Raw genomic sequence first — 56680 nt, forward strand, 5'->3', positions numbered from 1 at the left:
ATGGCGGCGGTGCTTCTGGGGATCGCGCTGGCAGTGAGCGGCAAATCCGATCTGCAGCACGGCACGGCGTCGGGCGAGAACACGTTGATCGGCGCGCTCTGCGGGCTGGGGGTGGCGCTGACCCTCGGCCTGAACTTCGTCACCCTGCGCCATGCGCCGCGCCTGCCGCTGCTGCCTGCCATGGGCAGCGGCGCGCTGATCTCGGGGGGCTTGGGTCTGACGCTGATCGCGCCGGGCGCGCTGACGGACGGGCACGCCCTGCCGATCCTCGCCACCGGGCTGCTGATCCTGCCGATCTCGTTCTTCTGCCTCAGTTCCGCCTCGCGGCACACCGCGGCCGCCAACGTCAGCCTGCTGATGCTTCTGGAGACGGTGCTTGGGCCGATCTGGGTCTGGGCCTTCCTCGATGAAGCCCCCAGCCCGCGGATGATGCTCGGCGGTGCCATCGTGGTCACCAGCCTCGCGCTTTACATCCTCAACACCCGCCGCCGCCCGGCGTCTTCTTCTCTTTCAAAATACGCCGGGGGTGAGGCGCCCTGCGCCGAGGGGGCAGAGCCCCCTGCACCGCCGCCCGCCGCGCGGCCCTAAGACCGGCGCAGGCGGGCTTCCCCGGCACGCGCCTCTCGCGTCACTCGACCAGCAGGTTCACCCGCCGGTTCTGCTTGCCCTTGTTCTCGATCTTGCCAAGGCGGATGGTTCCGATCTCGCCGGTGCGCGCCACATGCGTGCCGCCGCAGGGCTGCAGATCAATCTGATCGCCACCGTCACCGATCCGCACCAGTCGCACGTGGCCAGCGCCGCGCGGCGGCTGCACGCTCATCGTCTTGACCAGATCGGGGTTGGCCTCCAGCTGCGCCTCGGTGATCCACTCCTCGCTCACCGGAAGGTCAGAGGCGACGAAGGCGTTGAGCTGCGCTTCCAGCGCCTCGCGGTCCTCGGGCGGCTCGGGCATGAGGAAATCCAGCCGGCCCTTGCCCGCCCCGATCTGCCCGCCGGTGACCGGCAGCGGCAGCGCCACCGACAACAGGTGCAACGCCGTGTGCACGCGCATGTGCCGGTGCCGACGCTCCCAGTCGATGTGCTGCGTGACATGCGCGCCGACCATCGGCAGCGGCTTGGGCTCGGCGGGCACCAAAACAATGGCATCTGCCTCGCCCTTCACCGCCGTGGCGATCTCTATCTCGCCGCCGGGCCAGCTCAGACGGCCGCTGTCGCCGGGCTGCCCGCCGCCGGTGGCATAGAACAGCGCGGCATCAAGGATGATCCCGCCCTCTTCGGTCAGGCCAATCACTTCGCCCGGCGCTTCGCGGCGGTAGGCATCTTCAAGGAACAGACGCTCGGTCAACTTTCTCTCCTAGGCATCTTCCGGACCGGTGGTCGGAAAATCTTCGTCCCGACGCTCGGTGGCGGTGTCTGTGTCGCTGTCGCGCGGCGCCTGCTGCTGCGCCACCTTCTCGCCGTCGCGCGCCTCGCGCTCCGGTTTTGGCGGCTCGGCGTTGGCGCGCAGCGTTTCGGGGTTGCGCAGCCAGATGTCGCGCTGCGCGAAGGGGATCTCGATCCCTTCCTCGCCAAAGCGGCGGGCGATCTCGTGGTTGAAGTCCGACAGGATGTCGAGCTTGTGGTTCACGTCGCGCACGATGGCGCGGATCTCGAACTCCAGCGCATCGGCGCCGAAGCGCGCGAAGATCACCGAGGGTTCGGGGTTCAGCAGAACCATGTCGTGCTGGCGGACGATGCGCAGCAGGATGTCCTGCACCTTACGCGTGTCGGTGCCATAGGCGACGCCGACCGAGACGAACACCCGGCCGATGACGTTGCCGCGGGTGAAGTTGGTCACCGTCCCCGAGATGAAGTCCGAGTTCGGCACGATCACATCGGTGCGGTCGAAGGTCTCGATCCGCGTGGCGCGCACCGAGATGTCTTTGACGATGCCCATGTTGGGGCCGACCTCGATCCAGTCACCCTGACTGATCGGCCGTTCGATCAGCAGGATGATCCCCGACACGAAGTTCTGCACGATGTTCTGCAGGCCAAAGCCGATGCCCACCGACAGCGCCGAGATGACATAGCCAAGCGCGGTGAGGTTGATCCCCGCCGCGGTGATCGCGAACACCGCCGCCAGCATCACGCCGGCGTAGCCCAGCCCCGAAACCACCGCGTTCTGCCCGCCGATGTCGAGCCGGGTCTTGGGCAGGATCGAGCTGCGCAGCCCGCTCTGCAGCAGCCGCGTGACGCTGTAGCCGATGACGAAGACCACCAGCATGGTCAGGAAGCTGGTCGGCGAAATGCGTGTATCGCCAAGCAGGAAGCCCTCTTGGAACCGCGCCCAAAGCTCGGTGAGATCGGCCACCCGCGCGCCCCAGATCAGCGCCAGCGCCGGCAGCGACAGGAGAACGATCACGAAGCCCGCCAGAACCGTCACGAGGCTATCGTTGGGATCCTTGCGGGTGATCAGGCTGTAAAGATCGCGGACGAAGCGCTGCAGCACCAGAACCAGCGCCAGCAGCGACAAGGTCTGGACGGCGGGAAACACCATGCCCTGCCCGACCCGATGATAGCCCACCGCCGCGAGGATCGGCCCGGCAATCGCCATCAGAACGGCGCCGCGCCCGATCAGCCGGGCGATCTGCATGCGGAAGGTGGAGCCCTCCAGCAAGGTGCCCTCGCCGTCGCTCTCCTCGCTGTCCTCAACGCTCATGCCCGACAGGATCAGGCCAAGCCGGAATAGCATCAGCGCCGACAGCAGCAGCAGCGGGAAGTCGAGCACCGCCACGGTCTCTTCGCTGAACCCGTACAGCTCGGCCAGCGTCTCGCCCATGCCGCGCAGCACGAAGAGCATCGCAAGCACCGACGAATACAGCCACGCTTCGGTCCGCTGCCAGCTGGGCAGCGGCATGGTGGCGATGGAGTCGTCGCTGTTGAAGCTCTGGTCGGCCAGCCACCGGATATAGAGCAGCACCATGCCCCAGATCGGCACGGTGATCAGGATGACGTTAAAGTTCTCGCCCGGCAGCCCTGAGATCTCGGCGGCCACCACCAGCAGGATCAGCCCCGCCAGCGGCAGGATGATCGAGCCCAGCGAGGCGACGAAGCGCCAGACGCCTGTGCCCCGGCGAGTGCGCCGGCGCAGCATGTTCTCGAGTTTTCGGATCCAATGCGGGCCGCGGATCAGCAGCAGGAAAGACAGACCCACCAACAGCACGATCACCGGCAGGTTCTCGCGCGCGGTTGCGCGGGTGGTGTCTGCGGCGAGGTTCTCGCGCACGCCCGCGATCACCGATCTGCCCGCCTCCATGACCTCGCCGAAGGCGGGCCCCCAAAGCTGCGGATTGAGCGGCGACGGTCCGAGGGTCAGCAGCCGGGTCGTCTGCAGCTCGCGAATGTTGCCGTCGATCTCGGCGATCAGCCCATTGGCCTGCGTGTAAGCCTCTTGCGCGCGCCGGCCCGGCGCCTGTGCTTGCGACAGCTGATCGTTGAGATCGGCCCGGCGTTGCGCGATATCCTCGGCTTCGGTTTCGCCCTCCGCCGGAGGTGGCCCCAGCGTATCAAGCTGTGACTGAAGCGTGTCGATGCGGCCCGCGTTGGTGCTTTCGGCCTGCAGGAAACTGTCCCGCCAACCGGCGACCTCGCGGCGCATGTCTTCGTATTGCTTGACCGTCGCCGAACCACTGTCGATCAGCGCATCGGCCTGTTCGACGGTGTCGAACCACTCTTGATAGTCAATGTCCGACTCCGTCTGCGCGACCACGAGGGTCGCGCAGAGCAGAAGCATCGCGAAGGCGGCAAAGCCGCGCCGGATCAGGGCAATCATACGTCCTCGAAGACACCCGGGATCGACGCAGGCGACCGATCAAGCCAGCCGGGAACCGGCAGCTCACGCGAGCGCAGGAAGCTCGGGTTGAACAGTTTCGACTGATAGCGGGTGCCGTAGTCGCACAGCACGGTGACGATGGTGTGGCCCGGGCCCATTTCCTTGGCCATCCGCATCGCGCCGCCGACGTTGATGCCGGACGAGCCGCCGACGCAGAGCCCCTCTTCGGACAGCAGATCAAAGACCACCGGCAGCGCCTCGGCGTCGGGCACCTGATAGGCGAAGTCGGGGGTGAACCCTTCGAGGTTGGCAGTGATCCGGCCCTGCCCGATTCCCTCGGTGATCGAGTCGCCCTCGGACTTAAGCTCGCCGTGCTTGTAGTAGTTGTAAAGCGCCGCGCCCATCGGATCGGCCAGCCCGACCTTCACGCCCTTCGGCTGCAGCGCCTCGGCGACGCCGGCCAGCGTGCCGCCCGAGCCGACGGCGCAGATGAAGCCGTCGACCTTGCCGCCGGTCTGCTCCCAGACCTCCGGGCCGGTGGTTTCCACGTGGGCCAGACGGTTGGCCACGTTGTCGAACTGGTTGGCCCAGATCGCGCCGTGCTTTTCGGTCTTGGCCAGTTGCTCGGCCAGACGCCCCGAATAGCGCACATAGTTGTTGGGGTTGCGGTAGGGGGCCGCCGGAACCTGCACCAGTTCAGCGCCGGCCAGACGGATCATGTCTTTCTTCTCCTGAGACTGGGTCTCGGGAATCACGATCACCGTGCGAAAGCCCATCGACGCACCGACCAGCGCGAGGCCGATGCCGGTGTTGCCCGCCGTGCCCTCGACGATGGTGCCGCCGGGTTCCAGCAGGCCCTTCTCCATCGCGTCACGGATGATGAACAGCGCCGCGCGGTCTTTCACCGACTGGCCCGGGTTCATGAACTCGGCCTTGGCGAGGATTTCGCACCCCGTCAACTCGCTGGCTTTCTTAAGCCGGATCATCGGCGTATTGCCAACCGCCTGTGCCAGATCCTTTGCCACCCGCATGGGTATCTCCCCTTCGTCTAACCGTTGGGGCACAGGTGTAGGGCGTGCGTGGGGTGAACTCAAGCCGCCGCGCGGAGCCTTTCACGCGCCCGTGCGAGCCAGAGCAGCATCATCGCCAGCGGCCCGGCGTTGACCTCGCCGCTTTCCACCAGCGCCATCGCGTCGTCAAAGCCCAGCACATGGCTGCGGATGTCTTCGTTCTCGCTGTCGAGGCCGTTGATCCCGCCGCCATGCTCGCCCAGATCGCTTAGCCCAAGGAAGCAATGGAAAAACTCGCTGGTATAGCCCGGCGAGGCATAGACCCGCACCATCGGCTCCAGCGCGCCCAGATGCAGCCCCGCCTCTTCGACCGCCTCGCGCCGGGCGCAATTTTCCGGGCTTTCGCCCGCATCCACCAGCCCGGCAATAGGCTCCAGCACCCACGGGTGCCGGTCTTGTCGCAGGATCGGGCCATAGCGCATCTGTTCGATCAGCAGCACCAGATCGCGCTGCGGATCATAGGGCAGCACCAGCGCCGCGTCATAGGCGACAAAGCCCTCGCGCTGGACAACGTCTGACATGCCGCCATCGAACCGCTCGTGCTGCAGCGAAAACTCCCGCAGCCCGAAGAACCCGTCATGCGCAGAGCGATCCGAGACTATCCGCACCGCACCATCGCGGCTGCGGTCCGAGCGCAGCGTACAGGGCGTTTCGCGATCCGCCAGCGCCCGCGACCAAGCCCGCGCCGCCAGAAACGGCCGGATCCGCCGCACCATCGCCGCCGGGCGCTTGCCGTAGCCCCCGATGATCTCGCGCGCGATCTCGCAGGCCAGTGTGCCGTGTGTCCGCTGCCAGCTTTCCGCATCGAAAAGGCGCTGCTCCGCCGTGGCATCCGCAGCTTCCCGGTCCACAGGCGCCCGCACCGGCGCCGCCTCACCGGGAAGCCGGACGTCGGAGAATTCTTCTTCGGTCCAGCCCGTGAAGTAGCACAGCCGGTCGACGTCTTCCTGCCCCGCATCACGCAGCAGCAGCCCCGGCGCTGCCTCGCCTTCGGCGGGACGCAGGCGGCTCAACTGATCGGCGCTGCCCGAGGGCGTCAGCACGACGTGATCCGGTAGCGCTGCCGGTTCCAGCACCGGCGCGCGGCCAAGCACGATCTCCAGCAGCGGCGCATAGGCCAGCGTGCCGGTCAGGAAAATCGTCATCTCGCTTATCTCCAGTTGCGCGCCGCGAACTCGGTCAGCACGCCCGCGATGACCGCACCGACGAGCATCAGCCCGATGAAGCCGCCATCAATCAGATAGTCGCCAAAGTCCAGCGCCAGCTGGAACACCGACGCCAAGGCCTCCATCGGGCCATCGTAGCGATGCCGCATCGCCAGACGCACCATCTCATTGAAAGACTGCACAAACAGCCCCGCCGCCACAAGCACCGCGGCAGCGGTCAGCCCCGCCGAGATGCCATGCGCCAAACCGCGCGCCGCTTGCCCGCCGAGCAACATCCAGCCGATGACCAGCCCCAGCCCCACATTCACCCAGCGAAAATACCCGAAATCCTGAATTTCTTGGATGTTGGTTATCAGATAGCCTGAGCCGAGGTAGGCCAGAGCGGCAAGACAAAGGGCGCCGACGAGGCGCGCAGCAGTGGTCATGAAGAAGCCCCACGAAAACACGATCGTTAAATACCGTGCCAGCTAACGCGGCTGCCTGAGGGGTGACAAGATCGCAGGTTAACTTATGCTGGGGCCTGTGACCAAAGCGCCGACGCGGGCCTCAGAAATCTCGGTCTTCATAGGCCGCAAGCGCCGCCGCCCGGCCCTCTGCGGCGCTCACCACAGGTTCGGGGTAATCAGCCTCAGGCGACAAATCCCAACTGCGTGGCACCGCGTCGAAATAGTCCAGCGCGTCCTGCGGCGGCTGCGCCTGCCCCTCGGCGATCCAGCGGCGGCGATAGGTGCCGTCGGGATCGAACTTTTCGGCCTGCGTGACCGGGTTGAACACCCGGAAGTAGGGCGCGGCATCCGGCCCGCAGCCCGCCACCCACTGCCAGCCCATGGCGTTCGAGGCCGGATCCCAGTCGACAAGGCAGTCGTCGAACCACGCCATGCCGATGCGCCAGTGCACCATCAGGTGCTTGGTCAGATAGCTGGCGACGATCATCCGCGCGCGGTTGTGCATGTAGCCGGTGACATACATCTCGCGCAGCGCCGCATCGACGACCTCGATGCCCGTCCGCGCCTGCTCCCAGGCCTGCACTTCGCGCAAGCGGCGGTCTTCCTTCCACGGAAACGCTTTCCACTCTTCGCGCCAGTTGTCCTCCAACATATGCGGCGTGTGCCACATCAGGTGATAGGCGAACTCGCGCCACGCCAGTTCTGCGAGGAATTTTCCCGCGCCCTTCTTGCCCTCTTCGGCCGCCCGAACCCCGGCGTGCCAGCACCGCGCCGGGCTGATCTCACCAAGGCTGAGGTATTGCGACATCCGCGAGGTGCCGTCGGCGTCAAGCCGGTCGCGCATCTCGCCGTAATCGCCGATACCGTCGCGGATGAAGGTGGCCAGCCGGGCCTGCGCGGCCACCTCGCCGGGCTTGACATGTTTCGCAAGCACCTGCGCGCCCCGGTTCATCGCCGCGCCAAGCGCCCAATCGGCCAGCGCCTCGCTTTGCGGCCATTGGCCGGGCGCTTGCAGCTTCGACGGCGCGGGCACCGGCTCGGGCACCTCGCGGTCCTTCACCGCGCGCCAGAACGGGCTGTAAACCTTGTAATAACCACCCTGCTTGGTCTCCACCGTCCAAGGCTCGAACATCAGATGCCCGGCAAAGCTCTGGGCATCGATGTCGTCCTCCTTCAGCGCCGACTTGATATCGCTGTCGCGCTCGACGGCGGCCGGGTCATAGGCGCGCTGCCAATAGACCGCACCGGCGCCAGTTTCGCGGACCAGCGCCGGGATCACCTCGCGCGCCGGCCCCGCACGCAGGATCAGCCGCGATCCCTTTTCTTCAAGCGCCGCCTGATAGCACGAAAGCCCCTGCTCCAGCCGCCACTTGGGCGCCGCGCCAAGTGCCTCGACCGTGTGATCGCGGATAAAGACCGGGATCACCGGCCCACCACGCGCCACCGCCGCACTCAGCGCGGCGTGATCAGACAGCCGCAAATCGCGCCGGATCCACACCAATGTCGGGGACACTTCACTCATCGCACACCTCCTTCTCGTGTCCCGGAACTGGCCCGGCGGGCACCGGGGTCAAGCGCCTAGGATCAAGCGCCCGGGATCAGGCACCTTCATCTTTCCAAAAATACTCAAGCACCGCGCCCCAAGAGGCGCGGCGCCGGGCGAAGGATCAGCCCCTCACATCTTCGAAGGATTACGCAGACCGCAGCAGAGCGGATCACCAACGGATCACAAAACCGCGTCCAGCGCCTCGATCAGCCGCGAGACCTCCGCCTCCGAGGTGTAATGCGTGAACGACAACCGCAGCACGCCTTTCTGCGGGTCCACGCCCTGCGCCTGCAGCGCGCGCACCGCGTAGAAATCACCGCCGCCCGCCATGATCCCGCGCGCTGCCAGCGCTTGATTCAACTCCGCCCCGGGTTTGGCGTGCTCCAGCGCAACCGTCGGCGCCCGGCGCTCCGCCTCCAGCGGGCCAAGCAGGCGCACGGAATTGCGCCCCGAAAGGTAGTCGAGCAGCGGTGCCGTCAACGTCACCTCCTGCGCCCGCATCAACCGCGACACGCCCTGCGCGTCGGTGCCGTGATGCGCCGCCTGGGCATCGATGTAATCAGCCATGCCGGCACAGGCGGCCACTTGCGCATGGTCGGGCCCGGCCGGGGTAAACCGCTTGTAGAGCGTATCGCCGTTGAAGAAATGCGCTTGGTTCGGCAGCGCCTCGCCAAGCGCGCGGCGGAGGACCATCAGGCCCTGATGCGGCCCGTATGTCTTGTACGCGGAAAAGAGATAGATATCGGCGCCGAGCGCCCCCACATCCGGAAACCCGTGCGGCGCGTAGCTGACGCCATCGACGCAGGCATAGGCACCGGCGGCGTGGACCATCGCGCAGATCTCGGCCACCGGGTTGATCTCGCCCACCACGTTCGAGCAATGCGGAAAGCACACCAGCCGCACCTTCTCGTCGAGCAGATCGGCCAGCGCCGCCGGATCGAGGTGCCCGGTCTCGGGGTCCATCCGCCATTCGCGGATCTCGATGCCCTCTTCCGCCAGCCGCCGCCACGGACCGGAGTTGGCCTCATGGTCCTGATCGGTCACCACAATCGCCTCGCCCGGTTTCAGAAACTGACGGAAGGCGTTGGCCAGCACGAAAGTGTTGGCGCTGGTCGACGGGCCGAAGCTCAGTTCCTCGGTCTCAACTCCCAGCAGCGCCGCCATACGCCGGCGCGCCTCATCCATCTCGGCGCCGCCCGCCTCTGACGGAGCGTAGGGGCCATAGGGCTGCATCTTGCGCTGGTGGTAAAAGCGCGTCAGCCGGTCGATCACCGCACCGCAGGTATAAGAGCCCCCCGCGTTTTCGAAGAACGCCAGCCCCTCAAGCGAGGGCTCGGCGAACGCGGGGAACTGGGCACGGGTGAAATCGACATCAAGCATCGGGCGCTCCTTGGAATTTGCGCAAATCTGCGGGCAGAAAAGCGCTGAGGACCGGCATGGTCAAGCCGGTGACGTCGCGGCGCATGGCTTGCGGTGTGCCGCCGGTGCGCCTATCTTCACGTCAGCACCGCCGATCCCGGCGGCCGCAATGGAGAGTGGATGCTCGAGCTTGTCTGATAAGGCTCCCGCGCCGATGCGCAGGAGCCGCTGAAAATCCCGCAGAACCGGGCCCCGCGAAGGGCCTGTGTTGACGTGTTTTTCATTCAGGCAAACCCCATGAATATCTCGAAATTCGAAAACCGTGTGCTGCACGTGCTGGCACAGGGCGGCCGCATCTCACATGAACGCAGCGGCAGCCGGATCACCGACATCACCTGCATCACCAGCGACGGTATGATCCTGACGTCCTGCACGCTGGAGATCTTCCAGCGGCTCAAACGCAAACGCTTAGTCGCGTCGAAAGGCGGCGGGGCGTATCGTATCTCTGAGCGCGGGCGACGGCTGGTAGCCGCACGCCCCGACAACCGCGTCTAGGGAGGCTGACATGCAGATCAGACCGGAACACCCCGCAGAGGCCGAGATTATCTCGGCCCTTACCACCCACGCTTTCGCCACCGCCGAACACGCCGACGGCACGGAAGCGCAGATCGTCGAGGGGCTGCGCTCCGCCAGCGCGCTGACGCTGTCGCTGGTGGCCGAGGAGGACGGCGTCCTACTGGGCCATGTGGCGGTCTCGCCGGTGCAGGTGGGCGGGCATTGGGGGTGGCAGGGGCTGGGGCCGATCTCGGTCCTGCCCGAGCGGCAGGGCACGGGCATCGGCGCGGCGCTGATGCACCAAACGGTCGAGCAACTGCGCGCCTCCGGGGCGCATGGGATCGTGCTTGTGGGCGATCCGGCGTTCTACACGCGCTTCGGCTTCCGCCAAGCGCCGGGGCTGAAACTCAAGGGCGTTCCGCCAGAGGCGATCCTCGCCCTGCCGTTCCACGACGAGATGCCCGAGGGCGCGCTGCGGTACCACGATGCCTTCGGGCTTGCGTATTGAGCCATGTGCCGCCCTTTGGCACAGCTTCAGACCACCTAAAAAGAAACGCGGGCCCCGAGGGGCCCGCGCCTGTTCTTGCCTAACTCGGCCGATCAGCCGCGCGGTTCAGCACTGAGACCACGCCAGATCGCCAGACACATGATCAGCAGCACGATGGTGAACGGCAGGCCGGTCGAGATCACCATCGACTGCAGCGACGACAGGCCGCCCGCCGAAAGCAGCAGCACGATGGCCACCGCGCCTTCGAAAATCGCCCAGAACACACGTTGGGGGACCGGTGCGTCGACCTTGCCGCCCGCGGTAATGGTGTCGATCACCAGCGAACCGGAGTCCGAGGAGGTCACGAAGAACACAATCACCAGCACCACCGCGATCACCGAGGTGATCGAGGACAGCGGCAGACCTTCCAGCATCGCAAACAGCGACAGCGGCGGGTTGTAGCTGTCGATCACGTTCGCCTTCACCGCGCTGTTGGCCGGATCGGACAGCACCTGATCGATGGCCACGCCGCCGAACACCGCCATCCACAGAACGCAGACGAGGCTGGGGATGATCAGCACGCAGATTACGAACTCGCGCACCGAACGGCCACGGCTGACGCGGGCGATGAACATGCCGACGAACGGCGACCAGCTGATCCACCACGCCCAGTAGAACGAGGTCCAGCCCTGCACGAAGTCGGTGTCTTCACGGCCGACCGGGTTCGACAGCGGCACCAGATCGACGAGGTAGGCGCCAAGCCCGCTGAAGAAGTCCGAGAAGATCATCATCGTCGGACCGACCAGCAGCACGAAGACCAGCAGCAGCCCGGCAAGGCCCATGTTGATCTCCGACAGCACCTTCACGCCGCCGTCGAGGCCGCGGACCACCGAGACCAGCGCCACCGCGGTGATGCCCGAGATGATCATCACCTGCATCGTCGAGCCGATCGGCACGCCGAACACGTGGTTGAGGCCGGCATTCACCTGCTGCGCGCCAAAGCCGAGCGAGGTGGCAAGGCCGAACAGCGTGGCAAAGACCGCGAGGATGTCGATGATATGACCCCACCAGCCCCAGACGCGCTCGCCGAGCAGCGGGTAGAAGGCCGAGCGTACGGTCAGCGGCAGACCCTTGTTGTACGAGAACAGCGCCAGGGCCAGCGCCATCACAGCGTAGATCGCCCAAGGGTGCAGGCCCCAGTGGAAGATCGTCGCGGCCAGACCCATGGTCTTGGCGGCTTCGACGTTCTCGGGGATCAGGTTGCCGTCGGCGTCAAAGGGCGACGGCACGCCGAGCGGCGCGCTGACGGCCATATGGTAGACCGGCTCGAGCACGCCGAAGAACATCAGGCCGATGCCCATGCCGGCGGCAAAGAGCATGGCGAACCAGCCCGGGTAACTGTAGTCGGGCGTCGCCTCGGCCCCGCCCAGGCGGACCTTGCCGAGCGGCGAGACGACCAGCACCAGACAGAAAATGACGAAGATGTTCGCCGCCCCAAGGAAGAACCAGTCGAAGGTCTTCGTGGCGAAGGAGAACAGCCAGCTGAACACCGCGCCCGCCTGTTCCGGCAGCGCCAGCGTGTAGAACACGAAGGCCACGACCACGGCGCCGGAGATCAGGAAAACCGGGTTGTGAATGTCGAGGCCGAACGGGCCGAACTGCGCTTCGATGTTGTCCTGACCGATCTCGTAATCGGTCTCGATGATATCCGACGCGCCTTCCGGCGCCGGGATACCTAGGTCCTCGGTGTCTTCCGTGGAGTTTTCGCTACTCACGTCTTGACCCTCCATATTCTGTTGTTTTGTTGTGCGGCACGCCGCCGCATAAGCCAGAGCGGCGCCTCAGCGCACCACCATCACCGAAACCTTCGCCCGCGATGCCACGGTGCCGCCGTTCGACGGCCAGAAGTGGTCGGCGATGCCGGGGATGTGGCTGGCCATGATCACCAGATCGGCCTCGGTCTCGACCACCGCCTTGACCAGCGCCGGATCGAGATCGACCGCCGGGTCGTGGCTGATCACCGCATGCGCCTCGCCTTCGACGCCAGCGGCCAGCCCCTGCGCCTTGGCAAAGGCGGCAAGCTTTTCACCATATTCTTCAGGATTGTGCGCCAAGGGAGATGGCGTCGATGCGCTCACCCCGACATAGATGAGCTTGGCTCCGTAGTGTGCGGCAAGATCGCCTGCCACGTCCAAGGCTTTTTTCAGCCGATCCGCATGATTCAGATCGACCGGCACCATGATGCGTTTGAACATGGTTCCCTCCGTCATTCAGGGCCCGCTTGCGCGGACCTGCGTGCCTGTTCTGACAAGGCGCATCAAGGGTCCTGCCGCCCTCTGATCCCGCCTGCCCCGACTTGCCCGCCGCAGCGGCGGATCCCCGCGCCGGCTCCGGACCAGCGTTGGCTATTCGGGCCCCGAAGACCCCGCCGAACCATCGCCGCGCCATCAGCTAGCGCACGGAGACGTGAGGTAAAGCTTACATATATTTTAACAAATGACCAACCGCTCGGGCGCGTCGCCAAGAAGAATCTCCCCTCACGCCAGCGAAGTGCCCGCTACTCCGCACCCTGTTGCCGCGAAACCGGTCACGCTTGGCGCGTCTTTTCGGCGGGCATCAGGAACAGATCGCTTACCCATCCGGTGCCCCCGGCGGCGGTCAGCATGGCGTGAATCTGGCCGCGGTGATGGGTCTGATGATTAAACATATGCGCAACGCACTCCGCCAGAGGCCGCTCCTGCTCCTGTCCGCTGGCGCCCGACCACCAGCGCAGGTCTCCTTGCAAGCCCCCGGCAGAAAGCGCCCCCGCCCAGTCGAGAATGACCGTGTCCATCTCGCGGCGCGCCGCAGCCCACTCGGCCAGATCGCCGGTCTGCGCGACACTGCCGGCAATGCCGCCATCCGGGCGCGCGATATCCGAAAACCGGCTCATCCACATGCGGTCGGCCCAGAGCAAATGGTTCGCCGTCGCGAAGATCGACCCAAAGAAGGCCCCGCGCTCGGAGGTCAGTGCCTCTGGCGCAAGGCCGTCGAATGCCGCCCGCATCAGTTGGTTTTGCCACGCATTGTAGCGCGCAAGACGCCGCACATCCGCCTCGTCCATTGGCCCATTCCCCTTCTGCGCGGCGTTGCGGCCCCATTGCCGTCTGCCCGCGCCACTAAAGACCTGCCCCGCGGTTCCTGCAAGCCTCGCCCGCCGCCGAGATGCAGAACCCCACTTGACCGGCGCGGCGGGGATGCTAGTGAGGCGACCACGGTGGGCCTGTAGCTCAATTGGTTAGAGCAGGGCGCTCATAACGCCTTGGTTGCGGGTTCAAGTCCTGCCGGGCCTACCAGTTTTCCCGCCGCTGCCGGGCACCTTTGGCCCTGGCCACCAACCTACCGTGAGCGCCGCAATCGACCAAGCGGACCAGAGCGTTTTGATAACGCTACCTCGACAATCCGCGGAGCTGATGGCCGATTTGACCAATTTGCGCCACAGTTCGAGCAAAGTTTCTCCCCGGATTTCGCCTAAACGATTCATTAACCACTGAGCAGATGCCCACGCGCGGGCAAGCGCTTGAGGGCAAGGTTGCAAGTAACAAAGAGTGATAAGGGGTAAACCTCATGCCGGACCGTCTCGATCGCCACCCAAAACTTGCCACATCTTTTGTCGGTGTGATGTCCATTGTCATTCTTGCCGCCACGCTGACGGCGATCTTCGGCATCCGCTGGCAAGCGCAGGACTACGAGGTGCGGCTGCAGCGCGAACTGGGTCTGCGCAGCGCGCAGGCCTTGGCGCAGACCTTCAACAAGGCGATCGAACGGGAATGGAACTCGCTGCGGGCCGTAGCGTCGCGGACGGCCAATGCCTCCACCACCGAAATGCAGGACTTTGCCGACGCCGTGGTGCGGGCTGGCGGTCAGGTCGCCTGGGCCGGGTTCGCCTCGCCCGACGGGGTGATCATCGCCGGCTCCGGCGGCGAACGGGTCGGTGATGCGGTGGATCACCGCAACTGGTTCCAATCGGGCTTCAGTGGTGAAACCGTGGGCACCGCCTTCACCAAGAAATCGGGTGCGGCCAGTGGCGAGCGTTTCATCAACCTGTCGATGCCTGTCACCGACGCCGCGGGCGATACCCAAGCCGTGGCCGTCTATCGCCTTCGGATCTCGTGGGTGGCCGAGTACATGGCCGACGCCGCCAACAACCTCGAGGTCGGCGCGATCATCCGCGACCGCAAGGGCCAGACCATCGTCGACACCCGCGGCGACACCCACACCGAAGAGCTGCCGCCGCGCGTCGAGGGCATGATCCTCGCAGGGCGCCCCGACGCCGACCGCACCACGCTGCAGCGCGGCGATGGCGGCCACCTTTATGCCGTGCTGCCCAGCTTCACCAACGACTCGATGCCGGGCTTCGGCTGGACACTGGTCGTCGATGTCCACGCCGACAGCTTTGCCGAGGCGCTGCCCGACTTCATGCGCGGCATCAACCTTCTTATCGCCGCCATCGCGGTTGCCACGCTGATCTGCGCGGCGGTGCTCTTCCGTTACCTGACGCGGCCCTTCCACCGCCTCATCCAGACCGCCACCGCGCTGGCCGACGGTCAGGTTGTCTACCCGCGCGAAGAACAGGCGACGCGTGAGAGCATGCTGCTCTCGGCGGTGCTCGCCCGGCTGCAGACGCAAATTCAGTCGCTGCGCGCGTCGACACGCTGAGCCGCGCCCGACCTCCAAGCAAATGAAAAGGCCCGCAGCCGGAACGCTGCGGGCCTTGCTGTTTCATGTCGGGCTCTGCCCCGGACGCGGTTGCTCAGGCCGACGCCGCGACCGCCTGCCCGGCGCCCTGCCCCAGAACCTCGGCAGCGATCTCAAAGCTTCTCAGCCGCGCCGTGTGGTCGTGGATCATCCCGGTCAGGATCATCTCGTCGGGCTGGTAACGGTCCACCAGCGCCTGCAACTGCGCGGCAACCTCGTCGCGGTCGCCCACCGCAGAGATGCGCAGTGCCGAATTGGCTGCCGCAAGATAGCGCGGATCGGTCGCCGCTTCGATATCGTCGAGCGGGCGCGGCAGCTTGCCCGGGGTGCCGGTGCGCAGGTTGATGAAGGCCTGCTGCTGCGAGCTTTTGAGGCGCACCGCCTCTTCGGTGGTGTCCGCCGCCCAGACGTTCGCCGCAAGCATGAAGTGCGGCTCGTTGGTCACGCCGGGCTGGAAGCGGCTGCGGTAAACCTCGATCGCCTGCTCGAGCGCATCTGGCGCGAAATGCGAGGCAAAGGCATAGGGCAGCCCCAGATGCGCCGCCAGCTGCGCGCCGAACAGCGACGAGCCGAGGATCCACACCGGCACCTGCGTGCCCTCGCCGGGCACGGCGCGCACCGGCTGGTTGGGCTCTGCGGTCTGGAACAGCCCGAGCAGTTCGATCACATCCTCGGGAAAACGGTCGGCGCTTTGCGCCATGTTGCGGCGCAGCGCCATGGCGGTCATCTGGTCCGAACCAGGCGCGCGGCCAAGGCCAAGGTCGATGCGGCCCGGAAACAGCGTCTCAAGCGTGCCGAACTGCTCAGCAATGACCAGTGGCGCGTGGTTTGGCAGCATGATGCCGCCCGCGCCGACGCGGATGCTCTTGGTCGCCGCCGCCACCTGGCCGATGACCAGAGAGGTCGCCGCCGAGGCGATCCCGGTCATGTTGTGGTGTTCGGCCAGCCAGTAGCGCGCGTAGCCCCAGGCCTCGGCGCGCTGCGCCAGCTCGAGCGTGTTCTGCAGCGCCTGCGCCGTGGTGCCGCCTTCGGGCACCGGCGACAGGTCGAGCAGGCTGTAGGGAATGCGGGTCATGGAGAACCTCTTTGTCGTGTCGACCCTCGATATAGGCCCGCCGCGCCCGCACCGTCACCCTGCACCAGCGCACAAAGCGCGCATCCCCCTGTGCACCTGCACAAATCTTCTACCCGTGCACCTGCACAAATCTGCACCCCGTGCACCTGTACAAATCTGCGCTCAGCGCGCCGCCATACGGATCGCGCCGTCGAGCCGGATCACCTCACCGTTGAGCATCGGGTTCTCGACGATGTGCTGCACCAGCGCCGCGTATTCCGCCGGATCGCCAAGCCGCGCCGGGAACGGCACCTGCTGGCCAAGACTGTCCTGCACGTCCTGCGGCAGACCTTGCATCATCGGCGTCAGGAAAAGCCCCGGCGCGATGGCGCAAACCCGGATGCCGCTTTGCGCAAGATCGCGCGCCATGGGCAGGGTCATGCCCACCACGCCGCCTTTCGAGGCGGCATAGGCCACCTGCCCGACCTGTCCCTCATAGGCGGCAACCGACGCTGTGTTGACGATCACCCCGCGGTTGCCGTCCCGGTCCAACCCGTCGTTCTGCGCCATCAGCGCCGCGGCCTGCGAGGCGACGTTGAATGTGCCGGTGAGATTGATCGCGATGGTTTTTGCAAACAGCGCCGGGTCATGCGCCGCGCCGCGCGACACGGTCTTGGCCCCCGGCGCGATGCCCGCACAGCTTACCGCCACATGCAGCGCGCCATGCACCTCGATCACCTGCGCCAGTGCTGCCGCCACGCTTTGCGGATCGGTGACATCGGTCTCGACGAAGCTGCCACCGATGTCGCCCGCCGTCACCGGGCCACGCTCGGCATCCTTGTCCAGCAGCACCACTTTGGCGCCAAGCCCGGCCAGCCGCGTCGCCGTCGCCGCACCAAGCCCCGACGCGCCGCCCGACACCACGGCCACGGTTGTTTCGTCGATCTGCATGAATTCCTCCAGTTTCTCCTCGGGCGCGAGATGAGCGCAGCCAAGGCCGCACGTCCAGCGCAGGGGCGGAGGGACGTTGCGTCAGGCGTCGGGCTCGCGGGTTGCCGCCTCCACCACCGGGCTGCCAAGCGCGCCGTAGAGGATCATCACCACGGCGCGGCTTGGCGCCTCCTTCAGCGTCTCGCCCAGATCCGCCACGGTCGAGGCGACCATGCGCTGCCCGGCCTTGCTGACGTTCTCGGCCATCAGGGTCGGCGTCTCCGGCGGCAATCCGGCGGCGATAAGCCGTTCGGCCAGTTTCGAAAACGTCCGCCGCCCCATGTAGACGCAGGTCACCGCCTCGGGATCGGCGAGCGCGGCGAGATTCATCTCCTCGGGCAGCGCGCCGGTCACGTCATGACCGGTGACGAATTGCAGCCGCCGCGCGGTGAGCCGACGGGTGAGCGGCATCGACGCCGCAGCGGCAGCAGCCGACGCGGAGGTCACGCCCGGCACCACCTCAAACGGAATGCCCGCTGCGGTGACGGCGGCGATTTCTTCCTCGAGCCGTCCAAAGATGCCCGCGTCGCCCGATTTCAGCCGCACCACGTGCTGGCCCGCCAGCGCATGCTCGACCAGCAGCGCGCTGACGTATTCCTGCTTTGGCGAGGGGCAGCCCGCGCGCTTGCCCACGGCGACCATCTCGGTGCCTTCGCCGCACAACTCGAGGATCGGACCGGAGGCGAGATCATCGTAAAGCACGGCATCGCCGGCCTGCAGGCACTTCAGCGCCCGCACGGTCAGCAGATCGGGGTCTCCGGGACCGGAAGAGACGAAACTGACAAAGCCGGACATGGGGCCTCCGTGAGCGGAATGAGCGGTGCACCCCCTGCTACGCTGCGGAAGGAAGCGGTGCAAGACGGCGCCGCCCGGCGGCCTTCGGCCTTGTTCCGCGCGCCACCCCAGCCGGAGCAAGGCGCGCAGCGCCGCCGGCCAGTGGCCGCCCTGGGGACGGTCGACCGCTGGCCTCCGTTCCGCCTGAAAGACGACTCGCGGCTCCCCCAGCCCCGAAAAGAAAACGCCCCGCACCTTGCGGTACGGGGCATCAAATCTCGACCTGTGGTCAGGAAATCAGAGGCGCGATGCCACGTTTTCCCAGTTCACCAGGTTGTCGAGGAAGTTGGCGAGATACGCCGGACGCTTGTTGCGGAAGTCGATGTAGTAGGAGTGCTCCCACACGTCGCAGCCAAGCAGCGCGGTCTGGCCGAAGCACAGCGGGTTCACGCCGTTCTCGGTCTTGGTGACCTTCAGGCCGCCGTCGGTGTCTTTCACCAGCCATGCCCAGCCCGAACCGAACTGACCAGCGCCAGCGGCCGAGAAGTCTTCCTTGAACTTGTCGAACGAACCGAAGGATTCGGTGATCGCTTTTTCCAGTTCACCCGGAAGCGCGTTCTCGCCGGCACCCATCATTTCCCAGAACTGCGTGTGGTTCCAGTGCTGCGAGGCGTTGTTGAACAGGCCCGATTGCGCCACGGCGCCGGCCTCGTAGGTGCCCTTGACGATCTCTTCAAGCGACTTGTCCGCCCACTCGGTGCCGTCGATCAGCTTGTTCAGCGTGGTGACGTAGGTGTTGTGGTGGATGTCGTGGTGATACTCCAGCGTCTCCTTGGACATACCCTTGGAGGCCAGCGCGTCGTGAGCATAGGGAAGGTCGGGAAGTTCAAAGGACATATGCGTTTCCTTTCGCCTGTCTGTGAGTTTGAGTGTATTCCTAGACCTGCTACACGTGAGGTCAAGCTAAGTTCCGTGTACCATTGCACTCAAGGCTGTGCGGCAAGCTCGTTGAGGGGCGCCCCCTCGCAGAGTCCACTGGCCTGAAACACCCGGTCAAACCCGGCCGGGATCGCGGTGACGGTCACCTCTCCGCGCGTCTTGTCGATCCCGGCGCGAAACAGCATCCGGCGCGTCTGCTGCGCGCCAGACCCGACCGGGTAATCCCAGGTAAAACTGATCCGCCGGGTGGTTTCCGAGGCGACCTTGCCGGTCACCGGCAAGCCGGAGTTGTAGCGCAGGGCAACCGGGTCCGAGATCACCACGCGCCCGCTGTCGGGATCATGCGCGATGAACAGCACCGGCGGCACCCAGCGCTGGCTGTAGGCCACGTCGAGGCGGCACAGATAGCCAATCGCACTGCCGGGAACGACAAGACGTTCGGGCATTTCATCGGCGGCGCGGGTGGCCAGATCGCGGTCCTGCCGCGCGGCAGGCGGGCCACCGGGCGGGCCACCGGCCCAAAGCGGCGCGGCGACAAGTCCGCTGGCCGCAGCGACGAGCAGCAGCGCGGCGGCGCGTCCGATCTGCGCGTGGATGCGGGCGGCGGTATGTGCTCCAGACCTCATCCAATCGCCCCTTTCCCGCGCGGTAACCAAGCTGACGCTACGGTGGCTTGCCCCAAGGTGCAATGAGCAACGGCCTAGAAATATTCGAAATCCGGAGCATTTTTCGCCGCGCCCGACAGCAGACGGAAGACGTAATCAGCCACCGAACGGAAGGCAAAGACCTGAATTTCCTCTTCCGAGACCAGCCAGATCGCGGCGGCGGCCTGCGCAATGCGCGTGCGCCGCAACGCCCCCACCGGAAAGCTTGCCGGGGCCATGTCCGTAGGTGTGAGCCGCGCCAAGGTCTCACGGAGGCAGCACCCGGTCAGGCTCAGCCGCACCCGCATGTCCGACACGTCAAGCACCAGCGCATGCGCCCCGGCCTCGTCGAGTTCCGCCTGCAGGCGGCGCGCGGACTCCGCCGCTTCTGCCCGCGGCAGCAGCAGCAAAAGCTCGTCCGGCGACATCCAGAGCAGCCCGCGCTCTGCGGTGCCCGTCACCTGCCAGCGCCCCGGCAGGGCGCAGCCCGCCAGCGCCTCGACCGGGTCCGCAAAGGCCGGATGATCGAACGCCCCGCGCAGCGACACCATGCCGGTCGGTCCCATCTCGCGCACGGTGACCACGCCTTCGGACACTGCCCCCATCAGCGGGCTCATCGGCTCCATGGTGATCTCAGACATCGTTCCTTGCCCCCTCGGGATCATAGAAGACCGGGCTGACGATCCGCGCCTGCAGCGTGGTCTTGGCCTCATCGGCGGGATCGTAATCGTCGGTCGTGAAGGTCAGTTGCTCGCCCATCCGGTCCGGCCCGCCGCGCACCAGCGCCATGGCGATGCCCTTGCCCAGCGTCGGCGAGAAATACGACGAAGTCACCCGCCCTTCGGTGTTGCGCTGGCCGTTGGCATTCTTGCCCGGCGCAATGGCAAGCGCGCCGGTGGGCAGCACGCCGCCGTCGTCCATCTCGAGCCCCACAAGCTTCCAGCGCCCCGGATCGGCCATATGCACCCGCGCCTGCGCCCGCTTGCCGAGGAAGTCTTCCTTCTTCTTCGAGATCGCCCAGCCAAGGTTCAGGTCCTGCGGGATCACCGTGCCGTCGGTCTCGTCGCCGATCATGATGAAGCCCTTTTCGGCGCGCATCACGTGCAACGCCTCGGTGCCGTAGGGGGTGACATCCCACTCCGCCCCGAGTTCCAACAGCCGCCCCCAGAAGGCCCGTCCAAGGCTCGCCGGGACCGCCACCTCGTAGCTCAGCTCACCCGAGAAGGAGATGCGGAAGACCCGCGCCGGAAAGCCGCCCAGCGTCCCCTCCGCGTATGTCATGAAGGGCAGCGCTTCTCGGCTCAGGTCCATCCCGCCAAGCTTTTCCAGAAGCGCGCGGGCCTGCGGGCCGACCACCGCCACCTGCGCGTAGTGTTCGGTTATGTTGGCGGTGTAAACTTGCCAGTCAAACCACTCACATTGCAGCCAATCTTCCATATGCGCATGCACGTGCTCGGCGCCGCCGGTGGTGGTGTGGCACAGCCACGTATCCTCAGACAGCCGCACCACAACGCCGTCATCCATCAGAAAGCCATTCTCAGAGCACATCAGCCCGTAGCGGCATTTCCCGGTGGGCAGCGTGCTCATCATATTCGTGTAGAGCATGTCGAGGAACTTGCCCGCATCCGGCCCTTTCACCACAATCTTGCCAAGCGTCGAGGCATCCAGCAGCCCTAGGCTCTGGCGCGTCGCGAGGATCTCTCGGTTGACCGCCATCTGCGTCGTCTCACCCGGGCGCTTGTAGCAATAAGGCCGCCGCCATTGGCCCACCGGCTCCCACTGTGCGCCATTGGCCTCGTGCCATGCATCCATCGGGGTGCGGCGCATCGGCTGGAACAACTCGTCCCGCGCCTCGCCGGTGATCGCCCCAAACGAAATCGGCGTGTACGGCGGGCGGAACGTGGTGGTGCCCACCTGTGGGATTGCCTCACCCAACGCATCAGATAGAACGGCAAGACCATTGATATTACTCAGTTTACCCTGATCCGTCGCCATCCCCAACGTGGTGTAACGCTTGGCGTGTTCGACGCTCTCATAGCCCTCGCGCGCCGCCAGTTGCAGGTCCGACACCTTCACGTCGTTCTGGTAATCGAGGAAGGCTTTCATCCGCAGGTCGGCGGTCGCCTTCGCGGGCATGATCCACATCGGCAGCAGGGGCGCTTCGGACAGGTCTTCGCCCTCGGCCCGCGGGCTACCCGAATCTTCACACCCCACTTCAAGAGCCACGTTTTTCGCAGATTTTGCAGCGTCTTGCAGGACATATTTCAGCCCCATTTCGCCGTTCGCCGCGCCGACCGCAGATACGATGGGCGCCCCATCCGCGCCGGTTGGCGCGCGATCCGGATCGGGTCTGAAGAAGGCGCCCGCATCGTCCCAGCGCAGCTTGCCACCGCAATGCGACCGCAGGTGCACCACCGGCGACCAGCCCCCCGACATGGCGACCGCGTCGCAGGCAATATCCTCCAGAACGTTGCCGGTGCCGTCGGCAAGGCAGCTGTGCACCGTCGCCACCCGTTTACCGCCCGACACTTTCGCCACCGCCCGTCCGGGATCGACGCGCACGCCGCGATCGCGCACCTGCTCCATCAGCTTGCCGCCACCCATCTTGCGCGCGTCGAGCACCCGCTCCACCGTGATACCGGCGTCCAGCAGCACCAGCGCGGTGCGATAGGCGTCGTCATTGTTGGTGACGATCACCACTTTCTCGCCCGGGCTGACGCCATAGTTCACCACGTAGTCGCGCACCGCCGAGGCGAGCATCACACCCGGCACGTCGTTTCCGGCAAAGCTCAGGGGCCGTTCGATGGCACCCGTGGCGGTGATGATGCGCTTGGCGCGGATCCGCCACAGCCGGTGGCGCGGGCCTGCGGCGCCGGGCGCATGGTCGGTCAGCCGCTCATAGCCCAGCACATAGCCATGATCCTGCACCGCCGCGCCCATGCAGCGCGCGACGCGGCGCAGGTTCGGCAAAGCATCCAGCTCGGCCAGCGTTTTCGTCACCCACGCCTCGGGGTCCATACCGTCGATGGTGCCGCCATCGACCGGTGCGCGTCCGCCCCAATGCGGCGTCTGTTCGATCAGCAGCACCTGCGCCCCGGCCGCCGCCGCCGTTTTCGCCGCCTGCAGCCCAGCCACCCCGCCGCCGACGATCAGCACATCGGTGTGCACGTGGAAATGTTCGTAATCATCCGCATCGCGGCTTTCGGGATGCGGCGCCTTGCCAAGCCCGGCTGCGCGGCGGATGAACGGCTCATAGAGATGCTTCCAGAAGGCGCGCGGCCAGAGGAACGTCTTGTAATAGAACCCCGCCGGCAGAAACCGCGACAGCGCGGCGTTCACCGCGCCGACATCCTGCGCGAGGTTCGGCCAGCGGTTCTGGCTTTCCGCCTGAAGCCCGTCGAAGACCTCGGTGGTGGTGGCGCGCTGGTTCGGCTCGAACCGTGGGCCGGCCCCCAGCCCCACCAGCGCATTGGGCTCTTCGGCGCCCGAGGCAACAGCGCCGCGCGGGCGGTGATACTTGAAGCTGCGGCCCATCAGCAGTTGGTCGTTCGCCAGCAGCGCCGAGGCCAGCGTGTCACCGGGATAGGCGCTCATCGAGGTGCCATCGAAGGTCAGGCGGATGCTCTTGGAGCGGTCGATAAAACGACCGCCCTTGGCCAGACGGATGCTCATGTTCTGTACCTCTTCGCCAAAGTCGCGCCGGATCCTGCGGCGCAGCGGATCGCCAGCGGCGTATGTGCAAGCGGTCGGCGGCTCATGACGGCACCTGCCAGTCGGGATGCCGGGCGCGAATGCGCGCCAGCACCTCCTCGGGCGGCTGCGGCGCGCGGGCGCTGTAGGTGCCATAGACCTCCATCGTCACGCTGTCGCGCGCAGCAAGGAACCACTTGCCGCAGCCATAGGCGTGCCGCCAGCGTTCCAGCACCGGCCCTTTTGCAGCGTGGCGGTTGAACAGATAGGCCTCGAAATCAGCGTCGGAACTGCCCAGCCCCTCGCGTTTGAGATGCGCCTCGCCGCCGGGGGCGAGTTCGATTTCCGCGGCCTCCAGACCGCAGCAGGGACAGGTGAGGATCAGCATGAGACCTCTCCGTTGCGATGGAAAAACTGGTGACCGGACACGCCAAAAGCGCCCGACAGAATGGCAGGACGCATTGGCACGTGCTGGAATGGGGAAAAGGCGGCGCTCGCCGCGCGGTCAGTCGGCTGCGGCGGGCGGCTCTGCGGTGTGCTGCAGCGGGCCGCTGGCCCCTTCCACCGCTTCGACGACGCTCTGCGGGTCGGCATTGCTCTCTTGGTCCCCCGCACCGTCTCCGGGCTGCGGGCCGAAAATCGACCATAGCACGACTGCGATGACCACCAGCGCGATCCCCAGCAGGCATGACAGCACAGCGACGAGGCCGGTGCGGACCGGCGAGCTTGCGCGGCGGCGCCGCTGCCGGGGGTCCTGCGCATGGGGGTCTGCCGCATGTGACGGATGCGGCGTGGCAGGGCCTGCCATGAGCACTCTCCTTGGATGACACGATCGTCTGGCGCAACGCATGACACCGCGATTGCGTTCCCGATATCGCGCGCCATCGTCCGCTTTCCGCTCAATGCGCGGGCAGCAGCCGGTCCGAAGCGCCCGATTTGCGGGCTTATGGGCTGAATCCACGCGGAATTCGCTGGCCGGTTGCCCGCTGTCAATGAATAGCCCCGTTGCGGACCTACCGTGACCGAACGCCGGTGTGTTTCGGCAGACAAGAAGCCACGCAAGGAGGCCCCATGAGCAGACTTCTGACACTGACACTGACCAGCCATCGCGGACGCCGCTACCCGGTCGAGCTTTTCACCGCCGACACCGGCTTTGCCGATGAAGGCGCGGTCTATCTGCTGATGCGGCTGCCCGAGGGGCGCGCGGTGCAGGCGCAGATCCTCTATGTGGGCGATGCCGAAGCGCTGGGAGCGCAACTTGAGAGCGACAAGCGCGCCAATGGTCCGTGGTCGCGTGCCGCTGCCATGGGTTTTGACACCATCGGAGCCGTGGCGCTGTCGCGCGCCGAGGACCGGCAGATGATCGCCCGCGAGTTCATCGACAGCTGGCACCCGCCCTGCAACGAAGGGCACGGCGCGCAGACCGGGCTGATGGGCCTCGCCGCGCCGCTGCCCGTCACCCTGCCGCGCAGCGCCCTCGGGCGCTGAGCCGCGCGCAGATGCTTCGGAGGCGGGGGTCAATGGGCCACCCCCGCCGCCACGCTTTCATCGATGAACCGGCCCTCGCGGAACCGATCGAGCCCGAACTCGGCAGTCAGCGGCGAGTGGCCCTTGGCCATCAGTTCGGCAAAGCCCCAGCCCGAACCGGGGATCGCCTTGAACCCGCCGGTGCCCCAGCCGCAGTTGATGAAACAGTTTTCCAGCGGCGTCTTTGACAGGATCGGCGAGCGGTCGCCGGTGACATCGACGATCCCGCCCCACTGCCGCAGCATCTTGAGGCGTGAGATCATCGGGAAGGTCTCGGTCAGCGCCCGCACGGTCTCTTCGATATGCTGGAACGCGCCGCGCTGGGTGTAGTTGACGTAGCCGTCGGTGCCGCCGCCGATCACCATCTCGCCCTTGTCCGACTGGCTCATGTACCCATGCACCGTGTTGGCCATCACCACCACGTCCATGCAGGGCTTGATCGGCTCGCTGACCAGCGCCTGCAACGCCACCGACTCGATCGGCAGGCGGAAGCCCGCCTTCTCGGCCAGCACGCCGGAATGCCCGGCAACCACTATGCCCAGCTTGTCGCAATCGATCTCGCCCTTGCTGGTGGTCACGCCGCGCACCTTGCCACCCTCAGAGCGGATGCCGGTGACTTCGCAGTTCTGGATGATGTCCATGCCCATGTCCGAGCAGGCCCGCGCATAGCCCCAGGCCACCGCGTCGTGCCGCGCCGTGCCGCCGCGCGCCTGCCACAGCGCGCCCAGCACCGGGTAGCGCGGCCCCTCGATGTTCATGATCGGGCACAGCCGCTTGACCTCGCGCGGGCCGATCATCTCGGTCTCGATGTTCTGCAGGCGGTTGGCGTGCACCGTACGCTGATAGCCGCGCAGCTCGTGCTCGGTCTGCGCCAGCATCATCACGCCGCGCGGGCTGAACATCACATTGTAGTTGAGGTCCTGACTCAGCCCCTCATAAAGCGCCCGCGCCTTCTCGTAGATCGCCGCAGAGGGGTCCTGCAGGTAGTTCGAGCGGATGATCGTGGTGTTGCGCCCGGTGTTGCCGCCCCCCAGCCAGCCCTTCTCGATGATTGCGACATCGGTGATGCCGAAATTCTTGCCAAGGTAGTAGGCGGTGGCCAGACCGTGACCGCCAGCGCCGATGATCACCGTGCTGTAGCGGCGCTTCGGCTCGGGCTTGCGCCAGGCGCGGGCCCAGCCTGTGTGATAGCGGGCCGCCTCGCGGGCGATGGCAAATACCGAATAGCGTTTCATGGGGCTCGAATCCGCTGTCTGAAATAACCGTTCCGTCCCAATTCCTGCACGCGGCGGCGCGCGGCGCAACCGCCTGTCTTGCCGCGCGGTGAACACGCGGCAAAGAGCAGCAGGGCTTTGCCCTTTTTTCCCGGAGCGCGGAGATATACATGGGGTTGAGAAGGAGAGCTTGGGATGATGATTTTCTGGATCGTGACCGGTCTTGCGGTGCTGGCCGTGGCGGCCCCGATGGTGGTTGCGCTGCTGCGCGCGCGGCGCGAGATCACCGGTGCCGAGGCCTCCGACCTGCAGGTCTACCGCGACCAGCTCTCCGAGATCGACCGTGACCGCGCCCGCGGCACCATCGGCGAGGCCGAGGCCGAGCGTCTGCGCACCGAGGTGTCGCGCCGCATCCTCGCCGCCGACAGCCGCGCCCATCGAGGCGAAGTTCAGCTGGGCGATCAGAACGGCCAAGCGCCCGCCGCCCGCGCCACACGCGGGCCACGCCGCATCGGCGCGGCGCTGGTCGTCCTCGCGCTGCTCGGCGGCAGCTATGCGCTCTACCTGCAACTCGGCGCGCCCGGATACGGCGACCTGACCCTGCGCGGGCGCATCGCAGCGGCGCAGGAGATGCGCGAGACCCGTCCTTCGCAGCAGGAAGCCGAGGCCGCCCTGCCCGCCAGCCCGCCCAGCGACGCGCCAGCGGAATATGCCCAGCTTGTCACCCGGCTGCGCGGCGCGGTGCAGGAACGGCCCGACGATCTGCAGGGCCAGATGCTTCTGGCCCGCTCCGAGGCGGCGCTTGGCAACTATCCTGCCGCCTATGCCGCGCAGCGCCGGGTGATCGACCTCAAGGGCGAGGCCGCCAGCGCCGAGGAGTACGCCGATCTCGCCGACATGATGGTGCTCGCCGCCGGCGGCTACGTCTCGCCCGAGGCCGAGACGGTGCTCGATCAGGTCATGCAGCGCGATCCCGAGAACGGCGTGGCGCGCTACTACGGCGGGTTGATGATGGCGCAGACCGGCCGTCCCGACAGCGCCTTCCGCATCTGGGACAACCTGCTGCGTGACAGCGAAGCCAGCGCGCCGTGGGTGCCCGCGATCACCGAGCAGATGCCGCAGATGGCGCAGCGCGCCGGGATCAGCGATTACACGCTGCCACAGATGGCCAGCAGCGCGCTTCCCGGCCCCTCGGCGGACGACGTGCAGGCCGCCTCCGAGCTCTCCGACGACGACCGTCAGGCGATGATCCAAGGCATGGTCGACAATCTCTCGCAGCGCCTCGCCGAGCAGGGCGGCAGCCCCGACGAATGGGCCCGCCTGCTCGGCGCACTTGGCGTGCTTGGCCAGACCGAGCGCGCCGAGGCAATCTGGGCAGAGGCGCAGCAGGTCTTCGCCTCCCGACCCGAAGCGCTCGCCACGGTGCGCGACGGTGCCGCCCGCGCCGGGCTGACCGACTGAGCCCGGCCGCTTCTTCTCTTTGAAAATACGCCGGGGTGAATTGGCCGAACGGCCAAGAGGGGCAGCGCCCCTCCCTTCCCTCGCCGCCCGCGCTGGCCTAAACAGCGCAGAGCCACCACAGGACGCCCCGAGATGATCCACGAAGAAATCGACACCTTCGCCGACGCCCTGCCGCCGATGCGGGCCATTGCCGGGCTCGACCTCGGCACCAAGACCATCGGCGTTGCGCTCTCGGACCGGCTGCTGTCGGTCGCCACGCCCGTCGAGACGATCAAGCGCAAGAAGTTCACCCTCGACGCCGAGGCGCTGCTGAAGATCGTCACGGACCGCGAAGTTGGCGGCATCATCCTCGGGCTGCCGCGCAACATGGACGGCTCCGAAGGGCCGCGGGCGCAATCCACCCGCGCCTTTGCGCGCAACCTGTCGAAGCTCTGGGACGGGCCGATCGGCTTCTGGGACGAGCGCCTGTCGACCGTCGCCGCCGAGCGCGCGCTGCTCGAAGCCGACACCTCGCGCAAGAAGCGCGCCGAGCTGATCGACCACGTGGCCGCCAGCTTCATCCTGCAGGGCGCGCTGGACCGGCTGCGCCACATCCGCGAGGCCTGAGCCCGATGCCCGGCGACACGCCCGCCCAGCCCCCCATTGACAGCCCCTGCATCAACATCTGCGTGGTGCATCGCGCCGCGGGTCTGTGCACCGGCTGCCTGCGCACGCTCGACGAGATCGCAGCCTGGGGCAGCTACACGCCAGAGCAGCGCCGCGCGATCATGGACGATCTTCCGGACCGCAAGGCGCTGCTGCGCCAGCGCCGCGGCGGCCGCGCCGGACGGCGCGGCGGCACAGGTTAGGCGGCGGCGTCGCGCATCCGGCCCTGCGCCTCTTCGATCACCTCGATCCCGGCGCCGTCCCGCGTCGCCTTCTCGGACAGCACCTGCCGCCATTTGCGCGCGCCAGGACGGCCCGCGTAAAGCCCCAGCATGTGCCGGGTGACCTGATGCAAGCGACCACCCTCGGCGATGTGCCGCTCGATATAGGGCAACATCGCCGCCACCGCCGCATCGGGCGAGACCGTCTCTGCCTCGCTCCCGTAGATCCGCGCATCTGCCTCGGCCAGCACGTCCCACGGAGTGTGGTAGGCGGCGCGGCCAACCATCACCCCATCGAGCCCGCGCGCCAGATGCGCCTGCGCTTCGTCAAGGCTCTGCACCCCGCCATTGATCGAGACGTGCAACTGCGGGAAGGCCGCCTTCATCTCGTGCACCAGTTCGTAGTCGAGCGGCGGGATGTCGCGGTTCTCCTTGGGGCTCAGCCCCTGCAGCCACGCCTTGCGCGCGTGGATGGTCACCCGCTCGCAACCTGCCGCAGCGATTTTCTCAAGAAACTCCGGAAGCACCTCGCGCGGCTCCTGGTCGTCGACACCAATGCGGCATTTCACCGTCACCTCGACGTCCACGGCCTCGCGCATCGCCGCGACGCAGTCGGCCACCAGCTGCGGGTGCTTCATCAGCACCGCGCCAAAGGTCCCGGACTGCACCCGGTCCGACGGGCAGCCGCAGTTCAGGTTGATCTCGTCGTAGCCTGCCACGGCCCCCAATTTGGCCGCCTGCGCCAGTTCCACCGGGTCCGAGCCGCCCAACTGCAGCGCCACGGGATGTTCGGACGGATCATAGGTCAGCAAATGCAGCGCTCCGCCGCGCACCAAGGCCGGCGCGGTGACCATCTCGGTATAAAGCAGGCTCTCACGCGACAGGATGCGGTGCAGGTAGCGGCAATGCCGGTCGGTCCAATCCATCATCGGTGCCACGGACAGGCGCGCAGCCCGCGACAGGTCGACGTTTTTCTGTGCTGCCTCTGCGCTCATAGTCCAACACGGCCCCTTGGTTTGGTTTGCGGGGCCGTTTGCCCCGGATCAGGGCGCAGTGCAATACAATGATACTCGACCGGCCCGCACAGCCCGGTGCAGAATAGCCTATGCGCGGGCCGCGCCCAAGCCGCAGGCGGCCCGCGCGCCGCGCCTCTGAAGCCTGCTCCGGCACCGGCGCTGTCAGCCCGCCAGCCCGGACAAATCCATGGCATCACTGTCCTTCAGCGTTTTCAGCACGAAGTCCGACCGCACCTGCGCGATCTGCGGCAGCATCAGCAGCCGATCGTGCAGGAAATTGGCAAAACTCTCGAGATCGCGCGCCCGCACGTGCAACACGTAATCGGCATCGCCCGAGACCGAAAACGCCGATTGGATCTCGGGCTGCCGGTCGATCCACTGCGAAAAGTCGCTGTCGGTGCTCTTGCCGTGGAGCCGCAGGTTGACCCGCACCACGACGCGGATCCCAAGGCCAAGCTGGCCCGCATCAAGCCGCGCGCGATAGCCCTCGATCACCCCCGCCGCCTCGAGCGCCGCGCGGCGGCGCGAGCATTGCGAAGGCGAAAGGTTCACCATCTCCGAAAGCTGTGCATTGGTCAGCGCCCCGTCGCGCTGCAGCGCGTCGAGGATCAGGCGGTCAAAACGATCAAAGGCCATGGCGGCACACCTCATGCATGTATCCTCCCCTTCATACATCACATTCAGCGATTTCTCAAAATATACGCACAACCCGCGCATATATCGTCATTCAGGCGCATGCAATTGCACACAACGTGCGCGCGCCGGGCTGTATCCTTGTCTCAATCAGAAGGAGGCCCAATCATGTTCGACGCTACCCCCACCCATGTGCATCAGGCCATCGCTCAGGCCGTGCGCGATCACGGGATCGACACGATGTTCGGACTGATGGGCGACGCCAATCTCTTTATCGCCGATCACTTCGTGCGCGGCTGCGGCGGGCGCTTCGTTCCCGCGGCGCATGAGGGCAGCTCGGTGCTGATGGCGCTAGCTTATGCGCATGTGGCGGGCCGGATCGGCGTAGCCACCGTGACCCACGGGCCGGCGCTGACCAATTGCGTCACCGCGCTGACCGAGGGCGCACGCGGGCAGATTCCCATGGTGCTGCTCGCTGGCGACACGCCGGTGGCCAACCCGCGTCACCTGCAGGGCATCGACCAGCGCGAGGTGGTCAAATCCACCGGTGCGGGCTTTGAACAGATGCGTGCGCCGGAACTGGCGGTGCGCGACGTGGCGCGCGCCTTCTATCGCGCGCAGGTCGAGCGGCGGCCCATCGTGCTCAACATGCCCGCCGAATTCATGTGGCAGGACGCGCCCTACACCCCCTGCGTTCTGGACGTGTTCGAGACCCGTGGCCTAGTCCCCGAGGGCGATGCGCTGGATCAGGCCATCGGGATGATCGCCAGCGCCCGCCGCCCGGTGATCCTTGCCGGAGCCGGTGCCTGCAACGCCCGTGACCAGATCATCGCGCTCGCAGACCGGCTCGAAGCGCCGCTGGCCACCACGCTGAAAGCCAAAGGGCTGTTCCGCGGCCACCCGCACGACATGGACATCTTCGGCACGCTCAGCACGCCCGCCGCCTACGAGGTGATCGGCAAGGCCGACTGCATCATCAGCTTCGGCGCCGGTCTGCATGATTTCACCACCGATAAGGGCGCCTTGCTGAACGGCAAGCGGCTGGTGCAGATCGACAGCGACAGCCGCGCCATCGGGCGCAACCTGCACCCCGACGCGGGGCTCGTGGCCGACGCAGGCCTGACCGCCGACAATATCGTGCACTGGCTGGACGAGGCCGAGATCCCCGCCAGCGGCTTCACCCCCGAACTGGAGCCCGGCAGCCTGCGCCTTCATCCCCCGGCGCGCGCGGCGCAGCCGAGCGAGCGCTGCGTGAACTACGTCGCCGCGCTCGACCGGCTGGAGCAGGCGCTGCCCGAGGATCGCATCCTCGTCACCGACGGCGGGCGCTTCATGACCGAGGTCTGGTGCCGCATCTCGGCGCCCGATCCGCGCAGCTTTGTGGTGACCGCCAATTTCGGCTCGATCGGGCTGGGTCTGCAGGAGGCGATCGGCGCCTCGGTCGCCGCGCCGGACCGTCCGGTGGTGCTGTTCTCGGGCGATGGCGGCTTCATGATGGGCGGGCTTGGCGAGTTCAACACCGCCGTCCGGCTGAAGCAGGACATGATCGTCATCCTGTGCAACGACAGCGCCTATGGCGCCGAGCACATCCAATTCATCGACCGCAAGATGGACCCCGGCCTGACCCAGTTCGACTGGCCCTGCTTCGCCGAGGTCGCAACGTCTCTGGGCGGCAAGGGGATCGTTGTGCGCAGCGAAGCGGACCTGCAGGAAGCGATCGCCGCGATCGAAACCCGCGACCGCCCACTGCTCATTGACCTGCGGCTTGATCCAAACGACGTGCCGCGCATGCGCCTCTGAGCCTGCCGCACCGGGCGCCCGGCTTGACCTCGGGCGGCGCAGGGCGCAGGCAGCAAGCGCCAGAACCCGGAGATCCGCCATGTCCCGCCCGCCCCTCGTCATCTCGATCCAGAGCCAAGTGGTGCTGGGCCACGTGGGCAATTCCGCCGCGCTGTTCCCGATGCAGGCGGCGGGACTGGAAGTGGCGGCGATCCCGACGGTGGTGTTCTCCAACACCCCCGACTACCCAACGCTGCGTGGCCGCGCCCTGCCCGCCGATTTCTTTGCCGACCTGTTGCTGGGCGCCAAAGAGCGCGGCCTGCCCGAGCGCGCCGCCTTCATCGTCTCTGGCTATATCGGCTCGCCCGAGGTGGCCGAGCTGACCGCCGACTTCGTGGCCGCGGCGAAGCAGGTGAACCCGGCGCTCACCTACCTGTGCGATCCGGTCATGGGCGATGCCGGACCGGGGCTCTATGTGCCGGGAAGCATCGCCGAGATGCACCGCGACCGGCTGCTGCCGCTCGCCGATCTGGCCACACCCAACCCGTTCGAGCTGTCGTGGCTCACCGGGCGCGAGCTGCGCAGCCTTCACGACCTGCGCGCCGCGCGCGACGCGCTGCGGCTGGCCGACGGCGCGCGGCTGATCACCACCGGCTGCGCGCTCGACGACACGCCTGAAGGCCACATCGAGAGCATCACGCTTGGCGCCGCCGAGATCACCCGTCACCCGGCGCCGCATCTGCCCATCGCCCTGCCCGGCACCGGCGATCTTTACACCGGCCTGCTGACCGCGGCGCTGGCGCGCGGGCGCAGCCTGCCGGGCGCGGTCGAGATGGCGCAGCACCTCACCGCCCGCGCCCTGCAACGCGCCGCCGATCTGGGGGCCGGAGAAGTGGTGCTCAGCGATCCGGCACTGCGCAAGACCCTGCTGCATCTGGAAAACGATTCAATTTCGCACAATCCCTAGGCAACTGTCGGTGGTGCGGAAACGACAGGCTGCACGGAATTTCGCGGCAAGTCTGTTTCGAAACCCACCATGTCGCATCCAGCCCTCAGAATCGTCGCGAGCGCGATATTTCTACCCTCAGATTGTCGCGGATGATCCATGCCGTGCGTCGCATTTTTGCGGAGCACGTCCGGAGCGATGCGACAACGCGCACCACCGCGGAGGGCGGTGTCGCCTTCCGGGGCGCCCCCTTCTCCACCAGAGATCACGGGCCCCGCGCCCGGCCTACGGAGTTCGGCCATGACAGCTGACGCCAAGACCCTCGACCTGCTGAGCCGCCGCAAGCCCGGCCATTCGCTGCAGCAGGCCTTCTACACCGACCCCGAGATCTTCGCACAGGACCTTGAGCAGATCTGGTACCGTGAGTGGCTCTTCGCCACCCCGGTCGCAGCGCTGCCCAAGACCGGCAGCTATGTGACGCAGAAGGTCGGCCCCTACCGCGTGGTGATCGTGCGCGGTCCGGACGGGTCGGTGCGCGCCTTCCACAACACCTGCCGCCACCGCGGTTCGGTGATCTGCAAGGCCGCCTCGGGTCAGGTCGCCAAGCTGGTCTGCCCCTACCACCAGTGGACCTACGAGCTTGACGGTCGCCTGCTCTGGGCGCGCGACATGGGCAGCGACTTCGACGCCTCGGCGCATGGGCTGAAGCCGGTGCACTGCCGCGTGCTGTCGGGCCTCGTCTACATCTGCCTCGCCGATGACGCGCCCGATTTCGACACGTTCGCCGCCACTGCCGAGCCGTTCCTCGGCGTGCATGATCTGGCCAACGCCAAGGTCGCGCATCAGTCGACGATCATCGAGAACGGCAACTGGAAGCTGGTCTGGGAGAACAACCGAGAGTGCTACCACTGCGCCGGCAACCACCCGTCGCTGTGCCGCACCTACCCCGAAGATCCGACGATCACCGGCGTGTCGCAGGACGGCACCTTCCCCCCGACCGTGGAAGCGCATTTCAACCGTCTCGAAGCCGCCGGCGCGCCCTCGCGCTTCAAGATGGCCGAGGATGGCCAGTACCGTCTGGCGCGGATGCCGCTGCTGGACGGCGCCGAAAGCTACACGATGAACGGCAAGATCGCGGTGCAAAAGCGCCTCGGCAAAATCCCCTTCACCGATGCGGGCACGCTGCTGAAATTCCACTACCCGGCGACATGGAACCACTTCCTGTCGGACCATTCGATCACCTTCCGCGTGACCCCGATCAGCCCGACCGAGACCGAGGTGCAGACCACTTGGCTCGTCCACAAGGACGCGGTCGAGGGCGTCGACTACGATCTGGAAAACCTCACCACCGTCTGGGAGCACACCAACGACGAAGACCGTCAGGTTGTCGAAGACAATCAGCAGGGCATCAACTCCCCGGCCTATGAACCCGGCCCCTATTCGTCGAGCCACGAGGACGGGGTGAACCAATTCGTCACCTGGTACTGCGACACCATGACCAAACGCCTCGCTCCGGCACGGATGGCGGCAGAATGAGCGGCGTGACCCTGCCCACCGCTGCCGTGCGCTACTGGAACGATGACGAGATGCTGGAATGCGTCTCGGTCATCCCCGAGGCGCCGAACGTGTCGACCTTCTGCTTCGCGGCCCCGTCGGGTGCGCTTTTCGATTACCTGCCCGGCCAGTTCGTCACCCTCGAACTGCCGGTGCCGGGCGGGCCGCTGCACCGCACCTACACGATCTCGTCGTCGCCCTCGCGGGCGCTGTCGATCACCGTCACCGTAAAGGCGCAGCCCGACTCCATCGGCACGCGCTGGATGCTCGATAACCTGCGTCCGGGGATGCGGATCAAGGCGATCGGCCCGGCCGGTCACTTCACCTCGCATCACCACCCGGCCGAGAAGTACCTGTTCATCTCGGCGGGCTCGGGGATCACCCCGATGATGTCGATGGTCACCTACATGTATGACCTTGGCCGCATCCCCGACGTGGTGTTCATCAACTGCGCCAAACGCCCGTCGGACATCGTGTTCCGCGAGCGGCTCGAGCATATTGCCAGCCGGATCGACGGAATCGAACTGCGCTGGGTGGTCGAAGAAGGCGACCGGTTCCATCCGTGGACCGGCTACAAGGGCATGTTCAACCAGCTGATGCTGGGTCTGACCGCGCCGGACTACCTCGAGCGCGAGGTGTTCTGCTGTGGCCCCGAGCCGTTCATGCAAGCGGTGCGCGAGGCGCTGCAGGGCCTCGGGTTCGACATGGACCATTACCATCAGGAGAGCTTCCAGCCCTCTCTGGCGAAAGAGGAGCACGACGCGACCGAGGGCGATGTGGTCCCCGAGCACGACGTGTCGGCGGAAGTCACCTTCGCTGCCTCCGGCGTCACTCAAAGCTGCAAGGAGACCGACACGATCCTCGCCACCGCGCGTTCGGCCGGTCTCAACATCCCGTCGGGCTGCACCTTCGGCGTCTGCGGCACCTGCAAGATCAAGAAGACCTCGGGCCAAGTACACATGGTCCACAACGGCGGCATCACTGAAGATGATATCGCAGATGGCTACGTGCTGGCCTGCTGCTCGCATCCCATCGGCAAGGTCGAAGTCGAGGCCTGAGGGCATTCATTCACGGACAAGGTAAAGGCCGCCGCGAGAGATCGTGGCGGCCTTTTTTATCACTGCCCGAAGGGTGATCCGCCCGGCATCAAGGCGAAGCCGCCGGGCGCGCGCCTGCCCGTCGCACCCGAGGTGCGCAATCAGGGATCTGCACGCTTTGCGCGTGCAGGACGGGCCAGCGCTTGCCCGGCGCGCTGCGCGCTTGTTCCGGGCTTTATTGCCTTACTCCGCCGCCACGGTCTTCACGCCACCCGGCACGTAGTTGAGGATCGGCGCAAGCCAGCGCTCCACCTCCTCGACCGCCATGCCCTTGCGCGCGGCATAATCCTCGACCTGATCACGCTCGACCTTCGCCACGCCAAAGTAATAGCTCTCGGGGTGGCCGATATAGAGCCCCGACACCGACGAGCCCGGCCACATGGCATAGCTCTCGGTCAGTTCGACGCCGGTTGCGTTGGTCGCGTCCAGAAGCTCGAACAAGGTGGTCTTCTCGGTGTGGTCGGGCTGCGCGGGATAGCCCGGCGCGGGGCGGATTCCGGCGTATTTCTCGGCGATCAGTTCTTCGGGCGTGCAGGACTCATCCGGCGCATAGCCCCAGAGTTCCTTGCGGACCATCTCATGCATCCGCTCGGCGAAGGCCTCGGCGAAACGGTCGGCCAGCGCTTTGACGAGGATCGACGAGTAATCGTCGTTCTTGGCCTCGAACTCCTTGGCGATGCGCTCTTCCTCGATGCCCGCCGTCACCACGAAGCCGCCGACGTAATCAGGCGTGCCCTCGGGGGCGACAAAGTCCGACATCGCCACATTGGGCCGGTCGCCGCGCTTGGCGGTTTGCTGGCGCAGGGTGAAGAAAGTGGCCAGTTCCTCGGCGCGGCTCTCGTCCTTGAACAGGCGGATGTCGTCGCCCACGGCGTTGGCAGGCCAGAAGCCGACCACGGCGCGCGGGTGGAACCACTTCTCGTCGATGATCTTCTTCAGCATCGCCTGCGCGTCGTCAAAGAGCGCGCGCGCCGCCTCGCCCTGCTTCTCGTCGTCGAGGATCTTCGGATAGACGCCTTTCATCTGCCATGTCTGGAAGAACGGGGTCCAGTCGATGTAGCGCGCCAGTTCGGCCAGATCCCACGCGTCAAACGCCTTGGTGCCAAGGAAGCTCGGCGCGTGCTGCGGCTGGAAGTCGAGCTTCAGCGCGTTGGCGCGGGCGTTCTCCAGCGGCAGGCGCTTCTTGGCCAGCTCGGCGCGGGCGTGCTTCTCGGCCACATCGGCATATTCGCTTTGGACGTTGGCCACATACTCGGGCTTCTGCACCGGCGACAGCAGCGACGACACAACGCCCACAGCCCGCGAGGCATCGTTGACATGCACCGCCTGCCCGGCGCCGTAGCGCGGGTGGATCTTCACCGCCGTGTGCACACGGGAGGTGGTCGCGCCGCCGATCAGCAGCGGAATGTCGAAGCCCTCGCGCTCCATCTCCGAGGCCACATGCACCATCTCGTCGAGCGAGGGGGTGATGAGGCCCGAGAGGCCGATCACATCGACGTTCTGCTCTTTGGCGGTGGCGAGGATCTTTTCTGCCGGGACCATGACGCCAAGGTCGATGATCTCGTAGTTGTTGCAGGCCAGCACGACGCCGACGATGTTCTTGCCGATGTCGTGCACATCGCCCTTCACCGTGGCCATCAGCACCTTGCCGGCGCTTTCGCGGCCATCACCGCCCGACAGGCGCTTTTCCTCTTCCATGTAGGGCAGCAGAACGGCCACGGCCTGCTTCATCACGCGGGCCGATTTCACCACTTGCGGCAGGAACATCTTGCCCGCGCCGAAGAGATCGCCAACCACGTTCATCCCGGCCATCAGCGGGCCCTCGATGACGTGCAGCGGGCGCTCGGCGGCCTGCCGGGCCTCTTCGGTGTCGCCGTCGATGAACTCGGTGATGCCATTGACCAACGCATGCTCGAGCCGCTTTTCGACGGGGAGTTCGCGCCAGCTCATGTCTTTCTCGCGGCCCTTGGCACCGCCCTGCCCACGGTATTCCTCGGCCAGTTCCAGCATGTTCTCGGTGGCCGAGCCGCCGTTCGCGGGTTTGCGGTTCAGCACCACGTCCTCGCAGGCCTCGCGCAGCCGCGCGTCGATCTGGTCATAGACCGCCAGCTGTCCGGCGTTGACGATACCCATGTCCATACCGTTCTGGATGGCATGATAGAGGAACACCGCGTGCATCGCCTCGCGCACCGGTTCGTTGCCGCGGAACGAGAACGACAGGTTCGACACGCCGCCCGAAATGTGGACATGCGGGCAGGTTTCGATGATCCTGCGGGTGGCCTCGATGAAGTCGACGCCGTAGTTGTCATGCTCTTCGATGCCGGTGGCGACGGCGAACACGTTGGGGTCAAAGATGATGTCCTCGGGCGGAAAGCCGACCTGCTCGGTGAGGATCTTGTAGGCGCGCTGGCAGATCTCGACCTTGCGGTCCTCGGTGTCGGCTTGCCCGGTCTCGTCGAAGGCCATGACCACCACCGCGGCACCATAATGCCGGCACAGGCGCGCCTGATACAGGAAGCTCTCTTCGCCTTCCTTCAGCGAGATCGAGTTGACGATCGGCTTGCCCTGCACGCATTGCAGACCGGCCTCGATCACCTCCCATTTGGAACTGTCGATCATGATCGGCACGCGGGCGATATCGGGCTCGGCGGCGATCAGGTTGAGGAACTCGATCATCGCCTGCTTGGAGTCGATGAGGCCCTCGTCCATGTTGATGTCGATCACCTGCGCGCCGTTCTCGACCTGATTGAGCGCCACCTCGAGCGCCGTGGCATAGTCGCCATTGGTGATCAGCTTGCGGAACCGCGCCGAGCCGGTGACATTGGTCCGCTCGCCGACGTTGACGAAGGGGATCGCCTCGGTGAGCGTGAAGGGCTCCAGCCCCGACAGGCGCATCTGCGGGACGTGCTGGGGGATCTCGCGCGGCGCGTAGCCCTCGACGGCCTTGGCAATGGCGCGGATGTGGTCATAAGTCGAGCCGCAGCAGCCGCCGACGATATTCACCAGCCCGTCGCGGGCAAAACCAGCGACCTGCTCGGCCATCTGCTCGGGCGTCTCGTCGTACTCGCCCATCTCGTTGGGCAGGCCGGCGTTGGGATAGGCGCAGATCAGCGTGTCGGCGACCGACGAAAGTTCGGCGAGGTGCGGGCGCATGGCATTGGCGCCAAGCGCGCAGTTGAGGCCGATGGTCAGCGGCGCGGCATGGCGCACCGAGTGCCAGAAGGCGGTGGGCGTCTGGCCCGAAAGCGTGCGGCCCGAAAGGTCGGTGATCGTGCCCGAGATCATCACCGGCAGACGCTCGCCGCGCTCGGCGAACACCTCCTCGCAGGCAAAGATCGCAGCCTTTGCGTTCAGCGTGTCGAAGATCGTCTCGATCAGCACGATGTCGACGCCGCCATCGATCAGCGCGCGCGCCTGCTGAGCATAGGCCTCGCGCAGCTGGTCGAAGGTCACCGCGCGGTAGCCGGGATTGTTCACATCGGGGCTGATCGAGGCGGTGCGGTTGGTCGGCCCAAGCGCGCCGGCGACGAAACGCGCGCGCCCGTCTTCGGCCTCGGCCCGGTCCATCGCCTTGCGCGCCAGCCGCGCGCCCTCATAGTTCAGGTCATAGACCGCCGCCTGCATGTCGTAATCGGCCTGCGCGATGGTGGTCGACGAGAAGGTGTTGGTCTCGGCGATATCCGCGCCGGCCATGGCGTATTGGTAGTGGATCTCCTCGATCGCCTCGGGGCGGGTCAGGTTGAGGATATCGTTGTTGCCCTGCTGCGGCTTATCGCTCGAATGCGGCAGATGGCAGGTGCAGGCCCCGCCACCGCAGCCCTGAAAGTCGCCCTCCGACAGACCCAGCTTCTGGATCTGCGTGCCCATGGCGCCATCGAGGATCAGGATGCGCTCGCGCGCGGCGGCCTCGAGACGGTCGAAGACGGGGGAACGGGTCGGGATAGCGGCGGACATGACGGACTCCGGGCCAGAGGTGGCAAGCATTGGTTGCGCCGTCTCTAGCGATCTAGGGCGCTGAAGGCCATCTCATATTGATCATCGTTTATATGAAGACGGCTCAAGCAGCGGCAAAAGCCTTCTAAGAGAATTGCCTCCCCATCAACGCAAAGGGGCGGACCTTTCGGCCCGCCCCCTGCTGTCACTCACCTGACCGATCAGTTCGGGATCAGGTCGGGAACGATGGTCACAATCCCCGGCGCGAACCACAGCAGCGCAAGCCCGGCCACCTGGATCAGCACGAAGGGCAGCACCCCGCGGTAGATATGCCCCGTGGTCACCGAACTTGGCGCCACGCCGCGCAGGTAGAACAGCGCAAAGCCGAAGGGCGGCGTCAGGAACGAGGTCTGCAGGTTCACCGCGATCATGATGGTCACCCACTTCGGATCGAACGAGCCGCCATAGATCACCGGCCCGACGATCGGCACAACGATGTAGATGATCTCGAGGAAGTCGAGCACGAAGCCGAGGATGAACAGCACCAGCATGACGATCAGGAAGACCTTGTGCTCGTCATCGAAGCTGCGCAGGAACTGCTGGATGTAGTGCTCGCCCCCGAAGGAGATCACCACGAGGTTCAGCAATTGCGAGGCCACGAGGATGGTGAACACCATCGAGGTCACCTTCGCCGTCTCGCGCACCGCCGGCCCAAGCACCCCGGCCTTGAGCAACACCCAGCAGGCGAACAGCAGACCAAAGAGCGCATAGAGATACGCCGCCTGCGCCACCATGAAGGCGATCCAGGTCTCGGCGCCCGCGCCCTCGGTGCCGACCCGCAGGTCGAAGTTCACCCCGATGAGGATCATGATCGCCACCGCGAAGGTGGACATCAGGATGATCTTCGGCGAGCGGCCCTCTTCCCCGAGCTTGCGGTAGGCCGCCAGCATGATGGCACCGGCCGCGCCGAGCGCCGCGGCGGGCGTCGGGTTGGTGATGCCGCCAAGGATCGAGCCCAGCACGGCGACGATCAGCACCAGCGGCGGGAAGACCACCCGGATGAGATCGTTCTGCGCAAGGCGCGCGGCGGCGTGCTTGCAGCCCCAGAGCGCGATGGCCCACGGGATCAGCATCATCAGAACCGTCGCCATCGGCGAGGTGTTGGCGTTGATGAACAGCACGTCGACCAGCAGCCCAAGCACCAGACCGCCCGCGCCGATGAGCAGCGGCCGCGGCTCGGACGAGGGCGACACGGCCCGCGCCCAGGCCAGCACGATGCCCAGCAGAACCGCGATCACCGCGATGCCCGTGCCGATCGGTGCGGCGTTGGCGATCTTGGCGATGCGCAGCTCTTCGATCCGCTCGGGGCTCAGGCGCTCGCTCATCTCCAGACCGCCAGCCTCGTCGATGGCCTGCTGTTCGGCAACCGCCGCGTCCCATGCCTCCTGACCGTGCAGGTCGATCATCGACGCCTGACACTCCGGGCCGACATTGGTGCGCAGCGACGCCATCTGGCCGCTGTCGGAGAAGCTGTCGACCTGCGTCGACTGCGAGCCGACGATGCCGATCTGACCCAGCACAAGCGTGCCGACGATGATCAGCGCCGGAACCCCAAGGTACCACGTCAGCGCCTCGCCGCGGGTCACCGGCTCGCCGCCGCCGCCGTCAAGCTGCACCGGCGGCGCCGATTGCGGGCGGAACATGGCAAAGCCAAAGGCGTAGAGCGCGTAAAGACCGGCAAGCAGGATCCCCGGCAGCAGCGCCGCTTGGAACAGCGTGCCCACCGAAACCACCGCCGGCTCGCCCAGCAGCGTCAGCGCGTCGGTGCAGCCGGCAAGCTGCGCGCGGTCTTCCTGCGCGGTGGCGTAGAGATCGCCCGCCAGCGTGCCCAGCAGAACGATCACGATCGACGGCGGGATGATCTGCCCCAGCGTGCCTGACGCGGCGATAACGCCGGTCGCCAGCTCGGGCGAGTAGTTGTTGCGCAGCATGGTCGGCAGGGCCAGCAGGCCCATGGTCACCACGGTGGCGCCGACGATGCCGGTGGAGGCCGCAAGAAACGCGCCGACGACGACGATCGACACCGCAAGACCGCCCGGCAGCGGGCCAAAGACGCGCGCCATGGTGGTCAGCAGGTCGTTGGCGATCTTCGAGCGTTCCAGCACGATGCCCATCATCACGAACATCAGCACGGCCAGCAGCGTCTCGATCGACTGGCCCGCGATGACCCGTTCGTTGATGCGGTTGACGATGAACGACACGTTGCGGTCGAGCGCCACCTCCCAGCCGCGGTCGAACACCGGCATCGCGTAGCGCGGCAGGTCCGGATAGCGGAATATGGAAATGGCGTCTTCGCGCACGCCGCTGTCGACCAGCGCACGATAGGCGTCAGAGCCCGTGTCGATGGCCTGATGGATCAGCAGCCCCGCGCTGTCGAGCGCGGCGATGATGCCGAAGGAGATGACCCCCGCGCCGCCGATGGCGAACGCCACCGGAAAGCCCGAAAGGATCGAGGAGAAGAGCGTGAGAAAGACGATGATCAGGCCGATCTCGACGCCATCGAGTCCGAAAAGCATTTACCTATGTCCCTCTCAGAATTCCGCGTGGTCGTAGGCTTCTTCGCCCGCTTCGACCCTGTCGTGATCGTGGTATTTGCCGTCGCTCTCCGGGCCCTCTTTCCATTCGAGGTAGGAGCGCCAGAAGAAGGTGACCCCCTGCAGGAAGATGAAGCCGCACATCAGCACGATCAGGATCTTGAACAGGAAGTAGGCGGAAAAGCCGTTGGGGCTGAAGCCGATGGTCTCGACGTTCCAGCGCAGCGCGCGGGCCTTCATCAGCAGCCGCTCCAGACCTTCGGAGGCCGAGGGTTTGGGCACGATCAGGTGCCGCCACAGGAAGAACCACGAGTAAAGCCACATCAGCGTGGCCATGGGCAGCATGAAGAACAGGCTGCCGAACATGTCGATGATCTTCTTGGTGGAGTATTTCACCGGCGAGTAGACCAGATCGACGCGCACGTGACCGCCTTGCACAAAGGTGTAGGCCAGACACAGCGCCACGACGATGGCGTTGTAGAGCTTGAGCTCTTCGGACCACCAGCTGACGTCGAAGGTCACCGGAACGCCGAAGCCGAACGACAGGTCCGGCCGCGCGAAGATGCGCTGCACGAGGATGATGATCACCTGCTGCAGCACCATGATCAGGCCGGCCCATGCGGCAACGCGCCCGACGGTGTTGTGGAAGGCTTCAAGCCCGCGCACCATGCCCCACATGACGCTGTGACGCCACATCCCGATGGCCGTGAGCACAAGGAAGGTGGTCAGCACGACGAAGAAGAACTCTGCCGATGCGCCGTAGTAGACGAAGCGCATCGCCGCTTCGTTGTCCGACCAGTTCAGCCAGCTTGACGGATGCGTCAGCGCGTAGCCGAGATTCCAGAAGGACATGGCGATATTGCCGAAGAACCAGGCCAGCGCGTCCAGTATCGCACTGAACGCCCCACCCGAGGCTGTCTCTTCCATGACCGGTGCCCCCTTTTCTTATCTTGTTGGATGCTGCCCCCGGACCTGCGGAAATTGCGGTCCCGGCCGGGGCGATGTCTTGAAGCAGCTACGCCCCCGCGTGAAGCGGGGGCGCGATTTGCGATATGCGTGGGATCAAAGACCCATGACGCGGTTACGCTGTGCCGAGAACGAGCCTTCCGAGCGGCTGATCCACTGCGCCGAGGAGCGCAGCGAGCTGTTGAAGCTCTCATAGCACTTGGCGTAAAGCTCGTCGCCCATGGGCTCTTCCATGACTTCCTTGGCCGCGGCGCCGAAGGCATCCCAGACGCTGTCGGGGAATTCCATCAGCTTCACGCCGCCGGACTGCAGACGCTGCAGCGCCGCCGAGTTGTTGGCCATGAACAGCGACATGGTCCACAGGTTCGACGCGCGCGCCACCTGACGGACGATCTCCTGATGGCCGGCGCTCAGCCCTTCGAACACGTCGAGGTTCATCGTCAGGTTCAGGTTCGGGCCCGGCTCGTGGAAACCGGCGGTGTAGTAGATCTTGGTGATTTCCTGGAAACCGGCCTTCTCGTCCGCCCACGGACCGATCCACTCGGTGCCGTCGATCGCGCCCGAGGACAGCGCCTGATACACTTCCGCGCCCGGCAGGTTCTGCACCGATGCGCCGAGCTTGCCCAGCACCTGGCCGCCCTGGCCCGGCATGCGGAACTTCAGGCCCTGGAAGTCTTCCGGCGAGTTGATCTCTTTCGAGAACCAGCCGCCCGACTGCGGGCCGGTGTTGCCCGACGGGAAGGCCTTCAGGCCAAAGATGGAATACAGCTCATCGCAGAGCGCCTCGCCGCCGTCGTGGTAGAACCAGTTGGCATATTCCATGAAGTTCATGCCGAACGGCACCTGGCTGAAGAACGACAGCGCCGGGTGCTGGCCGAGGAAGTAGTAGTCCACGCCGTGGTACATGTCGGCCTGACCGGCGGACACCGCGTCGAACACCTCGAAGGCGCCCACAAGCTCGCCCGCGGCCTTCAGTTCCACGGTCAGTTGGCCGTCGGTGGCCGCGGTGATCTGATCGGCACAGTACTGCGCGCTGTCATGCACACCGGCAAGGCCGCGGCCCCAGGTGGTGACCATGGTCAGGGTACGGCGGCCCTGCGCATAGGCCGGAGCAGCAAGCGCAGACGCGGCAGCAGCGGCGCCACCAGCGGTGGACGCCCTCAAAAAGGAACGACGATCCATGTAAATCCTCCCATAGATTATCAGGCGCGGGCCATCTCCTCATGTCCTCGCGCGGATCGTTACAGTTCGGGCAGACTAGGACAGGTGCTCGGGCAAACGAAATACCCAGCACTACGTAAAAGACGACATAATCTTGCGGGTGACGCTGCGATACCAAAGCTAAACCATGCGTTCCGTTGCGGAATTTTCAGGCAATTGTGGCGTTGCCGCTTCCCTGATGCCCGAATCATGCCGTAACTGGAGGGAGATGAGGCGAATTATGCAAAAGCTCAGGCTCAGTTACGGACAGAAGCTCTTTCTTCTGGCCTCGGTGCCGCTGATCCTTGCTTGCGCCGCCATCGCCCTGCTGGTGGCCTACCAGTCGCGGATGCTGGCCGAGCGCGAGATCCGCCAGCTCGAAACCGAATTGCTGGAAGCCAAGAAGCAGGAACTGCGCAACTACGTCACCCAGGCGCGCAACGGGTTCTATTTCATCTATGGCGCCGCTGCCCCTGACGACGAGGCCGCCAAGACGCAGGTGGCGCAAATCCTCGCAGCGATGATCTACGGCGAAGATGGCTCGTTTTTCGTCTACGACTACGACGGCACCAATCTGGTCTCGCCCCGCCGCACCGATATGATCGGCAAGGATTGGTCGGGGCTGACCGACAGCGAAGGCACGCCGATCGTCGATCCGCTGATCGAGATCGCGCGTCAGGGTTCTGGCTATCACTCGTTTCTCTGGCCCAAACCCTCAACCGGCGAAGAGGCAGAGATGATCGCCTTTGTGCTGGGCTTTCAGGATTGGCAGTGGGCGGTGGGCACCGGCGTCTGGATCGACGACGTGCTGGCCACTGTCAGCGCCAGCCGCACTGAGGTGCAGGCCCGCATCCGGCGCACCTTTCTTTATATCGGCGGCATCACCCTTGGCGCGCTGCTGATGGTGTTCCTGTCGGGGCTGGCGATGAACCTGCGCGAACGGCGGCTCGCGGACGCCAAGCTCAAGGAACTGACCCAGCGGGTGTTCGACGCGCAGGAAGACGAGCGCCGCCGCGTCGCGCGCGAGTTGCACGACGGCATCAGCCAAATCCTCGTCGGCGTGCGCTACGCGCTCGACATCACCCGCCGCCGCCTCAGTCAGAACGACCCGCGCGCCATGGACACGCTGGGCCGCGGCACCGAGGCGCTGTCCGGCGCCATCCAAGAGGTGCGGCGGATCAGCCGCGACCTGCGCCCCGGCGTGCTCGACGATCTTGGCCTCGGCCCCGCCCTGCGCGCGCTCATCGACGATTTCGAGGCCCGCACCGGCATCACCAGCCGCCTCGAGACGGTGGTGTTCCGCAACCGCGTCGATCAGGAGGGCCGCATCGCGCTCTACCGCATCGCACAGGAGGCGCTGACCAATATCGAGCGCCATTCGGGCGCCACCTCGGTCACCATCGACCTGCGCGGCCATCGCCGCGGTGCCACCCTGCGGATCGAGGACAACGGCCACGGTATCGACCCCGACAAGGTCCGCGGCCAGCGCGGTATCGGCCTGCGCAACATGCAAGAACGCATGGACCAGCTTGGCGGCAGCTTGCGGATCTTGTCCTCTAAATCGGGCACGGTTATCGAGGCACAGATCCCCCTGTCGCACCTTCTGCCGCCTGAAGAGGGCGCATCCACTTCGACCAGCCCCCCAAACAGCAAGGCGTCCGCATGACACAGCCCATCCCAGAGCCCACGCAGCACGCCGCGCCCACCAAGGTTGTCATCGTCGACGATCACCCGCTCGTCGCCGAGGGGATCGAAGCGTTGCTCGACAGCTACGACGACATCACCGTGCAGGCCACCGTGTCGGATGGCCAGCAGATGATCGACCGTCTGGAGGAGCTGTCGCCCGACGTGATCCTGATGGACCTCAATATGCCGGGCCTCGGCGGGCTGTCGGCAACTGAGATGATCCTAGAGCGCCGCCCCGAGACCCGCGTGCTGATCCTGTCGATGCACGACACGCCGCAATATATAACAACCGCGCTTGGCCATGGCGCTTCGGGCTACGTGCTGAAGGACGTGCCGACCGAAGAGATCAAGACCGCCATCGACACGGTGATGCGCGGCGAACGCTACCTTTGCACCGGCGCCGAGGGCGCGCTGGCCCCGGTGATGTCGGGCGGCGGCGAGCAGCTGACCAACCGCGAGCAGACCATCCTGCTGCAACTGGCGCAGGGCAAGTCGAACAAGGAAGTGGCACAGGCGCTCGACATCTCGGTGCGCACGGTCGAGACACACCGCAAGAACATCAAGCGCAAGCTTGGCATCAGTTCTACCGCCGGGCTCACCCGATACGCGCTAGAACACGGGGTGCTGCAGGGCACCGGCGTCAACAGCTAAGGCACCTGCCACCGCCATAGCTGTCGGCATCGCGTGCACCGTCTTTCCGCGTGTAAAGCGTCGTGTCGGGAACCATCCCACCGCAGGCACAATGCCCGCGCTCCACGTCGGACGCAGAGCGCGCCGGGGATCAACGTCCCGGTCTTAGGCGGCGTCGCTGCTGGCAAGACCAGAGGTCATGACGACAGCCGGGGCCTGCAGCCCGCGGATCGACGCCTCTTCGTCGGGATCGCTTTCGAGGGTTGCCAACGCTTGGGTCAGCACCAGCAGGCCAATGAGCGTGGCTGCTTTGACGATGCCGAAGTCACGCGCGTGACGATAGAACCTGTGATGACGCGCCATGTATCCCTCCTGCGCATAGGTGAACCCTTCAGTTCAGTATTGCACTCAGTATCCCACTCGGGCCCGGCATGGACAATTCACGTTGACGCGGGGTCGCGTGTGCTGGGCGAGTCGTAGCGCATGGCCGGCCAAAACTGGCGCAGGATTTCGGAAAACTCCGTCTGCGCCCTCAATCTGCGCAACAAATGTAAAAATTTCTCGCGCGCCGCGCATTTTTTCTGAGCCGTTGGGTGTTGACGCCCCCTGCCCCTCCGCCTATGTTCCGCCGCACGCATAGACGGAGCCGCCGATTATGGGCCTACTTGTAATCATTGTAGAGACATGGCGCATGGGCCGGTAATCGGAACCATAATGGACCCCCATGCGCCCCCGAAATCCTCGGGGGCTTTTTTGTGCGCGAAAGAAATGAGTGAATGACGTCTGGAACGGAGACCGCGATGACACGTCAGATGACCGGAGCGAAGATGGTGGTTCAGGCCCTGAAGGATCAGGGTGTGGACACGGTATTCGGCTACCCCGGTGGCGCGGTGCTACCGATTTATGACGAGATCTTTCAGCAAAACGACATCCGCCACATCCTCGTGCGGCATGAGCAAGGCGCGATCCACGCCGCCGAAGGCTATGCCCGCTCGACCGGCAAGCCCGGCGTGGCGCTGGTGACCTCGGGCCCGGGCGCGACCAACGCGGTGACCGGCCTGACCGATGCGCTGCTGGACTCGATCCCGATCATCGTGCTGTCGGGTCAGGTGCCGACCTTCATGATCGGCTCGGACGCCTTCCAGGAGGCGGACACCGTTGGCATCACCCGCCCCTGCACCAAGCACAACTGGCTGGTGAAAGAGACCGACAAGCTGTCGGCCATCATCCATCAGGCGTTCCACGTGTCGACCTCGGGCCGTCCCGGCCCGGTGCTGATCGATATTCCCAAGGACGTTCAGTTCGCCACGGGCGATTACACCGCCAAGCCGCAGGCCCCGGTCGGCCACTACCAGCCGCAGGTGAAGGGCGACATCGAGACCATCACGCAACTGGTCGAGGCGATCGAAACCGCAGAGCGCCCGGTGTTCTACACTGGCGGCGGCGTGATCAACTCCGGCCCTGCCGCGAGCCAGTTGCTGCGCGAAATGGTCGAGGCCACCGGCTTCCCGATCACCTCGACACTGATGGGCCTTGGCGCCTACCCCGCCTCGGGCAAGGCGTGGCTGGGGATGCTCGGTATGCACGGTCTTTATGAGGCCAACCTCGCGATGCACGGCTGCGACCTGATGATCAACATCGGCGCGCGCTTCGACGACCGGATCACCGGCCGCCTCGACGCCTTCTCGCCGCGCTCGAAAAAGGCGCATATCGACATCGATCCGTCGTCGATCAACAAGGTGATCAAGGCCGACATGCCGATCGTCGGCGACGTGGCGCATGTGCTCGAGGACGTGCTGAAGATCTGGAAGGCGCGCGGCCGAAAGGTGAACCGCGAGGCGATCGCCAAGTGGTGGCAGCAGATCGAAGAGTGGAAGAAGGTCGAATGCCTGACCTACCGCAAGTCCGAGACGGTGATCAAACCGCAGTACGCGCTGGAACGTCTGGAGGCGCTGACCAAGGGGCATGACCGCTACATTGCAACCGAGGTCGGCCAGCACCAGATGTGGGCGGCGCAGTACCTTGGGTTCGAGGACCCGAACCGCTGGATGACCTCCGGCGGCCTCGGCACCATGGGCTATGGCTTCCCCGCCTCGATCGGCGTGCAGGTGGCGCACCCCGACAGTCTGGTGATCAACGTCGCGGGCGAGGCGTCGTGGCTGATGAACATGCAGGAGATGGGGACCGCGGTGCAGTTCAACCTGCCGGTGAAGCAGTTCATCCTCAACAACGAGCGGCTTGGCATGGTGCGCCAGTGGCAGCAGCTGCTGCATGGCGAGCGCTATTCGCAAAGCTGGTCCGAGGCCCTGCCCGACTTCGTCAAGCTCGCCGAGGCCTTTGGCGCCAAGGGCATCATCTGCAAGGATCCCGCCGATCTCGACGACGCGATCATGGAGATGATCAACCACGACGGGCCGGTGATCTTTGACTGCCTCGTCGAGAAGCACGAGAACTGCTTCCCGATGATCCCGTCGGGCGAGCCGCACAACAAGATGCTGCTCGGCGACGCGCAGGCGACCAATGCCATCGCCGGCAAGGGCGCTGTTCTGGTCTGATCACCTTGCGGACGGGGTCACCCGTCCGCTTCCCGCCACATGCGTTCCGGACAGCCGGTCAGAGGAGGACGCCGGATGATCTTTGCCGCCATCACCCCGGTGCCTTTGCCCGCCGCAGTGCCGGCTGCCAGCGCCAAAAAAGCGCGGCGCCCCCACTCCGGACGCCGCGCACTCGGTACTGAAAAAACTGGTAAAATTACTGCTGAAATGCCGGTTGAAAAGGTCTTTCTGAAACCGGTCTACAGGATGATGTCGAGCAATCCGTCGTCGCACTCTTCGGCGTATTCGTCGTCGCCATGCGCGTCGCTGCCGCCGCCTTCGACGTTGCCGGTCAGCAGCGCAAAGAGATTGATGTCCTCGCCCACGTCGGCGTCGGCGAGCGCGGTGACGTCGATGTCTTCGCCAACATCGGCATCGGCGATCGCATCCACATCGAGCCCGTCCTCATCAAGATCGGCACTGGCGAAAGCATCAACGTTGATGCCGTCGTCGCCGCCAATGTCGGCATCGGCGAGCACATCCACATCTAGCCCGTCTTCGCCGAGATCGGCGCTGGCGAACGCGTCCACGTCGATGCCCTCCTCACCACCGACGTTGACCCCGGCCAGAACATCGGTGTCGAGCCCATCTTCGTCGAGATCGACATCGGCGATGGTGCCGAGATCAATGCCGTCTTTGCCGCCGATGTTCACATCGGCCAGCAGATCCACATGCAGGCCACCGTCATGCTGGTCTTCGTCTTTCGAGTTGAAGCCCTTGAAAATTCCGAACATCAATAACTCCTCCTGTTGGCTGCGCCTTGTGACGCACAGCAGGAGTCACGAAAAAGAGAGCGGAACGGTTTCCAGTAAATCAGGCAACATTGTGTCCACCCTTGGTCAACAATCCGCCACATTTGCCGAAAGGCCCGCCCCGCCCCCCGCGTTGCAATAAGGAGCTGCAAGAATGTCGCCGCTACAGATCAAGAAGGGTTCGTCCAAACATTCGGCCTACAACCTCCGGCCGACATTCTCGGACGTGCAGGAAACGCATACGATCACCGTTCTGGTGGAAAACGAGCCGGGCGTTCTGGCCCGCGTGATCGGCCTCTTCTCGGGGCGCGGCTACAACATCGACAGCCTGACCGTGGCCGAGGTGGATCACGAAGGACACCTGTCGCGCATCACCATCGTCACCACCGGCACGCCGCAGGTGATCGAACAGATCAAGGCCCAGCTCGGGCGCATCGTGTCGGTGCGCGACGTGCACGACCTGACCGCCGAGGGCAGCTCGGTCGAGCGCGAACTGGCGCTGCTGAAGGTGGTGGGTGCTGGCGAGAAGCGGGTCGAGGCGCTGCGCCTTGCCGATATCTTCCGCGCCAATGTGGTCGACAGCACGCTGGAAAGCTTTGTCTTCCAACTGACCGGCACGCCTGACAAGATCGACGCCTTTGCCGACCTGATGCGGCCCCTTGGCCTTGTGCAGGTGGCGCGCACCGGCGTCGCGGCGCTGTCACGCGGTCACGAATAAGACTTAGTTGTCGCCAACCGGCGACAGCGACCTTCACAGATGTGACTTTCAGAAATGCGAAAGGGTCCGCAAAGCGGACCCTTTCTTGATTCCGAGGCGCGACGTTCCGGAGTGGTGGTTAGGCGACAAATGCCTTTTCACGTCGACGGCTTCCCGGAAAGGTGATCACCCGCTCCCCAGCCGGGTGATCAACCGTGCTCGGCGCTGCGGGATCCCCCGCGACGCGCAAACTCTGAGCAAGACCGAAGTAGGATTGCGACTCAAGACGTTCAGGATTGCTCGCCAGCCGCAGGCTTTCGCCCTCGGTGACCTCGAATTGAATGAGATCGCCGACATCCAGTTCCGCGCCGTCGTGAATGCTCGGTTCTGATTGGTGCCAATAGGCCAGATCACCATGGTCTTCACACCAGATGACTGCCTTCTGTTCGGTTTGATCGGCCCAAAGCACGACACCATACATTTTACGTGACATGGACACACCCCCACCGTCTCTCCCTTTAACACTGACGCACTCAAGCATCTCGGCACATGGCGCGAAACGTGACGCACGCTTGCTTTTTGTGACAATATGCGCAACGCTTGTCGCGCAATGGCATCACACCTGACGCCATAGCGCGACAGGTAATCAGTTCAAAGGGAGGAATGGCCCATGGATGGCGTTGTCCTTGAGGGAACTGTCTCGAAAAAGAAAGCAAACGGAATGGAAAACCGTCCCGGAGACAGACAATCGCAGCCCAGCCCCGCAGAATTGCGCAGCGTGTTTGGCGCGAATCTCCGAAGGCTTGGCAAGAACGCCGCGTCCATTTCAGCCCTATGCCGTGACCTTGGAATTAACCGGACGCAGTTTAATCGCTATCTGGCCGGAGAATCCTTTCCGCGACCGGACGTGCTGCATCGGATCTGCACTTTCTTTGATGTGGATGCGCGCATTCTGCTCGAGCCGGTCGAGGACATTCGCCAAGAGCCGCGCGATCTGCTGAGCCACCCGTTCATCGCCGATTACGTCGGTGCCGGGATGACCGGCCTTGTCGAAGACGATTTCCCCTCGGGGTTTTATCGCTTTTCACGCGCCGCCTTCTCTGAAGAAGAGCGCTTCGTGGTGGGGCTGGTGCAGATTTCGCGTCAAGACGGGTACACCTTTCTGCGCGGCTTCGAGCCGAAAGAGGCCTTGGCGATGCACGACCTGCCAACCGATGCCGCCTCGCGCGAGTATCGCGGGCTGGTCATGCCGCAGGCCGAGGGCATCGCCGCGCTGGTCAGCCGCCGCGACGCGGTGACCACCTCGTTCAACTACCTCTCGCGCGCCGCCGCGCTCGCCAACCATTTCTGGGTCGGCTACACTGTGCGCACCACGCCCGAAAACCCCTCGGGCCGACGCGCCGCGCGGCTGGTTTACGAATATCTTGGCTACGACACGCACAAGGTGCTCTCTGCCGCACGCGGCAGCGGCTACCGCACGGTGAAGGAACTGGTGCCCTTCCACCGCCAGCAGCTGCGGGTCAACGAGCCTTTCCGCTGAAATGCATCGAGGGTGCCCGCCGCGCGGGGGCCCTCGGCGCGTCTGCTGCGGGTCATCTGTCCTCGATCCGCAGCAGATCGTAAAGATGCCACGTGGCGTGCCCCAGTACCGGCAGCGCCACGAATAGCCCCAGAAACGCGGGCAGCATCGCCACGAAGGTCACCACCGCCAGCAGCGCGCCCCATCCCAGCATTAGCACCGGATGCGCCATGACGTATTGGAACGAGGCGATCATCGCGGTGACGAAATCTATGTCCCGGTCCAGAAGCAGCGGCAGCGCCAGCACGGTGATCATGTAAAGCAGCGTGGCGAACCCCGCGCCAACCACCGTGCCCACCGCCAGCATGGTCAGCCCGTTTGGCGTTAGGAACACCTCGAGGCTGGACGACACATTGGTCATCGGCGCAAGGCCAAGGAACAACGCAAAGATCATATGGCCGAGGAAGAACCAGAACAGAAAGACGATGACGATCACCGCGCAGAGCGACGGCAACTGCCGCTTTGACTGCCGCAGGATAACGCTGAAGATCTGCATCCAGTCCAGCGGCTGACCGCGTTCGAGCCGCCGCGACACCTCGTAAAAGCCCACCGCGGCAAAAGGGCTGATCAGCGGAAAGCCGATCGCCGCAAGCACCAGCCAGAAGCTCGTGCCGGTCGCCAGCGTCAGCCACGCCAGAAACAGCCCGGCCAGCACATAGACCCCGGCAAACACCAGCGCAAAGCCCGGCGCGAAGATCAGATCGGACCAGCCGCGCCGCAGCGCCTTGCGCAGCAGTTTCACAGTTACGTCGGAAAATTCCGGCACACCGGGCAGTGGCGCCTCGGCGTGATCCCGCGGCCCGTAGCCCTCTCCGGCGCTGTCCATGGCGGCCTCCCCCCTCGTATCCCCTCTGGACAGGGATTTAAGCCGGGAAGGCCCTGTTTAGGCAAGCATCCTTTGGGAAGGGCTGCGCGGGATCAGTCGTCGCGCGCGTCGGCGCGGGACTTGCCCGACACCTGCTGCGCCAGCGTCGCGCCCATGAACGGGTCGAGATCACCGTCGAGCACGCCTTGCGTGTCCGAGGTCTCGTGGCTGGTGCGCAGGTCTTTGACCATCTGGTAGGGCTGCAGCACGTAAGAGCGGATCTGGTTGCCCCAGCCCGCCGAGCCCTTGTTCTCGTGCGCCTCGTTGATCGCCGCGTTCCGGCGGTCCAGCTCCATCTGATACAGGCGCGACTTCAGGGCCTTCATCGCGATGTCGCGGTTCTGGTGCTGCGATTTTTCGGACGAGGTCACCACGATGCCCGTGGGATGGTGGGTGATCCGCACCGCCGAGTCGGTGGTGTTGACGTGCTGACCACCTGCCCCGGACGAGCGGTAGGTGTCGACGCGGATGTCGGCGGGGTTCACTTCGATCTCGATATTGTCGTCGACCACCGGGTAGACCCAAACCGACGCAAAAGAGGTCTCACGCGTGCCCTTGCCGAAGGGAGAGATGCGCACCAGCCGGTGCACGCCGCTTTCGGACTTCAGCCAGCCATAGGCGTTGGGGCCCGAGATTTTGTAGGCGCAGGACTTGATGCCCGCCTCGGCGCCCGCTTCCTCGGATTGCAGTTCGACCTCGTAGCCGCGTTTCTCTGCCCAGCGGACGTACATGCGCTGCAGCATGGCGGCCCAGTCGCAGGCCTCGGTGCCGCCAGCGCCGGCGTTGATCTCGAGGAACGTGTCGTTGCCGTCGGCCTCCCCGTCCAGAAGCGCCTCAAGCTCTTTCTGAGCGGCGGTCTCTTCCAACGTCTTCAGCGCGGTCTCGGCCTCGGAGACGACCTCGTCATCCTCTTCCATCTCGCCCATCTCGATCAGCTCGATCTGGTCCGCCAGTTCCTGCTTGATCGACTTATAGGTGTCGATGGCGTCCACCAGTTGCTGGCGTTCGCGCATCAGCTTCTGCGCGGCGGCGGGATCGTCCCAGAGGTTAGGGTCCTCGACGCGGGCGTTGAATTCCTCGAGCCGGAATTCCGCCGTCTCCCAGTCGAGCCGCTGCTCCAGCAGGTCGACCGACTTCTGGATTTTCTCGACGGTGTTCTGGATCTCGGCGCGCATGCGGGTCTTCCTGGGAAAAGGGCGGTTTTGGTCTGGCGTTTGTTCCGGGGGACATAAACCAGCGCCCGCCGCCCTTCAAGCGCAGAGCGCCGAACGCCTTGGCTCACCGCGAAAACCGCAGCGCGGCAGAAGGGCCGATCACCGCGCCAACCGCTGCACCGTCCGCAGGCCGGGCGCGAACGCGCGGCGACCCGCCGCAGCGGGCTCACCTCGTGGCTGCCAAGCTGGCGCGTACCATGATCGCGACTTCAGCCCGCCGCGCCCCCGGCGAAGACGGTGATCGTCGGCAGATCGGTCAGCGGAGCCCCGATCAGCCGCATTGCCGCCAGAGAAATGCGGCTGCCGCCCGACGCCGGACCTTCGATCGGGCGCAGTTCCACCTGCGCCGATTTGCCGGTGCCGGGATAGACCACCCTGCCCTGCGTCACGCTGGAGACCAGCGGCGTTTCCAGCCAGAACCCCGGCTCGGCCGGATCGCCCAGCGAGGCGACAGTGCTGCCCAACTCGCGGCCCGAACTGCTTGGTGCAGCCGCGGCGGCCCGCTCTTCGACGCTGGTGGTGTCGAACTCTTCTTCGGTGCGCGCACTGGCGGGCGGACGGGCCGTGGTCACCGAGGTGTCGGACGGTGCCGTGCTTTGCGGGGCACTGGCCGTCGGGGTCTGCGCGCCCTGCTGCGCGCAGGCGCCAAGCGCGACGAGCGCCGCGCCTAGAACGAATTTCGGCGCCTGCGCCAGCAGGGGCGCCGGGCTGCGATGGAGGGCGGGTTTGGCAACGTTCACTGTCATGTGTGCAAGATTAGGGCGCCCCCCCCGGTCTGACAATCGCGCAGCGCCTTGTCCCGGCAGGGTTTCGCGCATACATTCAGCGTCATGACCCCGCTTGTCGATCCATTCCACCGCCCGATCTCTTACCTGCGCGTCTCGGTGACAGACCGCTGCGATTTTCGCTGCGTCTACTGCATGTCCGAGAACATGAGCTTCCTTCCCAAGAAGGAGTTGCTGACGCTCGAAGAGCTCGACCGCCTGTGTTCCACATTTGTCGGCCTCGGCGTCGAAAAACTGCGCATCACCGGCGGCGAGCCACTGGTGCGGCGCGACATCATGACTTTCTTCAACGCCATGACCCGGCATCTCGACTCGGGCGCGCTGAAGGAGTTGACGCTCACCACCAACGGCTCGCAGCTTGAACGCTTCGCGCAGCCGCTGTGGGACGCCGGCGTGCGCCGGGTGAACATCTCGCTCGACACGCTGGACGAACAGAAGTTCGCCGACATCACCCGCTGGGGCCGCTTGCCGCAGGTGCTGCGCGGCATCGACGCGGCGCAGAAAGTCGGCATGCGCGTCAAGCTCAACGCCGTGGCGCTGAAGGGCTTCAACGAAAGCGAGCTGTTCTCGATGACCGAATGGTGCGCCGAGCGCGGCATCGATCTGACCTGGATCGAGGTCATGCCCATGGGCGACATCGGCAACGAAGACCGTCTGGGCCAGTACTGGAAACTGTCGGATGTGCGCGCCAAACTCGCCGAGCACTACACGATCACCGACCTGCCCGAGAGCACCGGCGGCCCGGCGCGCTACGTGCGGCTGGAAGAAACCGGCCAGAAGATCGGCTTCATCACCCCGCTGACGCACAATTTCTGCGAAAGCTGCAACCGCGTGCGGCTGACCTGCACCGGCGAGCTCTTCATGTGCCTCGGCCAGGAAGACAATGCCGACCTGCGCGCGCCGCTGCGCAATCACCCCGACAGCAACGCGCCGCTGGAACGTGCGATCCGCGAGGCCATCGCGCGCAAACCCGAGGGGCATGATTTCGACTATTCGCGCCAGTCGGTGGATGGCCGCGTGTCGCGTCACATGAGCCACACCGGCGGCTGACAACTGACTGAGACGACTTACGAGTGAGGGGGCGCTGCCCCCTCGCCGCTGCGCGGCTCACCCCCGGCGTATTTTCAAAGAGAAGAAAGCGCGATGCAGCGCCAACAAAAAAGCGCCCGCCTCGGGCTACCGGGCGGGCGCTTTCTTTGGTCTGAGTGAGATGAGGCCGAGCGTTACTCGCCCTGCAGCAGCGTGGTGATGCGGCGCACGGCGGCGCGGCGGTTTTCTCGCTCGTCGCCTTGGCTCTGCACCGCGAGATCACTCTCACCATAGCCCTGCAGCACCATGTTCGCCGGCGGCACCTCGAAATACTCGGTCAGCGCCAGTGCCACGGATTCCGCACGGCGGTCAGAGAGCGCGAGGTTGTAGCTCGCCGGCCCGGTCGCATCGGTATGGCCCTCGATCAGAAAAACCTCCGACGGGTTCTGCTCGATCATCCGCTTCATCGCATTGCCGAGCGCCGCGAGTTCCTCGGCCTCGCCGGGGCGGATCGCCGCGGAGTTGGTCTGGAAGGTCACCGTGTCCACCGAGATCTCGGGCACCAGATGGCGCACGCGGTCGATGTTGCGGATCTGGTTGAGCGAGAAGGCACGATCGACGCCGCCGCTTTCCTGCGCGGCCAGCGCGGCGGCAAGGTCCTCGCCCTGAACATCTCGGAAGTTGAGGCGCTGCGTGCGCGCCTTCGGCAGATCGCTCACCACAACGTCGCGCGCCTGCTGCGTGTCGTCGAACAGCGTCACCTGCTGGCCATCGGGCAGGATCCGCGCACGGCGC

Annotated in this window: 51 protein-coding genes and 1 tRNA gene (2 of these 52 running past the window's edge); 19 read left to right on the forward strand and 33 right to left on the reverse strand. The window is 65.6% G+C overall.

The features are described from left to right. A protein-coding gene (locus ACXAJT_RS01630) for a DMT family transporter (RefSeq protein ID WP_475232289.1) crosses the window boundary here: on the forward strand, positions 1-588 show its 3' portion. 378 nt of this gene lie to the left of the window's left edge; only the last 588 of its 966 coding nucleotides appear in the window; its start codon lies off the left edge, out of view; it ends in the stop codon at positions 586-588. A 40-nt stretch (positions 589-628) separates the two neighbouring features. Here ACXAJT_RS01630 and ACXAJT_RS01635 read toward each other — a convergent pair whose 3' ends face one another. The 7 genes from ACXAJT_RS01635 to ACXAJT_RS01665 all read right to left on the reverse strand — a co-directional run bounded on the left by ACXAJT_RS01635 (position 629) and on the right by ACXAJT_RS01665 (position 9419). Further along, positions 629-1345: an alanyl-tRNA editing protein gene (locus tag ACXAJT_RS01635; RefSeq protein WP_475232291.1), complete on the reverse strand. Its 717-nt coding sequence runs from the start codon at positions 1343-1345 to the stop codon at positions 629-631. A gap of 9 nt (positions 1346-1354) precedes the next feature. After that, complete coding sequence (locus tag ACXAJT_RS01640; protein WP_475232293.1) at positions 1355-3811, reverse strand: DUF3772 domain-containing protein; 2457 nt, start codon at positions 3809-3811, stop codon at positions 1355-1357. After that, positions 3808-4842, reverse strand: a complete 1035-nt coding sequence (locus ACXAJT_RS01645) for a cysteine synthase A (RefSeq protein WP_475232295.1) — start codon at positions 4840-4842, stop codon at positions 3808-3810. The genes ACXAJT_RS01640 and ACXAJT_RS01645 overlap by 4 nt, the downstream gene beginning before the upstream one ends. Before the next feature lie 59 nt (positions 4843-4901). Continuing rightward, positions 4902-6026 carry an NUDIX domain-containing protein gene (locus ACXAJT_RS01650; RefSeq protein WP_475232297.1) on the reverse strand — a complete coding sequence of 375 codons (1125 nt, stop codon included), beginning with the start codon at positions 6024-6026 and terminating at the stop codon, positions 4902-4904. A gap of 5 nt (positions 6027-6031) precedes the next feature. Further along, positions 6032-6472 carry a TrgA family protein gene (locus tag ACXAJT_RS01655; protein WP_475232299.1) on the reverse strand — a complete coding sequence of 147 codons (441 nt, stop codon included), beginning with the start codon at positions 6470-6472 and terminating at the stop codon, positions 6032-6034. A gap of 121 nt (positions 6473-6593) precedes the next feature. Next, positions 6594-8015 (reverse strand): cryptochrome/photolyase family protein, encoded by a 1422-nt coding sequence (locus tag ACXAJT_RS01660; RefSeq protein ID WP_475232302.1) that lies wholly within the window; start codon positions 8013-8015, stop codon positions 6594-6596. 204 nt (positions 8016-8219) lie between these two features. Next, the gene (locus tag ACXAJT_RS01665) at positions 8220-9419 is read right to left on the reverse strand and encodes an aminotransferase class V-fold PLP-dependent enzyme (protein WP_475232305.1); all 1200 of its coding nucleotides are present in this window, start codon (positions 9417-9419) and stop codon (positions 8220-8222) included. A gap of 276 nt (positions 9420-9695) precedes the next feature. On the opposite strand from ACXAJT_RS01665, the gene ACXAJT_RS01670 reads away from it, so the two are divergent. After that, positions 9696-9953 carry a YjhX family toxin gene (locus ACXAJT_RS01670; RefSeq protein WP_475232307.1) on the forward strand — a complete coding sequence of 86 codons (258 nt, stop codon included), beginning with the start codon at positions 9696-9698 and terminating at the stop codon, positions 9951-9953. Positions 9954-9963: 10 nt separating this feature from the next. Further along, entirely contained in the window at positions 9964-10461 is a 498-nt protein-coding gene (locus ACXAJT_RS01675) for a GNAT family N-acetyltransferase (RefSeq protein WP_475232309.1), read from the forward strand. A 92-nt stretch (positions 10462-10553) separates the two neighbouring features. Here the strand turns inward: ACXAJT_RS01675 and ACXAJT_RS01680 are convergent, their stop codons facing one another. The 3 genes from ACXAJT_RS01680 to ACXAJT_RS01690 form a co-directional block, all read right to left on the reverse strand. After that, entirely contained in the window at positions 10554-12215 is a 1662-nt protein-coding gene (locus ACXAJT_RS01680) for a BCCT family transporter (protein ID WP_475232311.1), read from the reverse strand. A 66-nt stretch (positions 12216-12281) separates the two neighbouring features. Next, the gene (locus tag ACXAJT_RS01685; RefSeq protein WP_475232314.1) at positions 12282-12695 is read right to left on the reverse strand and encodes a universal stress protein; all 414 of its coding nucleotides are present in this window, start codon (positions 12693-12695) and stop codon (positions 12282-12284) included. A gap of 332 nt (positions 12696-13027) precedes the next feature. Next, positions 13028-13543, reverse strand: a complete 516-nt coding sequence (locus tag ACXAJT_RS01690; RefSeq protein WP_475232318.1) for a DinB family protein — start codon at positions 13541-13543, stop codon at positions 13028-13030. Positions 13544-13698: 155 nt separating this feature from the next. Here ACXAJT_RS01690 and ACXAJT_RS01695 point away from each other — a divergent pair. Together ACXAJT_RS01695 and ACXAJT_RS01700 are read left to right on the forward strand one after the other, a co-directional pair. Beyond that, positions 13699-13775 (forward strand) — tRNA-Ile (locus ACXAJT_RS01695). 271 nt (positions 13776-14046) lie between these two features. Continuing rightward, positions 14047-15138, forward strand: coding sequence for a cache domain-containing protein (locus ACXAJT_RS01700; RefSeq protein WP_475232321.1), 1092 nt, complete (start codon positions 14047-14049; stop codon positions 15136-15138). Between the two features lie 94 nt (positions 15139-15232). Here the strand turns inward: ACXAJT_RS01700 and ACXAJT_RS01705 are convergent, their stop codons facing one another. The 9 genes from ACXAJT_RS01705 to ACXAJT_RS01745 form a co-directional block, all read right to left on the reverse strand. After that, positions 15233-16252, reverse strand: a complete 1020-nt coding sequence (locus ACXAJT_RS01705; protein WP_475232324.1) for an LLM class flavin-dependent oxidoreductase — start codon at positions 16250-16252, stop codon at positions 15233-15235. A 162-nt stretch (positions 16253-16414) separates the two neighbouring features. Next, a complete protein-coding gene (locus ACXAJT_RS01710; protein ID WP_475232326.1) occupies positions 16415-17182 on the reverse strand; it encodes an SDR family NAD(P)-dependent oxidoreductase in 768 nt (255 codons plus the stop codon). 81 nt (positions 17183-17263) lie between these two features. Then, positions 17264-18016, reverse strand: coding sequence for a uroporphyrinogen-III C-methyltransferase (gene cobA, locus ACXAJT_RS01715; protein ID WP_475232328.1), 753 nt, complete (start codon positions 18014-18016; stop codon positions 17264-17266). A gap of 276 nt (positions 18017-18292) precedes the next feature. Then, positions 18293-18892 (reverse strand): superoxide dismutase, encoded by a 600-nt coding sequence (locus tag ACXAJT_RS01720; protein ID WP_475232330.1) that lies wholly within the window; start codon positions 18890-18892, stop codon positions 18293-18295. 89 nt (positions 18893-18981) lie between these two features. Then, a complete protein-coding gene (locus tag ACXAJT_RS01725) occupies positions 18982-19560 on the reverse strand; it encodes a hypothetical protein (protein ID WP_475232332.1) in 579 nt (192 codons plus the stop codon). 74 nt (positions 19561-19634) lie between these two features. Beyond that, positions 19635-20219, reverse strand: coding sequence for a sarcosine oxidase subunit gamma (locus ACXAJT_RS01730; protein ID WP_475232334.1), 585 nt, complete (start codon positions 20217-20219; stop codon positions 19635-19637). Next, complete coding sequence (locus ACXAJT_RS01735) at positions 20212-23250, reverse strand: sarcosine oxidase subunit alpha family protein (protein WP_475232336.1); 3039 nt, start codon at positions 23248-23250, stop codon at positions 20212-20214. Before ACXAJT_RS01735 ends, ACXAJT_RS01730 begins: the two co-directional genes overlap by 8 nt. Before the next feature lie 82 nt (positions 23251-23332). Continuing rightward, positions 23333-23656, reverse strand: coding sequence for a sarcosine oxidase subunit delta (locus tag ACXAJT_RS01740; RefSeq protein WP_475232338.1), 324 nt, complete (start codon positions 23654-23656; stop codon positions 23333-23335). A gap of 117 nt (positions 23657-23773) precedes the next feature. Next, the gene (locus tag ACXAJT_RS01745) at positions 23774-24076 is read right to left on the reverse strand and encodes a hypothetical protein (protein WP_475232340.1); all 303 of its coding nucleotides are present in this window, start codon (positions 24074-24076) and stop codon (positions 23774-23776) included. A 263-nt stretch (positions 24077-24339) separates the two neighbouring features. Here ACXAJT_RS01745 and ACXAJT_RS01750 point away from each other — a divergent pair, with 263 nt between their 5' ends. After that, positions 24340-24756, forward strand: coding sequence for a hypothetical protein (locus ACXAJT_RS01750; RefSeq protein WP_475232342.1), 417 nt, complete (start codon positions 24340-24342; stop codon positions 24754-24756). A 29-nt stretch (positions 24757-24785) separates the two neighbouring features. Here the strand turns inward: ACXAJT_RS01750 and ACXAJT_RS01755 are convergent, their stop codons facing one another. After that, on the reverse strand, positions 24786-26030 hold the full coding sequence (locus ACXAJT_RS01755; RefSeq protein WP_475232344.1) for a sarcosine oxidase subunit beta family protein: 1245 nt from the start codon (positions 26028-26030) through the stop codon (positions 24786-24788). A gap of 174 nt (positions 26031-26204) precedes the next feature. Here ACXAJT_RS01755 and ccmI point away from each other — a divergent pair, with 174 nt between their 5' ends. From ccmI to ACXAJT_RS01770, 3 genes are all read left to right on the forward strand, one after another. Then, the gene (ccmI, locus tag ACXAJT_RS01760; protein ID WP_475232346.1) at positions 26205-27470 is read left to right on the forward strand and encodes a c-type cytochrome biogenesis protein CcmI; all 1266 of its coding nucleotides are present in this window, start codon (positions 26205-26207) and stop codon (positions 27468-27470) included. 132 nt (positions 27471-27602) lie between these two features. Next, a complete protein-coding gene (gene ruvX, locus ACXAJT_RS01765) occupies positions 27603-28076 on the forward strand; it encodes a Holliday junction resolvase RuvX (RefSeq protein ID WP_475232348.1) in 474 nt (157 codons plus the stop codon). A 5-nt stretch (positions 28077-28081) separates the two neighbouring features. Next, positions 28082-28318, forward strand: a complete 237-nt coding sequence (locus ACXAJT_RS01770; RefSeq protein WP_475232351.1) for a DUF1289 domain-containing protein — start codon at positions 28082-28084, stop codon at positions 28316-28318. Here ACXAJT_RS01770 and dusA read toward each other — a convergent pair. Together dusA and ACXAJT_RS01780 are read right to left on the reverse strand one after the other, a co-directional pair. After that, the gene (gene dusA / locus ACXAJT_RS01775) at positions 28315-29331 is read right to left on the reverse strand and encodes a tRNA dihydrouridine(20/20a) synthase DusA (RefSeq protein ID WP_475232353.1); all 1017 of its coding nucleotides are present in this window, start codon (positions 29329-29331) and stop codon (positions 28315-28317) included. The genes ACXAJT_RS01770 and dusA overlap by 4 nt on opposite strands. 183 nt (positions 29332-29514) lie before the next feature. Beyond that, entirely contained in the window at positions 29515-29988 is a 474-nt protein-coding gene (locus ACXAJT_RS01780) for an Lrp/AsnC family transcriptional regulator (protein ID WP_475232355.1), read from the reverse strand. Between the two features lie 165 nt (positions 29989-30153). Here ACXAJT_RS01780 and ACXAJT_RS01785 point away from each other — a divergent pair, with 165 nt between their 5' ends. The 4 genes from ACXAJT_RS01785 to ACXAJT_RS01800 all read left to right on the forward strand — a co-directional run bounded on the left by ACXAJT_RS01785 (position 30154) and on the right by ACXAJT_RS01800 (position 35322). Further along, positions 30154-31785, forward strand: coding sequence for a thiamine pyrophosphate-binding protein (locus ACXAJT_RS01785; protein ID WP_475232357.1), 1632 nt, complete (start codon positions 30154-30156; stop codon positions 31783-31785). 79 nt (positions 31786-31864) lie between these two features. Continuing rightward, on the forward strand, positions 31865-32731 hold the full coding sequence (gene pdxY, locus ACXAJT_RS01790) for a pyridoxal kinase (protein ID WP_475232359.1): 867 nt from the start codon (positions 31865-31867) through the stop codon (positions 32729-32731). Positions 32732-33010: 279 nt separating this feature from the next. Continuing rightward, the gene (locus ACXAJT_RS01795) at positions 33011-34246 is read left to right on the forward strand and encodes an aromatic ring-hydroxylating oxygenase subunit alpha (RefSeq protein ID WP_475232361.1); all 1236 of its coding nucleotides are present in this window, start codon (positions 33011-33013) and stop codon (positions 34244-34246) included. Further along, positions 34243-35322, forward strand: a complete 1080-nt coding sequence (locus ACXAJT_RS01800; RefSeq protein ID WP_475232363.1) for an FAD-binding oxidoreductase — start codon at positions 34243-34245, stop codon at positions 35320-35322. The genes ACXAJT_RS01795 and ACXAJT_RS01800 overlap by 4 nt, the downstream gene beginning before the upstream one ends. Before the next feature lie 222 nt (positions 35323-35544). Here ACXAJT_RS01800 and metH read toward each other — a convergent pair whose 3' ends face one another. The 4 genes from metH to ACXAJT_RS01820 all read right to left on the reverse strand — a co-directional run bounded on the left by metH (position 35545) and on the right by ACXAJT_RS01820 (position 44036). Continuing rightward, positions 35545-39315, reverse strand: a complete 3771-nt coding sequence (gene metH, locus ACXAJT_RS01805; protein WP_475232365.1) for a methionine synthase — start codon at positions 39313-39315, stop codon at positions 35545-35547. A gap of 200 nt (positions 39316-39515) precedes the next feature. Continuing rightward, a complete protein-coding gene (locus tag ACXAJT_RS01810) occupies positions 39516-41870 on the reverse strand; it encodes a TRAP transporter large permease (RefSeq protein ID WP_475232367.1) in 2355 nt (784 codons plus the stop codon). 15 nt (positions 41871-41885) lie between these two features. Then, a complete protein-coding gene (locus ACXAJT_RS01815; RefSeq protein WP_475232369.1) occupies positions 41886-42815 on the reverse strand; it encodes a TRAP transporter small permease subunit in 930 nt (309 codons plus the stop codon). Positions 42816-42950: 135 nt separating this feature from the next. Beyond that, a complete protein-coding gene (locus tag ACXAJT_RS01820) occupies positions 42951-44036 on the reverse strand; it encodes a TRAP transporter substrate-binding protein (RefSeq protein WP_475232371.1) in 1086 nt (361 codons plus the stop codon). A gap of 247 nt (positions 44037-44283) precedes the next feature. On the opposite strand from ACXAJT_RS01820, the gene ACXAJT_RS01825 reads away from it, so the two are divergent. Both ACXAJT_RS01825 and ACXAJT_RS01830 read left to right on the forward strand, forming a co-directional pair. Further along, complete coding sequence (locus tag ACXAJT_RS01825) at positions 44284-45720, forward strand: cache domain-containing protein (protein ID WP_475232373.1); 1437 nt, start codon at positions 44284-44286, stop codon at positions 45718-45720. After that, positions 45717-46391 (forward strand): response regulator transcription factor, encoded by a 675-nt coding sequence (locus ACXAJT_RS01830; RefSeq protein ID WP_475232375.1) that lies wholly within the window; start codon positions 45717-45719, stop codon positions 46389-46391. Before ACXAJT_RS01825 ends, ACXAJT_RS01830 begins: the two co-directional genes overlap by 4 nt. A 144-nt stretch (positions 46392-46535) precedes the next feature. Here ACXAJT_RS01830 and ACXAJT_RS01835 read toward each other — a convergent pair whose 3' ends face one another. Further along, positions 46536-46733, reverse strand: a complete 198-nt coding sequence (locus ACXAJT_RS01835) for a hypothetical protein (protein WP_475232377.1) — start codon at positions 46731-46733, stop codon at positions 46536-46538. Positions 46734-47170: 437 nt separating this feature from the next. On the opposite strand from ACXAJT_RS01835, the gene ACXAJT_RS01840 reads away from it, so the two are divergent. Next, positions 47171-48925, forward strand: a complete 1755-nt coding sequence (locus ACXAJT_RS01840; protein WP_475232379.1) for an acetolactate synthase 3 large subunit — start codon at positions 47171-47173, stop codon at positions 48923-48925. A gap of 239 nt (positions 48926-49164) precedes the next feature. On the opposite strand, the gene ACXAJT_RS01845 is transcribed toward ACXAJT_RS01840, so the two are convergent. Beyond that, positions 49165-49698, reverse strand: a complete 534-nt coding sequence (locus ACXAJT_RS01845; RefSeq protein WP_475232381.1) for a hypothetical protein — start codon at positions 49696-49698, stop codon at positions 49165-49167. A gap of 172 nt (positions 49699-49870) precedes the next feature. Here ACXAJT_RS01845 and ilvN point away from each other — a divergent pair, with 172 nt between their 5' ends. After that, positions 49871-50434, forward strand: a complete 564-nt coding sequence (gene ilvN, locus ACXAJT_RS01850; protein WP_475232383.1) for an acetolactate synthase small subunit — start codon at positions 49871-49873, stop codon at positions 50432-50434. A 118-nt stretch (positions 50435-50552) separates the two neighbouring features. Here ilvN and ACXAJT_RS01855 read toward each other — a convergent pair whose 3' ends face one another. Beyond that, the gene (locus tag ACXAJT_RS01855) at positions 50553-50906 is read right to left on the reverse strand and encodes a S1 domain-containing protein (protein WP_475232385.1); all 354 of its coding nucleotides are present in this window, start codon (positions 50904-50906) and stop codon (positions 50553-50555) included. Positions 50907-51134: 228 nt separating this feature from the next. Between ACXAJT_RS01855 and ACXAJT_RS01860 the strand changes: the two genes are divergently transcribed. Next, on the forward strand, positions 51135-51953 hold the full coding sequence (locus tag ACXAJT_RS01860) for a helix-turn-helix domain-containing protein (protein WP_475232387.1): 819 nt from the start codon (positions 51135-51137) through the stop codon (positions 51951-51953). 52 nt (positions 51954-52005) lie between these two features. Here the strand turns inward: ACXAJT_RS01860 and ACXAJT_RS01865 are convergent, their stop codons facing one another. From ACXAJT_RS01865 to ACXAJT_RS01875, 3 genes are all read right to left on the reverse strand, one after another. After that, the gene (locus tag ACXAJT_RS01865) at positions 52006-52818 is read right to left on the reverse strand and encodes a DUF2189 domain-containing protein (RefSeq protein ID WP_475232389.1); all 813 of its coding nucleotides are present in this window, start codon (positions 52816-52818) and stop codon (positions 52006-52008) included. Positions 52819-52910: 92 nt separating this feature from the next. Further along, positions 52911-54032 (reverse strand): peptide chain release factor 2, encoded by a 1122-nt coding sequence (gene prfB, locus ACXAJT_RS01870; protein ID WP_475232391.1) that lies wholly within the window; start codon positions 54030-54032, stop codon positions 52911-52913. Positions 54033-54280: 248 nt separating this feature from the next. Beyond that, entirely contained in the window at positions 54281-54817 is a 537-nt protein-coding gene (locus tag ACXAJT_RS01875) for a hypothetical protein (RefSeq protein WP_475232393.1), read from the reverse strand. A gap of 84 nt (positions 54818-54901) precedes the next feature. Here ACXAJT_RS01875 and moaA point away from each other — a divergent pair, with 84 nt between their 5' ends. Next, a complete protein-coding gene (moaA, locus tag ACXAJT_RS01880) occupies positions 54902-55906 on the forward strand; it encodes a GTP 3',8-cyclase MoaA (RefSeq protein WP_475232396.1) in 1005 nt (334 codons plus the stop codon). 173 nt (positions 55907-56079) lie between these two features. Here the strand turns inward: moaA and ACXAJT_RS01885 are convergent, their stop codons facing one another. Continuing rightward, positions 56080-56680, reverse strand: partial view of an OmpA family protein gene (locus tag ACXAJT_RS01885; protein WP_475232399.1) — the 3' end only. The gene runs 1538 nt beyond the window's last position; the window shows 601 of its 2139 coding nt (coding positions 1539-2139); its start codon lies off the right edge, out of view; the stop codon is at positions 56080-56082.

The organism is Salipiger sp. ABF4_146, assembly GCF_056161345.1.

Coding starts and splice junctions, on each gene's coding strand:
- ACXAJT_RS01640 (WP_475232293.1), bottom strand. CDS start 3,811: ATGATTGCCCTGATCCGGCGCGGCTTTGCCGCCTTCGCGATGCTTCTG.
- ACXAJT_RS01645 (WP_475232295.1), bottom strand. CDS start 4,842: ATGCGGGTGGCAAAGGATCTGGCACAGGCGGTTGGCAATACGCCGATG.
- ACXAJT_RS01650 (WP_475232297.1), bottom strand. CDS start 6,026: ATGACGATTTTCCTGACCGGCACGCTGGCCTATGCGCCGCTGCTGGAG.
- ACXAJT_RS01655 (WP_475232299.1), bottom strand. CDS start 6,472: ATGACCACTGCTGCGCGCCTCGTCGGCGCCCTTTGTCTTGCCGCTCTG.
- ACXAJT_RS01660 (WP_475232302.1), bottom strand. CDS start 8,015: ATGAGTGAAGTGTCCCCGACATTGGTGTGGATCCGGCGCGATTTGCGG.
- ACXAJT_RS01665 (WP_475232305.1), bottom strand. CDS start 9,419: ATGCTTGATGTCGATTTCACCCGTGCCCAGTTCCCCGCGTTCGCCGAG.
- ACXAJT_RS01670 (WP_475232307.1), top strand. CDS start 9,696: ATGAATATCTCGAAATTCGAAAACCGTGTGCTGCACGTGCTGGCACAG.
- ACXAJT_RS01675 (WP_475232309.1), top strand. CDS start 9,964: ATGCAGATCAGACCGGAACACCCCGCAGAGGCCGAGATTATCTCGGCC.
- ACXAJT_RS01685 (WP_475232314.1), bottom strand. CDS start 12,695: ATGTTCAAACGCATCATGGTGCCGGTCGATCTGAATCATGCGGATCGG.
- ACXAJT_RS01690 (WP_475232318.1), bottom strand. CDS start 13,543: ATGGACGAGGCGGATGTGCGGCGTCTTGCGCGCTACAATGCGTGGCAA.
- ACXAJT_RS01700 (WP_475232321.1), top strand. CDS start 14,047: ATGCCGGACCGTCTCGATCGCCACCCAAAACTTGCCACATCTTTTGTC.
- ACXAJT_RS01705 (WP_475232324.1), bottom strand. CDS start 16,252: ATGACCCGCATTCCCTACAGCCTGCTCGACCTGTCGCCGGTGCCCGAA.
- ACXAJT_RS01710 (WP_475232326.1), bottom strand. CDS start 17,182: ATGCAGATCGACGAAACAACCGTGGCCGTGGTGTCGGGCGGCGCGTCG.
- cobA (WP_475232328.1), bottom strand. CDS start 18,016: ATGTCCGGCTTTGTCAGTTTCGTCTCTTCCGGTCCCGGAGACCCCGAT.
- ACXAJT_RS01720 (WP_475232330.1), bottom strand. CDS start 18,892: ATGTCCTTTGAACTTCCCGACCTTCCCTATGCTCACGACGCGCTGGCC.
- ACXAJT_RS01725 (WP_475232332.1), bottom strand. CDS start 19,560: ATGAGGTCTGGAGCACATACCGCCGCCCGCATCCACGCGCAGATCGGA.
- ACXAJT_RS01730 (WP_475232334.1), bottom strand. CDS start 20,219: ATGTCTGAGATCACCATGGAGCCGATGAGCCCGCTGATGGGGGCAGTG.
- ACXAJT_RS01735 (WP_475232336.1), bottom strand. CDS start 23,250: ATGAGCATCCGTCTGGCCAAGGGCGGTCGTTTTATCGACCGCTCCAAG.
- ACXAJT_RS01740 (WP_475232338.1), bottom strand. CDS start 23,656: ATGCTGATCCTCACCTGTCCCTGCTGCGGTCTGGAGGCCGCGGAAATC.
- ACXAJT_RS01745 (WP_475232340.1), bottom strand. CDS start 24,076: ATGGCAGGCCCTGCCACGCCGCATCCGTCACATGCGGCAGACCCCCAT.
- ACXAJT_RS01750 (WP_475232342.1), top strand. CDS start 24,340: ATGAGCAGACTTCTGACACTGACACTGACCAGCCATCGCGGACGCCGC.
- ACXAJT_RS01755 (WP_475232344.1), bottom strand. CDS start 26,030: ATGAAACGCTATTCGGTATTTGCCATCGCCCGCGAGGCGGCCCGCTAT.
- ccmI (WP_475232346.1), top strand. CDS start 26,205: ATGATGATTTTCTGGATCGTGACCGGTCTTGCGGTGCTGGCCGTGGCG.
- ruvX (WP_475232348.1), top strand. CDS start 27,603: ATGATCCACGAAGAAATCGACACCTTCGCCGACGCCCTGCCGCCGATG.
- ACXAJT_RS01770 (WP_475232351.1), top strand. CDS start 28,082: ATGCCCGGCGACACGCCCGCCCAGCCCCCCATTGACAGCCCCTGCATC.
- dusA (WP_475232353.1), bottom strand. CDS start 29,331: ATGAGCGCAGAGGCAGCACAGAAAAACGTCGACCTGTCGCGGGCTGCG.
- ACXAJT_RS01780 (WP_475232355.1), bottom strand. CDS start 29,988: ATGGCCTTTGATCGTTTTGACCGCCTGATCCTCGACGCGCTGCAGCGC.
- ACXAJT_RS01785 (WP_475232357.1), top strand. CDS start 30,154: ATGTTCGACGCTACCCCCACCCATGTGCATCAGGCCATCGCTCAGGCC.
- pdxY (WP_475232359.1), top strand. CDS start 31,865: ATGTCCCGCCCGCCCCTCGTCATCTCGATCCAGAGCCAAGTGGTGCTG.
- ACXAJT_RS01795 (WP_475232361.1), top strand. CDS start 33,011: ATGACAGCTGACGCCAAGACCCTCGACCTGCTGAGCCGCCGCAAGCCC.
- ACXAJT_RS01800 (WP_475232363.1), top strand. CDS start 34,243: ATGAGCGGCGTGACCCTGCCCACCGCTGCCGTGCGCTACTGGAACGAT.
- metH (WP_475232365.1), bottom strand. CDS start 39,315: ATGTCCGCCGCTATCCCGACCCGTTCCCCCGTCTTCGACCGTCTCGAG.
- ACXAJT_RS01810 (WP_475232367.1), bottom strand. CDS start 41,870: ATGCTTTTCGGACTCGATGGCGTCGAGATCGGCCTGATCATCGTCTTT.
- ACXAJT_RS01815 (WP_475232369.1), bottom strand. CDS start 42,815: ATGGAAGAGACAGCCTCGGGTGGGGCGTTCAGTGCGATACTGGACGCG.
- ACXAJT_RS01820 (WP_475232371.1), bottom strand. CDS start 44,036: ATGGATCGTCGTTCCTTTTTGAGGGCGTCCACCGCTGGTGGCGCCGCT.
- ACXAJT_RS01825 (WP_475232373.1), top strand. CDS start 44,284: ATGAGGCGAATTATGCAAAAGCTCAGGCTCAGTTACGGACAGAAGCTC.
- ACXAJT_RS01830 (WP_475232375.1), top strand. CDS start 45,717: ATGACACAGCCCATCCCAGAGCCCACGCAGCACGCCGCGCCCACCAAG.
- ACXAJT_RS01835 (WP_475232377.1), bottom strand. CDS start 46,733: ATGGCGCGTCATCACAGGTTCTATCGTCACGCGCGTGACTTCGGCATC.
- ACXAJT_RS01840 (WP_475232379.1), top strand. CDS start 47,171: ATGACACGTCAGATGACCGGAGCGAAGATGGTGGTTCAGGCCCTGAAG.
- ACXAJT_RS01845 (WP_475232381.1), bottom strand. CDS start 49,698: ATGTTCGGAATTTTCAAGGGCTTCAACTCGAAAGACGAAGACCAGCAT.
- ilvN (WP_475232383.1), top strand. CDS start 49,871: ATGTCGCCGCTACAGATCAAGAAGGGTTCGTCCAAACATTCGGCCTAC.
- ACXAJT_RS01855 (WP_475232385.1), bottom strand. CDS start 50,906: ATGTCACGTAAAATGTATGGTGTCGTGCTTTGGGCCGATCAAACCGAA.
- ACXAJT_RS01860 (WP_475232387.1), top strand. CDS start 51,135: ATGGAAAACCGTCCCGGAGACAGACAATCGCAGCCCAGCCCCGCAGAA.
- ACXAJT_RS01865 (WP_475232389.1), bottom strand. CDS start 52,818: ATGGACAGCGCCGGAGAGGGCTACGGGCCGCGGGATCACGCCGAGGCG.
- prfB (WP_475232391.1), bottom strand. CDS start 54,032: ATGCGCGCCGAGATCCAGAACACCGTCGAGAAAATCCAGAAGTCGGTC.
- ACXAJT_RS01875 (WP_475232393.1), bottom strand. CDS start 54,817: ATGACAGTGAACGTTGCCAAACCCGCCCTCCATCGCAGCCCGGCGCCC.
- moaA (WP_475232396.1), top strand. CDS start 54,902: ATGACCCCGCTTGTCGATCCATTCCACCGCCCGATCTCTTACCTGCGC.